Raw genomic sequence first — 57,357 nt, 5'->3', positions numbered from 1 at the left:
GCCGTGTACTTCGGCGTGCCTTACCTCTACCGCCGTTATGTCCAACCGTTGGAAGCCCTGCAGGCCCAGGTTGCCACGCTGCAACAGCAATCCGCGACTCGCGCGGAAGAAGTCAACAACCGCCTGCTTGCTCTGCAAGGCGACCTGGCGCACCTCAACGACCAACAACAAGCGCTGGCAGAACGGGTGGCGCAACAGCAAAGCAGCCTCGACGCGCTGCAAGCCCGCCTGGAGACGCTGGAAAAACAGCGCGCGGCCCTTGCCGACCAGTTAGACAGCCTTGCCAAACGGCTCGACGCGGCCGACGCCAGCGCAGCCCACGCGCAGGCCACTGCTGCGGCGCTGCAAACTGCCTGGCAGCAAGAAGAAGCCACCATCCAGGCCATGCAAATGCAAGTGGTGGTGCTGCAGGCGCTGGAATCGCTGACCCGCGCGCGTGTGCTCATTGGGCAGCACAACAACGGCCTGGCCGCGGCCGAAGTCGCCCGGGCGCAGGCCGCGGTAGCCTGGCTCCAGCAACAACCCAACGCCCAAAACGAGGCCTTGCAGCAGGCCGCTGACCATCTTACCCTTGCTGCCCAGGCCCTCCCGGCTTCCCCCGACCTGGCTTTACAGGACATCGAAGCCACGTGGCAATGGCTGAACGGCTTGCTGCCCCACGCCACGCCTACTCCCACCGCGACGCCGGCGACCGCACCGCCTACACCGACCCCCACGCCTACGCCGCAGCCCTAAAGCGCGCCCCTGGCATGGCGTCCTTGAACTTCCCCCGCCCCGGCAGGCCCCTGTTGCCCGCCGGGGCTGTACTTTACACCGTCCTGGTGGCCGGCAGAGGCTCCAACCTGACCATTGGACTATACCCCTGCCTTTCGCATATCCGTTCAAAAGGTACCGCTTACGGCAAAATATGCTATACTCTAAGCAATCCTGACCTGCACCACCGGCGCCGTTCCGGCACAAGGGAATGGCGCGGGTTGGGTATTGGTGGCGCGATGAACCCCACACCTTCCTCAACCCTCACGCGTTGGGCCGCACACCTGCGGGCGCGCGGCTGGGCCACCGGCGTGGCAGCGCTTCTCGAAGCCGCAGCCCCCTTGCAGCCCCTCGGCGAGGCGCTTTTCGTAGGAGGGAAATTCTTCCTCAGCCCGTGGGCCTCGCCAGAGGCTTTACAAGCCCTTGATGCCCTGGTAACCGATGAGGAAACCCGCTCCGCCTTCCTGCAAGCCCTGCACCACCCCCCAGGAGCAGCAGCCCCATGATTTCGTTGAGCAGCGGCATTCTCAGCATCGTTGGCCTGGCCTTTGTGGTGCTGTTTGGCCTGTTGATGGTCGTTTTGCCTGTCATCAAACGGCCGCGGCCGGGGCGCGACCTGCGACCGCTTCAAGCCCTCAGCCGCCTGCGCCATGCGCTCAGCCTCACCGTTGAGGCAGGCACCCGCTTCCACATTTCGTTAGGGCGCGGCGAAATCACCCACCCCCGCACAGCCAGCGCTTTCGTAGGCCTTAGCGCCGCCCACCGCCTGGTGGAAGCCACCGCCGTCAGCGACCGCCCGGCCATCATCACCGCTGGCACGGGGCCGCTGGGCATTCTGGCGCGCAGCACCCTCCACAGCGCCTACGCCGCCGGAGAGCAGGGCAGCCGCTATCGCCCCGCTTACGGCCGCGTAACCGGGCTGACGCCCTTTGCCTACGCCGCGGGGGCTATGCTCGCGGCACGCGACGACGCAGCCGCCGCCAACTTTCTCAGCGGCAGCTTTGGCGCTGAAGTCGCCCTCATGGCCGACGGCCTGACCGACGAAGACACCCTCACCGTCGCGGGCACCGATAGCGTGGCCGCACAAGCCGTGCTCTACGCCGCAGCCGACGAACCGCTCATCGGTGAAGAAGTCTTTGCCAGCGGCGCTTACCTGAATGCCGGCCCCCTCCACGGCACCAGCCTGCTCACGCAAGATATCTTCCGCTGGCTGATCATCCTTGCTATCATCGGCGGCACTATCGTCAAAATGTTGGGGGTGTTGCCATGAAGATGAAATCACCCGTCGCGACCGCCGTAGCCATGGCCGTGGGGCTGATTGTGCTCTTTGGCTACTTCTTCCCCCTGCCAGTCTTCACCGGCCTGCGCACCCTTTTGCTCCAATGGGCGCTCATCCTCGCGGGCACGGCGCTCTTCGTCGGGATGGTCAACCTGAGCCAATATCACTGGGCGAACATCCGCAACCGCCGGAAACCGCTTGGCAGCGTCGTGGTCATGATTTCCCTGTGGCTGACCTTTGCGCTGGCGCTTTACGCCTCCCCAGCCAGTACGCCCATCCAATGGCTCTTCAACGCCATCATCGTCCCCACCAGCGTGGCGCTGCTGGGGCTGCTGGCCTTTACCCTGGCTTACGCGGCGGTACGCCTGCCGCGGCGTCGCCCTGGCTTGATGGCCGTGCTCTTCCTGGGCACGGCGGTGCTCATCATGCTGGGTGCGGTGGCCCTGCCAGGCGTGGGCATGCTCCCCTTCATCGGTGATACCCTGCGGCCCTGGCTGGCCCAGGTGCCCGCCGCAGCCGGGGCGCGCGGCATTTTATTAGGCGTCGCCCTCGGCACCGTGGCTACCGGCCTGCGCATCCTCCTGGGCAGCGATCGCCCTTACGGTGAATGACATGAGCGACCAGATCCGTTGCCCAATGTGTGGTAAGCCCAACCCGGCAGACGCCGAAATCTGCCGCTATTGCCACGCGCGTCTCAAACCCCTTCGGCCGGGGGAAGCCCCTCAACCCAAATCCACGGCTGAACTGGAAGGTACCCTGCCACCGTGGATGCAAAACCTGCGGGAAAACGCCACCCCCGACGCCCTGCCCGAAACCGGCGAGCTGCCGCTGGACCTGACGGCAGGGGCCGAACCCGCGGAAAAACCTCTGCCCCCTGAAGAAGAGGAACCCGCCGAAGACGGCCTGCTGTGGGCACCCGACGAAGAAGAGGAAGACCTGCCCGACTGGTTGAAATCGTTAGGGGGCGAAGCCAACGAGGCCGCGGAAAGCGCCCCGGCCGCGCCGGAAGCCGAAGCACCGCCTGCCGAAACGCCGCCGCCCGCGCCCCAGCCCGAGGCGGAAGCCGAACCCGCCTCGCCCCTCCCCGCCGACGAGGCCGAACTCCCCGACTGGCTCGCGGGCGAGGCAACCCCGGCCGAGGAAACCCCCGCCGCCGAGGAAGCTGCAAGCCTGCCCGATTGGCTCGCGGGCGAACCCCAGCCCGAGGCCGAAGCCGAACCCGCCCCGCCCCTCGCCGCCGACGAGGCCGAACTCCCCGACTGGCTCGCGGGCGAGGCAACCCCGGCCGAGGCCCCCCCCGCCGCCGAGGAAGCCACAGGCCTGCCCGATTGGCTCGCGGGCGAACCCCAGCCCGAGGCCGAAGCCGAACCTGCCTCGCCCCTCCCCGCCGACGAGGCCGAACTCCCCGACTGGCTCGCGGGCGAGGAAGCCCCCGCCGAAGAGGCACCCGCCGCCGAAGAAGCCACAGGCCTGCCAGATTGGCTCGCGGGCGAACCCCAGCCCGAGGCCGAAGCCGAACCCGCCTCGCCCCTCCCCGCCGACGAGGCCGAACTCCCCGACTGGCTCGCGGGCGAGGCAACCCCGGCCGAAGAAACCCCCGCCGCCGAGGAAGCCACAGGCCTGCCAGATTGGCTCGCGGGCGAACCCCAGCCCGAGGCCGAAGCCGAACCTGCTCCAGTCCAGCCAACGCCACAACCCTTCGTGGCCGACGCCGAACTGCCAGAAGACCTGCTGCAAGAAACGCCCGACTGGCTGGCGCTGCTTTCCCCCGACGAAGAACCCACCGGCGAAGCCCAGGAGAAACCGGCCACGGCCGAAGAAGGCGAGCCGTCGGGCGCGCTGACGGCAGGCGAACTGCCTTCCTGGTTAGAGGCCATGCGCCCCATTGCGGCCACCTCGGTCGGCGGCGCAGGGGAAGACGAAGCGATCGAAACCGAGGGGCCGCTGGCAGGGCTGCGAGGGGTGATCACCCCGCCGGAACCGACGCTGGTCAAACCCGGCCGGGTAGCCACCATCGGCGGCAAACTGTTCCTCACCGACCAACAGGAAGCGCAGGCGAAAACCCTGCAGGCGCTGCTGGCAGAAGAATTTGCCCCCCGCGAGCCCAAGAAGCCCCCCACGCTCAGTCGGCAGCGTGCCCTGCGGTGGTTCATTGGGGTGGTGCTGCTGGTAATGGCCTTCCTGCCCTTGGTTTTGCCCCCCTTGCAGGCCCCGCCCCCCGACCGCATCCTTCCCGCGGCGCGCGCGGCCCTGCAAGCGGTTGACACCGTGCCCCAAGGCGCGCCAGTGCTCGTGGGGGTAGACTACTCCCCCGCTTTCGCCGCCGAAATGGAAACCACCGCCGCACCCCTGCTGCGCGACCTCTTAGCCAAAGGCGCCCGGCTGACCGTGGTTTCCACCCAGCCCACCGGGCCGGCGCTGGCCACGCGCCTCTTCCGGCAGGGGCTAAACGCCCAGGAAGGCCAGCAATACCTCAACCTGGGCTACCTGCCGGGCGGCACGGCGGGGCTGTTCGCCTTTGCCCAAAACCCCCGTCTGGTCTTCACCCACGCCGCCGGGCACACCCGGCTGTGGGAAACGCCCTTCCTGAACACCGTCCACCAGATGGACAACTTCGCGATGGTCGTCGTCATCACCGAAGACGCCGACACGGCACGCGCCTGGATTGAGCAAGTGCGCCCTACCTTAGGCGCTCACACACCGCTCATCGCGCTCATCAGTGCGCAGGCCGAACCGATGATCGAGCCTTATTACGAAACCGCCTCTCATCAGGTAGCAGGGGTGGTTACCGGCATGGCAGGCAGCCTGGCTTACAGCGCCGCCCGAGGGCAGCAGCCCGAGGCACCGCTGCGCGGCCAGTGGAGCAGTTACAGTTACGTGGTGCTGTTCGCCGCTCTGATGGTGGCAGCAGCCGGGCTTTACAACCTTGCGCTGGGCTGGAAGGAAGCCCGCGCCCGACGCGCGCTCGCGGCCGAAGCCGAGATGGCAGAGGCAGATTCCGAGGAAGAAGAGGCATAACGCATGGCGTCCCTGCTTGGCGCTCTGGTAGGTTTTCTCATCACCATCACGGTGCTTAGTTACGTCTTTTTCCACGACTGGGCGCTGTTTCGGCTGGTGATGTACGTTTTCATCGGCGTCACGGCCGGCTATGCTGGCGCCGTGGCCTTTCGCAGCGTGCTGTGGCCGATGCTGTTCCAGCCGTTGATCTTCGACCGGCAACTGCTGCTGCTCGTGCCGCTCTTTCTGGTGCTCTTGCTGCTGACCAAAGCCTTCGAAGGCAAAATCAGCCGGTGGGGCAATGTGGCCGTGGCTTACCTGGTGGGGGTGGGGGCTGCGGTGGCCGTTGGCGGTGCGGTGCAGGGCACCATCCTGCCCCAAACCCTCACCACCATGGACGCCTTCAACTTCCGCCTGATGACGGCGCGCGGTATCGGGTGGGCCGAATTCCTCACCACCGGCACGTTTATGCTCGTGGGCACCGTGACGACCCTGGCCTATTTCCATTTCGGGGCCCATCCGCGCAAAAACCGCCCACCGCAACGGCGCAAGTGGATTTCCGCCTTAGGGGTTGTGGGCGAATGGTTCATCGCAATCACTTTTGGGGCGCTGTTCGCGGGGGTATACCTGGCAGCCGCCACTGCCCTGGCTTCCAGCGCCAGCACCGTGTGGCAGTTCATCCTCCGCTGGCTTCCCCATTGATTGAGGTATGATGGCAACTTCGTTAGTGGACGCCGACAGCCTGTTGGCCCTCGATGTAGGCAGCACCCATACCCGCGCGATGCTCTTCGACGCGGTGGAAGACCGCTACCGCCTGGTGGCGATGGGCGTCGCGCCGACCACCGCAGGCGCGCCGCGACGCGACGTTCGCGCTGGCATCCACCAGGCCCTCAACCAGGTGGCCGAAGTCACCGGCCGCAAACTGCTCAGCAAAGACGGGCAAATCATCATCCCCGCCGAAGAAGGGGCTGGTGTGGACCAGGTGGTTGTGACGCTCTCGGCAGGCAAACCGCTCAGCATCGTGGTGGCAGGGGTGTTGCCCCAGGTTTCTGTGCGCAGCGCCCGCCGTCTGGCCGAAACCATCTACGGGCGCATTGCGGCTCAATTGCACCTCAACGATCACCTGGGCATGGAAGGCCGCATCAACGCGGTGGTGCAAGCGCGGCCCGATGTCGTCATCCTGGCGGGGGGGATAGAAAACGGCGCTTCGCAGGCGGTGCTGCAAACCGCCGAGGCGGTAGGGCTGGCAGCATACCTCATCCCCCAGGGACAACGCCCTGAGGTGCTCTTTGCCGGCAACAGCCGCTTGCAGGAAGGCATCAAAGAAATGCTGGAAGGCATCACGCCCCTTTACACCGCGGCCAACGTCCGGCCTGCCCTCGCGCAAGAGCAACCTGGCCCAGCACAGGAAGCCCTGCTGGAAATCTACCGCCACGTGCGGGAACGCCAGATCCCCGGCCTGCAAGACTGGCTGGCCCCTCTGCAGGGGCGAAGCACCTTTTACCCCACAGGGTACGCTTTTGGGCGCATGGTGCGCTTCCTCAGCCGCGTGTACGACCCCTCCAAAGGCGTGCTGGGGGTGGATGTCGGCGCCGAAGCAGTCACGGTAGCCGCGGCGTGGGGCGGCGAAGGGGTGCTCAAAACCTTTGCGGGGTTAGGATTGGGCAGCAGCCTGCCCGACCTGTTGCGCCACGTGCCCGCCGAGCGCATCCTGCGCTGGCTGCCCATCGACGTGCCCACCGACGACCTGGTCGATTACCTCTACAACAAATCGCTGCACCCGGAAAGCATTCCCCTGACCGAAGAAGATTTGGCCGTAGAACAGGCCCTGACGCGGCTGGTGCTGCGGACGGCAGTGCAGCGAGCCTGGCGTAGTTTCCCGGTGCAGCAACGCCAGAAGTTCGGCGCGCTGTTGCCTTATTTCGAACCCATTCTGGCTTCCGGCAGCGTGCTCACTCGCGGCGCCACCCACGCCCAGGCGCTGTTGACCCTGCTCGACGGCATTCAGCCCAGCGGCATCACCACCTTCGTGCTGGACGACAACCACTTGCTGCCAGCCTTAGGTGCAGCCGCTGACCTCAACCCGGTGCTCAGCGTGCAAGTGCTGGAATCACACCATTTTGTGCCGCTGGCGACGGTCATCACCGTCGCGCATCGGGTCACCAAAATGGGTGCGCCGATCCTACGGCTGCGCATCGAAACCGATACCGGCGAAAAAGGCAAAGTGGAACTCAAAACTGGCCAGTTGCGCGTGGTGCGCCTGCGGCCCGGGCAAACGGCCAGGGTAGAAATTCAACCGCTGCGCGGCAGCGACGCCGGCTTCGGGCCGGGCCGGCGCGGATCGGCGGTCGTCAACGGCAGCGCGCTGGGGCTGGTGCTCGACGGTCGCGGCCGCCCGATCTTCCTGCCCAAAGACGCTGAAAAACGCCGTGCCCTGCACCGCCAGTGGCTGGACGCCCTGGGCGGGTAGGCACATTTCTTGCAAACCTTGAAGTGAGAGGAGCAGCATGAGCATCGAAAGACCGGTCGTGCGGGTGATGCCCCTGGCAACCATCAAGCAGCCACGAATGTTGCCCGTGCCTGGCCGCGTCGTGGTCAATCAGGGGCAGGCTGTAAGCGCCACCGCGACCGTGGCCGAAGCCCATTTAGAGCCCCACTATCGGCTGGTCAACGTAGCGCAGGCGCTCAAGGTGCCGCGTGCTCGCGCCGACGAATACATCACCTGCCGGGCAGGCGAGGTCGTGCATCAGGGCGATGTGCTTGCCGAAAAAAAAGGCGTCGTCCGGCAGGTGGTTCACTCGCCCGTGGACGGCGAAGTGGTGGTCGCCGGGGAAGGGCAGGTGTTGTTGCGGGAATACCGCCAGCCGTGGGAACTGCCCGCCGGTTTGCCGGGCAAGGTGATTCAGGTGTTTGCCGAGCGCGGCGTTGTGCTGAGCACCAAAGGCACAGTCATCGACGGCGCGTGGGGCAACGGGAAAATCGCCTACGGGCTGGTGCACCCTATCACCGAAACAGCCGCCCAACCCATCACCGCCGACCTGTTGAGCGTGGAACTGCGCGGATTGGTGCTGGTAGGCGGTGTGTTGGAAGACGCTCGCGTGCTGAAACTGGCCCAAGAACTTCCGGCGCGTGCATTGATTGTCGGCAGTATGCGCGCCTCGCTCATTCCCGAAGCCTTGCAAGCCCCTTTCGCCATCGTGGTCACCGATGGCTTTGGCAGCGGCGGCATGAATGCACGGGCCTTCCGGCTGCTGAGCACCAGCGCCGAGAGGCAGGCCGCCGTGCTGGCCGAAACCCCTTCGCCGTACGAAGGGCAGCGACCAGTGATTGCCATTCCTCTCACAAGCGCCGATTTTCCGCCGGAACCCCCCGCGGCCGCGCCCCTTGAGGAAGGCACCACAGTGCGGGTGGTGCGAGCGCCTTACCTGGGTGCAGTGGGCACGGTGGTTGCCTTGCCCAATGGGGTTGTCCGCTTTGCCAACGGTGTACGCGCCCCTGCTGTCGACGTGCGACTGGAAAGCGGCGAACGCGTCACCGTGCCTGTTGCCAACGTGGAAGTTTTGATACAATCATAATGATGTCGCTGTTTTGCCCCAGGAGGAGTAGCCGATGGCTTTCGACGATAATTCCACCATTCCGCCTTTTCCCGAAGACGAACTGCCCACCGACGACATGGGCTTCGACGAAGACGAGCCCAAGGCGTTTGATGGCGAAGAACCCTTTGGCGAGGAACCTGGCGGTCCTACCGACAACAAGACCTTCATCATCGCCGTCGCGGGGCTGATTGGCTTTCTCGTTCTGGCCATGGCGTTGATGGCAGCCTACGCCTTCTTCGTGCTGCCATCCAAGAAAAAGGCCCAGGCCACGCAGGCAGCCCAGATCAACGCCCAAAACACGGCCATCGCCCAGGGGCTGACGGCCACGGCAGCCGCGGCGTTGTGGACGGACACACCGACCCCGACGCCCATCAGCACGCCCACGCCGAAGCCCACCAACACCGTCGTCCCTGCCACCCCCACGCCGGTGGTTGCGCAGGCTTCACCCACGCCGGTGGCCGCCATCAACGCGACGGCCTTTGCCCTCACGGCAACTTCCATTGCGGTGACCAACGCGGCCGCCGCAGCAAACGTCCAGCCCACTTCGCTGGCACAAACCGGCTTCGCCGACCAGGTCGGCCTGCCGGGGCTGGTGGCCGTGGCTGCGCTGCTCATCATCGTGATTTTCCTCGCCCGTCGCTTACGCCAATCGGTCTGATCTCCTCCTGCTCTTCCAGGGACGATAGCCCACCTCGCCGCGCGGAAGTTTCCGCGCGGCCGTTGTTTCCCCAACCCTCACGAACACGCGAAACCGTTGCCCCACCATGCGGAATCATGATAAAATTGCCCCATCGTTGGGGCGTGGTGCAATCGGCAGCACAGCGGACTTTGGATCCGTTAATCCTGGTTCGAGTCCAGGCGCCCCAGCCTGGCAAGACGGGCTTCTCGCGTACGCTGTGAGCCCGTCTTTTCTGTTTCCGCCTTTGGGCGGCGCTATGTGAGGAGTGTGTGCCATGGCGAAAAAATCCTTTTTGGGAATGCTCCTCGTCGCTTTTCTGACCCTGTGGGGTTGCCTGGCACCGCCGCCCGTGCAACCACACCTGCTCCCCACGCCTTCCCCCTCGCCGCTTCACATTGCTCCGCTGCCGCAGCCCACACCGCTGCTCTTCCCCACCCCCACCAGCCCGCCGGTCACCGCTTCGCCAGCACCCACACCTTCCCCCGCGGCAGTCAGCCTGCGCCCCTGCGTTCCCCAAAACCCTGAGCGCAAAACGCTGAACATGAGCACCACCCAATTGCTCCACGGCGGTTTGCTGCAGGTGCTCAATGCGGGCATGCCCCTCCCCAACCTCGATCGCGCCCTGCAGCGCGCCGGCCTGGGGGGGTATCCGCAGGCTGTGCTTTCCGTGGATATGAATGGCGACCATTGGGAAGATGCCGTGGTGGCATTGCTGCTTTCCCCCCAGGCACGACCGCCTCAAGGCGCCCTTTACATTTACCTTTGCGACCAGGGCCATTACGCCCCGCCGGTGGTGTTTCAGGAACCCGCCGACCGCTACGCCTGGGGGATGCCCATCGTCCACTTTGCCCAGGATATGAACGCCGACGGCCGCATCGAACTGGTGGTTTCCGTCGCCCACTGTGACGCCAACGATGCCAACTGCGTGGAGAAATTCGCCATCCTGGGCTGGCGCGATGGCCGCCTGCGTGACCTGCTGGAAGACGCCGACCAACCCTTTGCCTCGCCGGTGCCTTTCCTCGCCGACCCTAACAAGGATGGCATTCTGGATTTCATCATCGAAACCGGCGACGGCCAGCGGCTGGTGTGGCATTACCAAAACGGCGTCTGGAAGCGGTAGGCAGGTTGCAGGATGCAGGTTGCAGGGCTGTTCCCGTCTCGCCCTTATCTTCCCTTTAGACCGAGTTGCCTATGTTTTCTTTTGACATCATTGCCACCGACGGCCACGCCCGCGCGGGCGTTTTCCACACCCCCCACGGCGACCTGCTGACGCCGGTTTTCGCCCCCGTGGGCACGCAGGCCACCGTGAAAGCCGTCACGCCCGACCACCTGGAAGCCCTCGGCGCTTCGCTGGTGCTGGCGAACACCTACCACCTTTACCTGCGCCCGGGCGACGACCTGGTGGCCGAAATGGGCGGTTTGCACGAATTCATGCAATGGCCGCACCCCATGCTGACCGACTCCGGCGGCTTCCAGGTGTTTTCCCTTGCCAAAATTCGGGAAATTGACGCCGAGGGCGTGACCTTCCGCAGTCACCTCGACGGCTCGGTGCACCGCTTCACGCCGGAAAAATCCATCGCCATTCAGGAAAACCTCGGCGCGGACATCATCATGGCCTTCGACGAATGCCCGCCACCCTACGACCGCGCCTACAACGAGGAAGCCCTTGCCCGCACCCACGCCTGGGCTGAGCGCAGCCTGAAAGCCCACAAACGCGCCGACCAGGCGCTTTTCGGCATTGTGCAGGGCGGCGTGTTCCCCGACCTGCGGGAGCAATCCGCCGAGTTCATCGCCTCCCTGGGCTTCCCCGGCCATGCCATTGGCGGGCTTTCGGTGGGCGAAACCAAGGAAGAAATGTACGCGATGATCGAGGTGGTCAACGCAGTGCTGCCGCCCGAAAAGCCGCGCTACCTGATGGGCGTGGGCACGCCGCAGGATTTGATCGAGGGTGTGCGCCGCGGGGTAGACATTTTCGATTGCGTGCTGCCCACCCGCCTCGCTCGCCATCATGCCGCGATGCTGCAAAACGGCGGGCGGCTGAACATGCGCCGTCAGGAATTCGCCCGCGACCCCCGCCCCATCGACGAAACCTGCACCTGCTACACCTGCCAGCACTTTAGCCGCGCCTACATCCGGCACCTCATCGTGGCCAAAGAGATGCTGGCCGCGACGCTGCTTTCCATCCACAACCTGCACACGCTGGTGCAACTGGCGCGCGACATGCGGGAAGCCATCATCGCCGGCCGCTTCGAGGCATGGGCAGAAGCGGTGCTCGGCCAGGCAGCCGGGCCGGACTAATTGAGGAGCGTGCCATGCCGCGTCGCTTGCGTTGGATTCTACTGGCAATCCTTCTCCTGGCAGGGGCGGGCATCCGCCTCTATCACCTTACCGACCCACCGCTGGATTTCCACCCAACCCGCCAGATGCACAGCGCGCTGATTGCGCGCCAGTTTTACCTCACGTGGCGGCCGGGCACCATCACCCCCGCCGAAACAGAACAACGCGCCTTGGGCAACCGCATGGCGCGTTACGAGCCGCCCCTGTTCGAGGCGCTGGTTGCCCAAACTTGCGTCTGGGCCGGGCAGCACTTCGGCTTCCACTTATGGGTGGTGCGGCTGTATGACCTGCTCTTTTGGCTGCTGGGGGCGTGGGGGCTTTATCTATTGGCGCGCCGCCTGACGAACCCCGACGCGGCGCTGGTCGCGGTGGCTTATTGGATGCTGCTGCCTTTCGCCATCCAGGCCAGCCGCTCGTTCCAGCCCGACCCCCTGATGACGGTATTGCTGGTGTGGACGGCCTATACCGCTACCCAAGAGGGGAAGGCTCGTTTCTGGGCGCTTCCGCTGGGGGCTTTGGCAGGCATGGTCAAGGCGTATGGCCTGATTTTCGCTCTGGGCATTTTCGCGGCGGTGGAAATCTGGCGCGCCCCGCGGCGGTTCTGGAAACGCTGGACGTTTTGGGCCGCCCTGGCGGGGATGACCGTGCCGGTCGTCGCCGTTTACTTAGCCATGCCTCGCGGGGAAGTCGGCGGCGATTTCCTGCGCACGTGGACGCTGCGGATGATACCGCTATGGTTTTCGCCCAAGTTGTACGGGGGGTGGTTGCAGCAATTGGGCGGGGCTTTCGGCGGCGGCTTTCTGTTGCTGGCGTTGCTCGGGGCCGTGACTTTGCGCGGGCGGGGACGCGCTTTGGCCCTGGGGTGGGGTGCGGCTTACCTGGCTTATGGTTTCCTGGTGCCGTTTCACATCGCCACACATTCCTACTACCAGTTGCCGCTGCTCCCCTGGGTGGCGCTGGGGCTGGCCGGGGCGGCGCAAACCCTGGTGCCGGCGCTTGCCTCGCGCCCCAAATGGGCTCAAGCGTTGTTTGGGGTGGGAGTGGTAGCCGCCGCGGTGTACCCCATCGGCATTACGGCATGGCAAATGCAGCAATGCACCTGCCGCCAGGAAGCCGCTACCTTTGCACAGTTGGGGAAAACGCTGCCCAAAGACGGCCCCATCGTGGCGCTTACCGAGGCTTATGGCTACCCCTTGATGTATTATGGCAACCTGACGGTCGATTTCTGGCCAACCAGCCGTTACCAACGGGTGTTCGACCTCTCACCCGACGCCTTCAAGCGCCTGTTCGCGACGCGCACGCGCGGCCACGCTTACTTCCTGGTGACCGATTTCGACGAATTTGCCCGGCAGAAAACCCTGCGGCACTACCTCTCAGCCCACTACCCCGTGGTGGCGGAGGGCGAAGGGTACATCTTGTACGACCTGCGCCACCCCAAAGGAAACTGAGTTTCGGGCGGCCTCGCTCACAAGGCGCAAGTGGCCGCTCCAAAGGGTTTTGAAGGAAACGCACCATGAAGCCTCACAAGATTTCTCGCTTCACATGGGGGCTGCTGGTGGCCCTGATGGCCTTGGGGGCGGCCATTCGCTTTATCGACCTCACCGAGCCGCCGGTAGATTTCCACCCCACCCGCCAGTTGCGCGACGCCATCATTGCCCGCGCACTCTACTACCGCTGGCAACCGCACCCCGACCCCGAAAAGGCGCGTCTGGCACAGGAAACCGCTGCACCGGGGCAAATTGAGAATTTTGAGCCGCCTTTGTTGGAAGGGCTGGTGGCCGCGACTTACCTCGTGGTCGGCGGCGAGCACGTCTGGATTGCGCGCATTTACAGCATCCTGTTTTGGCTGCTGGGGGTACTGGGCGTCTTCCTGCTGGCGCGCTTGCTGGCGGAGGAAGCCGGCGCGCTGGCCGCGGCGGCCTTCCCGCTGGTGTTGCCCCTGGCCGTTCAAGCCAGCCGCTCTTTTCAGCCCGACCCGCTGATGAGCACCCTCATTGTGTGGACAGCCTACGCCGCTTACCGGTGGGCAACCGGCCCGACCTGGCGGCGAGCATGGCTCACCGGTGTGCTGGGCGGGCTGGCAATTCTGGTCAAAGCATTTGCCGTGTTCGAGATCGCCGGCATCATGGCAGGGGCGGTGCTCGTTTTGGGCTGGAAGACAGCCCTGCGGCGGTGGCAAACGTGGGCCATCGGCGGCATGATGATAGCGCCGCTGGGGCTTTACCTGCTTTTGCGCGGCGAGCATGCCGCCGGTGGCTACATTTCCTACTGGATGGTGGACTTTTTCAAACTCTGGTTCACCCGTCACTTCTACACCCGCTGGGCCTTTCATTTTCTGGACTGGTTTACCCCGCTGGCTGTGCTGCTGGCCTTTGCCGGGCTGTATTTTGCCCGCCGAGAAGGTCGCCTGCTGCTTCTGGGCTGGATGGTGGGCTATGGGCTGTTAGGCTTTAGCGTGCCTTACCTCATCATCAGCCACAACTATTATAGCCTGCCGGCCACTTTCTGGGTCGCCGTCGCGCTGGCCCCCACGGTAGAGGCGGTGTGGGGTTGGGCGCGCGCGGCGGGGCGCTGGGCATGGATGAGCGTGGTGGCGTTAGGGCTGCTCTTCGTGGCCGTGGGGGTGCGCGCCGACCTGCACATGCTGAAGGCTTATTATTGGGGTGAGGAAGAACGCTGGGCCGCGGTGGCCGCTGCTGTGCCTACCGACGGCAAGGTCATTGGCCTGACGCCAACGTATGGCATGCGCATTCGTTACTTCGGCTGGCGGCCCATCGGCTACTGGCCGCCCCCCGGGGAATATGCCGTCGCCCGACTGCAAGACCGCCCGGCCAGCGTATGGCATGACTTCCAATGGCGCACTAAAGGCTACCGCTACTTCCTGGTGGCTGCCGGGGGCTTTCTGGATGCCGAGCCGCAGTTGAAATACATTCTCACCCACTATTACCCTTGCATTGCCAAAGGGCCGGGCTACCAGGTGTATGACCTCGCTCACCCCCTCAAGCCGTTGCCCAGGTTTCCGCCCCAGGAGGAGCAGCATGGCAGCGGATGAATTGCTGGTTTCGATTGTCACCCCCTCATTCAACCAGGCGCGTTACCTGGAAACCACCATCCGCTCGGTGCTGGGGCAAGATTACCCGCGGCTGGAATACCTCATCGTGGACGGCGGCTCGTCCGATGGCAGCGTGGAGATCATCCGCCGTTACGCCGACCGCCTCGCGTGGTGGGTTTCAGAGCCCGACCGGGGTCAGGCCGACGGCATCAACAAAGGCCTGCGTCGCGCCCAGGGCGAGGTTGTAGCCTGGCTCAATTCCGACGATGCCTACGCGCCCGGTGCCGTGCGCGCCGCGGTGGAAGTCTTCCAAAAGCACCCGGAAGCCGGGCTGGTCTTCGGCGATGCGCTTTCCATCGATGCCACCGGCCGGGCCTTCCACACCCTCAAGGCCGGGCCGTGGGGGCTGAAAGATTTGATGACCTTCCACATCCTCACCCAACCAGCGGTGTTCATGCGGCGCGAGGTGGCCGCGGCTGTGGGCTTCCTGGATGAGGACTTTCACTTCTTGCTCGACCATCGGCTCTGGCTGAAAATCGCGGCGCGCGCCGAAATGGTTTACGTGCCCGCCGTGTGGGCGTTTGCCCGCTACCATGCGGAAGCCAAGAACGCCGCCCACGCGGCCGAGTTTGGAGAAGAGGCCCTGCGGCTGGCAGGCTGGCTGGCAACCGACCCCGCTTTCGGCCGGGCTTACCGTCACCTGAAGCGCCCGGTGTGGGCAGCGGCGCACCGCTTTCGCGCTCGCTACCTGCTGGATGCCGCCCATTACCCGGCAGCCCTGGGCGGCTACCTGCGCGCGTTGGCCTGGCACCCCCCCACCGCGCTGCAGGAAGCCCACCGGATGGCTTTCGCCCTGCTGGGCACGGTGGGGCTGGGCAAGCCTTTGCGGAAGTGGTATTACCGCCAAGCGTGGGGCAAAACACCGGCCGAAGCCCAGGCCCTTGGCATCACCAACGCCGATGCGTTTTGGGCACCATGAAGCCCGCTTGCGCAAAAAAAACCTGTCAGGTTTTCGAAAACCTGACAGGTTTTTTGATCTGCCGAGAAGGGAGCGCATCACCCCACGCCGCGCTGTCGCGCCCAGGCTTCCACCGCCTCTTCCAGCGCGTCCAGGTAAGCATCCAGCGCCTCCTGGCGGCCGGCAGCCAGCCCAAGGGCTTCCACAAATTGCTGCCACGGCGAAAGGTGCGCTTCGCCGGCGTGCTGCACGGCCAGGGTCCACGTAAACAAGAGGGGATAAAGCGCATTCGCGGGTGTGCTACTGCCAAGGTAGGCTTCGACCGCGCGGCGGTAGTAAGGCAACCGGGGGGAAGCCAGTTCTATCGGGGCAGGGGAAGCGCCTGCGGCCGCGGTCAAGGCGGCTTCCCACGCGGGGAGGGCCGCTTTGAGGGCTTCTGCCGTGGCTTGAGGCGCGCCAAGCGCTTGAAAAAGCAAGCCCGTCAGGCGGGGGTAGCCCCAATGCTGCGCCGCGGGAGGGAAATCCAGCAACACGCGCCGCCGCGAAAAGGTGTAGCCCAACAGCGTCGCCGGGGCGTTGGCGGCCTGGAAGACCGCCTCAAGGTAGGCCTCGAGGGCTGCCGGGGTGAGATCGTCGTCGAGTGCAAACCACGCTTCGCGAGCAGCCTGGGTCAGCGCCCGCGCGCGGGCCGCGGCGCTTTCGGGAGAGCGAAAGCGGCTGCGCACGGCGGCTTGGGCAAAATCCAAAAAGTGCTGAGGGTCATACAAGGCTTCGGCGCGAAACAGCGTAGGCCCGAGGAAAGGCTCGGTGCGCAGGTGGCGCGCCGGTTCGTAGTGGCTGCGGTCGTGGCGGCGGATATCAAGGTGAGCCTCACCCGGCAGGGGCGCCACTTCGCGTTCGGTCGTGGGAGCGCCATTGTAGATGAGCACCAGGTCCACGTCGGCAGCGCCGCCGAGAAACGGTTGACCACGCAACAGCGAGCCGGTGAGGTAAACGGCCAGCAGGCGCAGATCGCGCTTCTGCTGGCTGACGAATTTTTCGGCGTAGCGGCGGAGTTTTTCGGGGGTCAGGCGCATAGGCAAGAAACGGCTTATTCCAGATAATCGCGCAACTGGCGGGTGCGGCTGGGATGCCGCAGGCGACGCAGGGCTTTGTTTTCGATCTGGCGAATGCGCTCGCGGGTGAGGCCAAACTTTCCGGCAATCTCTTCCAGCGTGAGCGGCGGGCTGCCATCCAGGCCATAGCGCAGGCGAATCACCTGGGCTTCGCGCGGGGGCAACGTGTCGAGCACAGCCCGAATGCGTTCCCGCAAGATTTCCTGATAGGCCAGTTGGGCCGGCGCCGGCGCGCGCCGGTCTTCCACAAAAGCGCCGAGTTCGGTTTCTTCGTTATCGGCGTCGGTGATGGGGGTTTCCAGGGAAAGCGGATACCACGAAATCCGCAGCATCCATTCCACTTTGTCGGGGGTGGTCTCGAGGGCCTGTGCCAGTTCCTCAGCCGTAGGAGGGCGGCCAAGGCGCTGTTCCAGTTTTTGGCGCTCCCGGTAAAGCACTCGAATGCGTTCCAGCATGTGCACCGGCAAGCGAATGGTGCGCCCCTGGTCAGCGATGGCGCGGCTGATAGTCTGGCGAATCCACCAGGTGGCGTAGGTGGAAAAACGAAAGCCGCGGCGGTAATCGAACTTCTCCACGGCTTTCATCAAACCCAGGTTGCCTTCTTGAATCAGGTCGGCGAAGGGCACGCCTCGTCCCACATAGCGCTTCGCAATGCTGACCACCAGGCGGGTGTTGGCGCGAATGAGGTGCTCGCGGGCCGCCATGCCGGCTTCCACCTCGGCTTGCAGGCGGGCACGCTCGCCGGGCGGCAGGTCGCGGCGGTTTTCCTCGAGTCTGGCTGCTGCCACTTTGCCGCGCGCCACCTGCTTTGCCAGGCGTACCTCTTCCTCCGCGGTGAGCAAGGGCACACGCGACATCTCTTTGAGATATTGCCCCACGGTGTCCACATCTTCATACAGCGCCGCAGGCGGCGCCGAGCCATCTTCAATGACTTCAACACCCTGCTTTTGAAGATAGCCCAACATTTGAGAGAACGCCTGACGGCTGGTGTCGGGGCAACAGGCTACGATGTCATCGGTGGTCAGATAACCCCGCACGGCTGCTTGCTCCAACAACATGTTGAGCGCAGCATGTGGCTCAGGCATGGCTGACATGCACTTGCCTCCTTGCCTTACTGCTCAAGAAGGGTTTTCAGAATTTCCAGGCGGGGGTCAATGCTTTCCGGGCGATGGCCGCAGTCTTCCACATTACGGTTCGCACCACACACCGGACAAAGCCCCTTGCAATCTTCCGAACACAAAGGTTTGATAGGGAAGGCCAACCACATATACTCGCGCACCAGCGGCGCGAGGTTAATTTGTCCACTTTCAGGGTAAAGCAAGCCCGATTCCCCCATGTTTTTGCGTGTGAAGGCGTATAATTCGGTAAAATCGGTCGTCAGGTGCAAGTCAAAAGGCTCCAGACAACGTACGCACTCCGCAGGTGTATCGGCTTCAAGATGCGCCTGCACAAGCAACCCCTGCGGCGTGCGGGTGACCAGCACATGCCCTGTGACCCGCTGCAACGGCAGGTCTTCAAGGTGCACTTCGGGGATGTCAAAGAGGAAATCCCGGCTGTAGCCCACCTGTTCATGGGCAACAAAGCCCACATTCAGCCGGAAGGGGTTGTCGTGAGCCACGGTGCTGCTCCTGCAGGAATTTTCGCAAAGCGATTTACAGTATAACACACCGCCCAAGGGAAGTCAACGACAATGAGACATAATTTTACCCTCCTCATCGCCACCACCAACCGCGGCAAGCAGCAGGAATATCGTCAGTTGCTCGCCGACCTGCCCCTGCGCCTGGTATTTCCGGACGACGTGGACGCGACGCTCACGGTTGAAGAAACCGGCCAGACTTACGCGGAAAACGCGGCGCTCAAGGCGCAGGCATGGGCCGAGGCGACAGGCCTGCTGACTCTTGCCGACGACTCTGGCCTGGAAGTCGAAGCCCTGGGCGGCGCGCCGGGGTTGTATTCCGCTCGTTACGCGCCGGGGCCTTCCCCCACCGATGCCGACCGCCGACGCTACCTGTTGCGCCAGTTAGAAGGCCACCCGCGGCCGTGGCGGGCGCGGTTCGTCTGTGTGATTGCCGTGGCAACCCCCACGGGCGACCTGCATTTTGCGGAAGGCACCTGCCCGGGGGAAATCATTCCAACCGAACGCGGCGCCCACGGCTTTGGCTACGACCCCATCTTCTGGTTGCCGGCGCTTCAGCGCACCATGGCCGAACTGCTGCCGGAAGAAAAAAACCGCCTCAGCCATCGAGGGCGGGCGGCAGTGGCCATTCATCCCGTGCTAAAAAACCTGAGTGCAGGTTAAGCGCGCCGGGCAGAGATTGCGCAGCAATCGTCCTCGAGACACGCTGTTCGTCGCGTTTCGTGCCTCGGCATCGCTTAGCACTGGCGCTTCGACATCGCTCAGCGCAGGCGCTTCGACATCGCTCAGCGCAGGTGCTTCGACGTCGCTCAGCGCAGGTGCTTTGGCGCGGCTCGGCACGAAACGCCGCAAGAAGCAACGCCCAAAACTGGGGCTAAAAATACCGGCAGCGGGGTAAAGGGCCTCAGACAGCCAACACTTGCTGAGCAAACCCTCGCAGGGCTTCGGCCACCATCTCGGGCTGCTCTAACATCACCATGTGGCCGGCATCGGGCACCGTCACCAGCCGCGCCTGGGGAATGGCCTGGGCAAGAAATTCACCGTAATAGTAGGGCGTCATTTTATCGGTCGTGCCGTGGATGACCACCGCGGGGGAGCGAATGTTGCCCAACTGTTTGCTGACATCAAAGCGGTTGCAAGCAGCAAAATCGTTGTGCACGACGGTGTAGCGCACTTCTTGCATCCGTTGCGTCGCCAGTTCCCGCAGTCGGGCCGGGGCCTGGGGGCTAAACGCCCACTTCATAATAGTTTCCACCGCAAGGGGGAAAGTTTCCGCGTGGGCGGTGCTTTCCAGCAGCCGTGCGTTGACCGGCAACCGGGCGCCCGTGGCAACCAACCCCAGGCCGCTCACTTTTTCCGGGTAAGTCAGGGCAAGGGTCAGCACAATCGCGCCGCCCATGCTATGCCCCACCCATAATGCCTGCGAGAACCCTACGGCCTCCGCCCAGTTCACCAACCGCCGGGCGTATGCCTCGATTTCCTGCTCCCCGACCCCTTCACTGCGCCCGTGGCCAGGCAAATCTACCGCCAGGGTGTGGAAACCTGGCAGGCGGCGCACCTGCGGCGGCCAGTGAAGGTGCGTTCCCCCTGCACCATGCACCAGCACAATGGGGTAAGGCGCGTCCCCAGCCTCGGCGCGCAAATCGGCTTCCGCGTAGTAAATGTGGTCAACTTGGGGCATGAGCCATCTCCTGCAAGCCTTTCAAAAAGGTGGCGCGAAACCGGCCCGCGGTCAGCTCAGTTCCCCCTGCCGCAGCCGCTCGGCAGCCTCGGCGGAAAGCGGAATCCACAACCGAATGGTGGTGCCCTTGCCGCGCGCGGTGTGAATTTCTACTTGGCCGTCGATCAACTCGGCGCGCTCGCGCATGTTGACCATGCCCAGGCTGCCGCGGTATTCGTAGTTGGTGCTGACCGAACCCAGGTCAAAACCCACCCCATCGTCTTCGATTTCCAACAGCGCAATATCAGGGCGGATGAGTTTCAACCGCACCCAAATGTGGGGGGCGTTGGCATGCTTGCGAGCATTGTTGACCGCCTCTTCGGCAATGGCAAAAACGGTCGTCTGCTGGCTGGAATCCAGTTTTTCCACCGCCTGGGGGTCCACCTCAACAATCACATTCTGGTTATAGAGCTGGTTCACCTTGTCGGCCATGGCCTGCAAAGCCGCGCCCAGCCCGTCGGTTTCCAGTACCAATGGCCGCAGGGTAAACAGCAGATGACGGATTTCTTTGGTCGTGTGGCGCGCCAGGTCTTCGATTTTTGCCAGTTCTTCGGCTGCCGCCTGGGGGTTCTTCTCTATCAAGCGGCGGACAAAGTCAGCCCGCATGGCAATGGCAGCAATGGTCTGCGTGGGGCCGTCGTGCAGGTCACGCGCCAGTTTTTTACGGGCTTCTTCCTCTACCTCGGCGAGACGCTGCTTTTCCCGCTCCAGATCATGGTAGAGACGCGCGTTCTGGATCGCCGTGGTGGCCTGTTTACCTAAGAAATCCAGCAGTTCGACGCGCTCGGGGGTGAAGAAATCGGGGGAAGGGTGGGCATAAAGCAGCACGCCATACACATCAAGGCCCGTGGTCAAGGGGAAGAGGCGCGCCGAGCGGGTCGCATGGAGGGCGATAATCTGGCGCAATTCGGCGTCGCGAGAAGGCTCGTGCACATTGAGGGGAGTGCGCTGCTCCACGGTGCGCGCCAAAGCGCCCCGGGTCGCTTCCAGGCCCAACCGCATATCGGCTGGCGTGAACCGGCGCGCCGAGCCCACCCGCAAAATGCCCCGGTCGTCGAACAGCAAAACGGCGCATACCAGCGGAATGGCAGCATTCCCTTTGGGGCTAAGCGCCCGCATGGCGACATCCAGCGCCACGTCCAGCACGCGCTGGTAATTCAGGGTCGCGGTCAGCGTTTGCGAAAGTTCATCCAACAGCGCCAGCCGCTCTTGATATTCGGCGCGGCACCGTTTCAACACCACTTGCTGAAGGCGCTTCGTCTTCTGCTGCTGGCGGCGGCCAAGCACCCAGGCTCGCGCGCTCCACCCCAACAAAAAAGCAAGCAATGCCACAACGGCGGCAACAATCCACAGCAAGTAAGGATGGAGAGCAGCAAACAGTGAAGACATGGCCTTATCATACCCGATTTTGAGCCAAGGCAGAAGGGTTTCTTAAAGCATTTCACCCCGGCATGGGGAACGACCGGGGTGAAAAGTGTGGGCGCGAAGGGACTTGAACCCCTGACCTCATCAATGTGAGTGATGCGCTCTAACCAACTGAGCTACGCGCCCAAGCGCCTTGATTATAGCAGAGGCAAAAAAGGTTGGCAAGGGTTTCGTTGGCGTGAACCGGTCTCCCAGCAACGAGCAGGCCAGAGGAAATCGCGTGAACCAGGCGCAATACCAGTGGTATGATTTAACCACCCTTGACTGCGAGGTGCTCATGCGCAAATTCACCTTAGGACTGGCCCAAATCAACACCCGCCTGGGCGCACCCGAAGCCAACCTGGAAAAACACCTGGCTCTCATTCAGGAAGCCAAAGGGGCAGGGGCCGATTTGCTCGTCTTCCCCGAACTCTCGCTCACCGGCTACGTGCTGCAAGACCTGGCCCCCGAAGTCGCCCACCGCCCCACCGCCGACGACCCGCTGTTCACACCACTGCTGGAAGCCAGCCACAGCCTGGATATTGTGGTCGGCTTTGTCGAGGAAGGCCCCCGCCACCGCTTCTACATCGCCGACGCTTACCTCGCCGCGGGGGAAGTCGTCCACGTCCACCGCAAGGTGTACCTGCCCACCTACGGCCTGTTCGACGAAGGCCGCTTCTTCGCCTGGGGCGACGAGGTGCGCGCCTTTGATACCCGCTTCGGCCGCATGGGCATGCTCATCTGCGAAGACTTCTGGCACGCGTCGCCCCCTTACCTGCTCTGGCTCGATGGCGCCGATATGCTGCTCTTCACCTCGGCTTCCCCCGGCCGCGGCCTCAGCGCCGCCCCGCAACTGGAATCGGCCCGCTGGGTAGAGCACATCAACCGCGCTTACGCCAGCCTGTTCACCGTGTTCGTCGCCCACGCCAACCGCGTCGGCTACGAAGACGGCCTGCACTTCTGGGGCGGCAGCACCCTCTTCGACCCGGCAGGCGAATTATTGGCCCAAGCCCCCTACGACGAAGAAGCCCTCATTTTCCATGAAGTGGATTTGCGGGAACTGCACCGCGTGCGCGCCCGCCTGCCGCTGCTGCGCGACGAGCGCACCGCGCTGGTGCAACGGGAACTCAACCGCATCCTCGCCCAACCCAACCGCTTGCGTTAGTCATTGGAGGGGAACATGGTGGCAAGACGGCTCTTCGCTGCAGTAGTCGATCTCTTCTGGGCAATGACGGCAGCCGCCTTTGGCATCGCGTGGCCTTCGGCGCTGCTCGCTCGGCTTTCTCTGAAAAGCGGTCTCGTCGCAGAATTGTGGGGACTGGCCGCCATTGCCCTTTTCTTTTTGCTGACCGCGGTGTTGCTGGGCGTGCCCACGGCGCTCTGGCAAACCACCCCGGGCAAATGGCTGTTCGGGCTGGAAGTCATCGGCCCGCGAGCGCGTCGCCTGACGGTGCGGAGCGCCATTCTGCGGGAACTCGCAAAACTCTTTACCCTCTTCGTCGTGATGTTCGGGTGGCTGATCATGCTCTTCTACCTGGTACGGCAGCACACCACCCTCCACGATCAACTGGTCGGCTCCCAGGTTGTCCGCCGCCGTAAACTCACTGCCACCCAAAAACGCTTCCGGGAAGCCGTCAAACGCTACCGCTAACGAGGTGCTTTCATGCCCCCCATTGACCTCGCCATCAACACCGATTTAGCCCGCCGCATCCTCACCGGCTTCATCCGCAGCGAAATCGGCCGCATTGGCCTGAAACGCGCCGTGGTGGGGCTTTCCGGCGGCGTGGATTCGGCGCTTTCCTGCTTCCTGGCCGCCGAAGCCCTTGGCCCCGAAAACGTTCTCGCGGTGCGGATGCCTTACCGCACCTCATCCCGCGAATCGCTGGAACACGCCCAAATGGTCATCGACGCCACGGGCGTGCGCTCGCTCACGGTCGACATCACCGAGATGGTGGAGCCTTATTTCGCCCGCTTCCCCGAAATGGATAAGCGCCGCCGCGGCAATATGATGGCCCGCGCCCGCATGATGGTGCTCTACGACCAGTCGGCGGCCTTTGGGGGCCTGGTCGTGGGCACCAGCAACAAAACCGAAATCCTGCTGGGCTATTCCACCCTTTACGGCGATTCGGCCTATGCCATCAACCCCATCGGCGACCTTTACAAAACGCAGGTGTGGCAACTTTCCGAAGCCGTCGGTGTGCCGGAAGTCATCATCAAAAAAGCCCCTACGGCCGACCTGTGGGCAGGCCAAACCGACGAGCAGGAACTCGGCTTTTCGTATCGGGAAGCCGACCGGCTGCTCTACCTGCTGGTGGACCGGCGCTACACCCCCCAGGAATGCATCGAAGAGGGCTTCGATGAAGCCTTTGTGCAAGCCGTCGTCCGGCGGATGCGCCGCAACCACTTCAAGCGCCTGATGCCCCCGATTGCCAAACTTTCCAACCGCACCATCGGTTACGACTTCCTCTACCTGCGCGACTGGGGCACATAACGCCCTGCAAGAACCCCACGAAAACCCCGGAGGTGTTCCCATGCCCGAAATCCGCATTGGCAACCGCCTGATTGGCGACGGCCATCCCACCTATTTCATTGCCGACATCGCCGCCAACCACGATGGCTCCTTAGAACGCGCTAAACTGCTCATCCGCCTCGCCAAGGAAGCCGGCGCGGACGCGGCCAAATTCCAGCACTTCCTCGCCCCCAAAATCGTCTCCGATTACGGCTTCCGCGCCTTCGGGAAGCAGCTCTCCCACCAGGCTTCCTGGAAGAAGTCGGTTTATCAGGTCTACGAAGAGGCTTCCCTGCCCCGCGACTGGACGCCCTACCTCAAAGAGGAATGCGACAAGGTCGGCATTGACTTCTTCTCCTCGCCCTACGATTTCGACTCGGTGGACCACATCGAACCCTACGTGCCGGTTTACAAAGCGGGTTCGGGGCTGATGTCGTGGCCGGAACTGCTGGTTTACATGGCGAAGAAGGGCAAGCCCATCATGATGGCTACCGGCGCTTCGGATATCAGCGACGTGGCCCGGGCAATGCGCATGGTGCAGGAAGTCAACGACCAGATCGTGCTGATGCAGTGCAATACCAACTACACTGCCAGCGAAGAAAACTTCGACCACATTCACCTCAACGTGCTGAAAACCTACCGCCAGATGTGGCCCAATGCCGTGCTGGGCATTTCCGACCACACCCGCGGGCTGGCGGTGATTTTGGGTGCGGTGGCGTTGGGCGCTCGCGTGGTGGAACGCCACTTCACCGACGACAACGACCGCGAAGGCCCCGACCACAAGTTTGCCACCAACCCCGACGAATGGGCGCTGATGGTGGAAGAAACCCGCAAACTGGAACGCGCCCTCGGCTCCGGCGACAAATTCGTGGCGGGCAACGAAAAGGAAACCTACCTCGTCCAGCGCCGCTGCGCGCGCGCCGCCCGCGACATCAAAGCCGGGGAAACCATCACCCGCGACATGCTGGATGTGCTCCGCCCGAACGTCATCGGCGCAATTCAGTCGTGGGAAATGGACGCGGTGGTGGGCACCAAAGCCCTGCGCGACATTCCGAAGGGAGATGCGGTGCGGTGGGTGGATGTGGGGATGCCCTGAGGCTGTGTGCCCCGATGCCCTGTGTCCTGATGCCTGGTGCCTTGATGCCCGGTGGAGAGGTGAGCGATGGCGCTGGTGAAGCGGTTTGAAGATTTGCGGGCATGGCAAAGCGCCCGCAAGTTGGTCAGCAGCGTATACGCCGCCACACGACAGGAACCCTTTGCCCGCGACTTTGGCCTGCGCGACCAGATCCAACGGGCTGCCGTTTCGGCTATGAGCAATATTGCCGAAGGATTTGACAGCGGCACGGACGGCGATTTTTCCCGCTTTTTGGCCTATGCCCGCGCTTCTGCCGCGGAGGTACAATCGTTGCTTTATGTGGCGCTGGACGCGGGGTATCTCTCCCGAGAAAATTTCGAATTGCTCTACCGCCTTGCGGAAGAGACCAAAGCCTTAAGCGGCGGGCTGCTGGCTTCCGTCCGCCGCCGCTCGGCAAAAAGCCACCGCCGTTAGGCCCACCGGGCATCCGGGCATCCCCCCACCGGGCATCCGGGCACTTTTTTATTGGGCATCCGGGCACCCTCTCACTGAGCATCCCTTCACGGGGCATCAAGGCATCCCCCCACCGGGCATCCCTTCACAGGGCATCCGAGCATCCCCTCAGGCCATCCCTAACCCTCCCATGCGCCTCTTCTACTTCTCCCTCGACTACACCCCCCACGACCACCGCTTTCTGACCGCCCTCGCCGAAAGCGGGCACGAGGTGGCTTACCTGCGCTTGCAACGCGGCAGGCGGCAGACCGAAGACCGTCCCCTCCCGCCCCCGGTGCGGCAAATCCGCTGGCAGGGCGGGCAAAAGCCCTTTCGCTGGCGCGATTTCCTGGCGCTGTTTGCCGATTTCCGGCGGGTGGTGCGCCAGGTCAAACCTGACCTCATCCACGCCGGGCCAATTCAGACCGTGGCTGCCTTCCCCGCGCTGCTGGGCTTTCACCCCCTCGTGAGCATGTCGTGGGGTTCCGACCTGCTGCGCGACGCCGACCGTAGCGGCTTTTACCGCCGCCTGACCCGCTTCGTGCTCCGCCGCAGCGACGCCTTAGTGGCCGATTGCGAAACCGTCGCCCGCCGCGCCGCCGATTTCGGCTTCCCCCGCGAGCGCGTCACGGTCTTCCCCTGGGGCGTGGATTTACAACATTTTTCGCCCGGCCCCGACGACGGCCTGCGCGCCCGCTTAGGCTGGGAAGACGCCTTCGTGGTGCTCCACAACCGCTCGTGGGAGCCGGTTTACGGCGTGGATGTGATGGCGCGGGCTTTCGTGCAGGCCGCGCGGCAGGAACCCCGCCTGCGGCTGATGCTCCTCGGCGGCGGGTCTCTGGCACCGCTGCTGCACCGCATTTTTCAGGAAGCCCGCCTGCTCGACCGCGTGCACTTCTTTGGGCAGGTTTCCCAGCGCGACCTGCCGCGCTATTACCGCGCTGCCGACCTCTACCTCAGCGCATCCCACAGCGACGGCTCATCGGTTTCCCTGATGGAAGCCCTCGCCAGCGGCCTGCCGGTGCTGGTTTCCGACATTCCTTCCAACCGCGAATGGGTTATCCACGGGCAGGAAGGCTGGCTGTTCTCCGATGGCAGCGTCAACGCCCTCGCCGAAGCCCTGCTGGAAGCCGCCCACACCCCGCCCGCCGCGTTGCAAGCCCACGGAAGGGCAGCCCGAGCCCGCGCCGAAGCCCGCGCCGACTGGCCGCAGAACTTCCAGCGCCTGCTGGCCCTTTACCGCCGCCTCGCCCCGACTATCTGACTCCCCGACTATCCGACTATCTGACTCCCCGACTCCTTCCATGCAACGATTCATTTTCTCCGACAAACGCTTGCCGATGTTCCTCATCTTTGCCGCCGCCGTCCTTGCCGCCGCGGTATACGCTTACGCCCTGGCTCCCTGGGGGCCGTGGGCCTATACCGACTCCGCGGCCTACGTCGACGCCGCCCGGCACATTCTTGCCGGGCAAGGCGTGCTTTCCCTCCAAAGCGACGGCAGTGTCATCTTGCTCACGCACTATCCACCGGGCTATCCAACCCTGATCGCGGAGGCGATGCGCCTCACCCACAACGACTGGATTGCCGCCGGGCGCCTGCTGGATGTGCTTTCCCTGGCGCTGTTCTTGTTCATCGTCGGCTGGTGGCTTTACGAAGCCAGCGACCGCCTGCTCCTGGCACTGTTGGGCATGGTGATGTTGGCAACCAGCCTGCCGGTGGCGCGAGCGTTTACCAGCCTGATGTCGGAACCGCCGTTTCTGGTCATGCTGGCAGCATGGCTTTATAGCATGTGGCGCAGCGTGCAGCGAGATAGCAGTCCCTGGTGGTGGGCCGCGGTCATGATCGCCGCCCTCAGCGTGAGCGTGCGCTATGCCGGCCTGCACGCGGGCATTGTGCTGGTGCTCGTGCCGCTGCTCTTTTGGCCTTCACGGCCCTGGCGCGCACGGCTGCGGCGGGCGATTATCAGCGGGGCAATCTTTCTACTGCCTTTCGGCGCGTGGATGGTCTACGGCCGCGTGGCAGGGCAGTCGCCGGGAGGATGGACAGCCCCCCACCAATGGCTGCCCGCTTTCGGCCAGTTCCTGCACCTTACCGGCAACACCTTTCTGGCTGCAATTTTCCCCTACTGGCTCCATCCGCCGCTGGCGGCTATTGTCGCCTTCTGGGTTGCCGTAATCGCCGTGGCCGCGGGCTGGGGTGTGGCAGTCGCGCGCTGGCGCAAAGCGTCGGCTTCCCCTCTAGCCACGCTGAGTTTGCTGGCCGCGCTGGATGCCTTCGCGTGGTTTCCCTTTCTGGCTTTCATGTTCGTCTTCATCGCGCCGCCCCCTGCGCTGGATTTCCGCATGTACACCCCCGCATTCACCATGTGGCTGGTGAGCGGCCTGGCCGCGCTGGCGGCGTGGTTGCAGGCAAAGTGGCCTGAGCGGGCACGGCTGCAACAAATTGCTGCGGCTGTTGCCATCCTTGTGCTGCTGGGCTGGATGAAATCTCCCGCCTCTGCGGCTCATCAGGCCCTCCTCACCATGCGCTATTTTGGGGAAGGCTATACCGCAAGGCCGTGGCAGGAAAGCATGACCGCAGGCGTGTTGCACGATGTGGCCGCCCTGCCAGCAGACACCCCGCTGTACTCCAACAACTGGCCGGGGGTGCTTATCTGGCTGGCACGACCAGCCTTTGCGCTGAACGAACTGCCCTACTATATGTTATGGGAGGAGGCTTCCACGAAAAACCCGCGTCTGATACAATGGCGGGCGCACGGCGGCGCTGTGGTGCTGCTGTGGCAACCGGGCGCCGACCGCAGCCGCTTATGGTGGAAGGCGCTCTTGAAACACAATGGTGGCACCCCTTGCGCTACCGATGCTATCGGGGCGTTGTATTGCCGCCCTACGGTGAAACCATGAAGCCTTTGCTGACCCTTTTTTCCGCTCCCAAGCCCTTCGATCGCGAGCACATCGCCCTGATTCAACGCAACGCCATCCGTTCATGGCTGGCGCTGGGCGAAAAGGTCGAAGTGCTTCTCCTTGGCGCAGAAAATGGCCTGGCCGAAGTAGCCGCCGAAATGGGCGTGCGCCATTTGCCCGAAGTGGCTCGCAACGAGCAAGGCACGCCGTTGGTTTCATCCATTTTCGCCCTCGCGCGGGACGCCGCTTCAGCACCTTACCTGTGCTACGTCAATGCCGACATCATCCTGCTACCCGATTTTCTGGAAGCGGTAGAAGCCATCCTCGCACAGACGCCGGATGACTTCCTGATGGTAGGCCGCCGCTGGGATGTAGACATCACCACACCCCTTGAAACCACCGAAGGGTGGGCCCAACGGCTGCGCACTTTTGCACGAGCAAACGGCAGGCTGCACTCATCTTTCGGCATCGATTACTTTGTCTTCCCCAAAGCGGCCTACGCCGATATGCCGCCCTTTGCCGTGGGCCGCGCGGGCTGGGATAACTGGATGATTTACCACGCCCGCAAACAAGGGTGGAAAGTCATCGACGCGACACAGGCCACCACCGTCATCCATCAACGACACGATTACGCCCATCTCCCCGGCGGCCAGCCTCATTACCGGTTGGAAGAATCGCAGGAAAACATCCGGCTTGCTGGTGGGCGCAGCCACATGTTTAGCATTTTAGAAGCCAATTACACCCTGAGCGACGGTAAAGTGCGGCGCTTGCACCGGCCCCACATCGCCCTCTTGCGCAGCATTGAGTTAGGCCTGCAACGCCGAGGCTACCCCACTTCGCGAGGCGGCCTTGCTCTCCTCAGGCTAAGTCGCCGGCTCCAGACCCATTTTCGCGCTACATAAGGACAAACCACCATGGAAACGCCGAAGCACCTCCTTGCCGAAAAAATCGCTCGCCGAAAAGCCAAAGTTGGCGTGATTGGGTTAGGTTACGTCGGTTTACCTTTTGCCCTGGAAACCGTCAAGGCAGGCTTTGCTACCCAAGGAATTGACCTCAACCCCCAACGAGTCAAAGCCGTGCTGGAAGGCGAAAGTTATATCGAAGACATCCCCGCCGCAGACCTGCGCTCGGCGCTTTCCACAGGTTTGTTGGATGCAACCGACAATTATGAACGCATCGGCGAACTGGACGTTATCGTCATCGCTGTGCCCACCCCCTTAGACACCCGCCTTACGCCCGACCTCACCTACATTCGCCGCGCCACCGAGGGCATAGCCGCCCACTTGCGGCTAGGCCAACTCATTAGCCTGGAATCCACCACCTACCCTGGTACGACCGACGAAGTCATGCTGCCTATTCTGGAACAAAGTGGGCTTGTCGTTGAGCGAGACTTTTTCCTTGCTCACTCGCCGGAACGCGTGGACCCTGGCAACCCAAAGTGGCATACCCACAATACGCCGAAAGTGGTGGGGGGTGTCGGCCCCCACTCCACCGAGGTGGCCACGGCTTTTTACAGCCAGGTCGTCGAAACCGTGGTACCCGTCCAATCGGCGCGGGTGGCCGAAATGACGAAAATTTTTGAAAACACTTTTCGCGCCGTCAACATAGGGTTAGTCAACGAATTTCTCCTCCTGGCCGATCGCATGGGCATCAACTTTTGGGAAGTGTTAGACGCGGCCTTTACAAAGCCTTTCGGCATCATGCCCTTTTACCCCGGCCCCGGGGTTGGAGGACATTGCGTGCCCATTGACCCCCACTACTTGGAATGGAAAGCCCGCGAATACAACTTCCCCACGCGTTTCATCCGCACCGCGGGCGAGATCAACCGCCAAATGCCGCCCTTTGTTCACGCTAAAATCTGGCGGCGCTTGAACGCCGTCGGAAAAGCCCCTTCCCGCTCTCGCATCCTCATCCTCGGCGTGGCATACAAACCCAACGTGGGCGACCTGCGAGAATCCCCTGCCTTAGAGATCATCCGCCTTTTGCAAGAAAGCGGCGTTGACGTCGTTTACCATGATCCCTTTGTGCCCCACCTCGTGGCAAACGGGCAAACGGTGGAAAACGTGCCTTTGACGGCCGAGACTTTACAAGCCGTGGATCTCGCGGTCATCATTACTCCCCACAAGGGCATAGACTACCGCTTCGTAGCACAACACGCCCCACAAGTCCTGGATACGCGCAACGTCACCGCCCCCTTCCGCGCCGAGTTCGACAACATCTTCCTCTTGTAAGCCCCGGAGAAATTCAGTGGCACGCATCGGCATCAACCCTGCTCGCGGCAAAACATCCTCCTACCGCCCTGCCCGCGTTACCGCCATCGTTATTACCTACATTCCTTCGTTAGATGGTTACTTCCGCCAGCGGCTGGATATCCTCAAAGCCACACTCACCAGCCTACAACGCACCAGCGAGCCTTTCGACCTCCTCGTTTTCGATAACGCCAGTTGCCAACCCGTGCAAGATTACCTGCTGGAAATGCACCGCAATGGCAGCATTGACTATTTGTTGCTCTCGCGCCGCAATCTCGGCAAAATTGGGGCTTTCCAAGTGGCTTTTCCCGCGGCTCCTGGCGAATTCATCGCTTACAGCGACGACGACATTCTCTTTTACGACGGCTGGCTGGAAGCCCAACTCCGCTTGCTGGACACTTTCCCCAAAGCAGGGATGGTAAGCGGCGTTCCCGTACGTGACGCCAGCACGTATGCCTCTCACGCTCTGGAAACCATAGCCGCCCACCCTCCGCCCGGGCTTAAAGTGCGCCGAGAACGCCGCATTCCCGACGAATGGGAAGCCGATTGGGCGCGAAGCACCGGACGCGACCCTCAAGAACACCTCACAGCCACAGCCGACCACCTTGACTGGGTTTTCCGCATGGGCGACACAGAGGCCATTGGAGGAGCAAGTCATTTCCAGTTCCTCGCCCCCAAAGCGCTCATGTTAGAGGTGCTGCCTAAAACCTGGAGCGGGCAGTTAATGGGGCAAATGCGCGAACTGGATACCGCTATCGATCGCCTGGGCTACCTGCGCCTCGCTACGGTAGAACGCTATGTCCGCCATATCGGCAACGTCATTTCCCCCGACATCGCTGAAGACATCCGCGCCCTTGGCATAGCGCCTGCGAAACGCTTCCAGGCCTCATCGCGCCACTGGCTGCTTCGTGTGCCGGGCATGGGGCGACTGTTATGGGCGCTTTACAACCGCCTCTTCTACATTCTGCACCCACTGGAATAGTTGTGATGCGTTTCCTCATCGCTGGTTTAGGCTCCATTGGTCGCCGCCATTTGCGCAACCTGCTCGCTTTAGGCCAACAGGACATCGTGCTCTACCGCACGCACCGCAGCACGCTGCCCGACGATGAATTGGCCGGCTTCCCTACGGAAACCGACCTGCAGCATGCCCTCGCACATTACCGCCCCGATGCGGTCATCGTCGCCAACCCCACGGCTCAGCACATGGAAGTCGCGGTGCCCGCGGCGCAGGCAGGCTGCCATCTGCTGCTGGAAAAACCCATTGCCCCTTCGCTGGAAGGCACCGAGGCACTGCAACGCGCCGTGCGGGAACACGGCGTGCGCGTGCTGGTGGGCTTCCAGTTTCGCTTTCACCCAACGCTCCGACAGGTGCGAAAATGGTTGCAGCAAGAAGCCATTGGGCGCCCCTTATTCGTCCGCGCCCACTGGGGTGAATATCTGCCCGACTGGCACCCGTGGGAAGACTACCGCCAGAGTTATGCCGCCCGCGCCGACCTGGGCGGGGGCGTGGTGCGGACCCTTTGCCACCCCCTGGATTACCTCCGCTATCTTTTGGGCGAAACCGAGGTCACCTGGGCAGCCACAGGCCACCTGAGCAACCTGAAACTTCAAGGCGTGGAAGATACCGCCGAAATCGCCCTGCGCTTCGCAAACGGAGCCTGGGGGAGCGTACATTTGAACTACCACCAGCGCCCCCCTTCCCATTGGCTGGAAGTGTTAGGCACCGAAGGCACCATCCGCTGGGCTTACGCCACAGGGGAGGCACAATTGTGGCAAAGCGCCACACAAGCCTGGGAAGTGGCTTCCCTGCCCCCAGGTTGGGAACGCAATACCATGTTTTTGGATGAAATGAAGCATTTTTTAGATATAATAAGGGGCCAGAGCCTTCCAGAAGTTACCCTGGAAGACGGCCTGGCAACATTGAACCTCATTTTGAGAATAGATGGTGAAAACAATGCTTATCCGTTCAGAAAAAGTTGAACAAACTCGCGCCCTCATCAAGCAACGATTTGAAGATTTCCCCACGCCCAACAAGAGTTATGTGGTTTTAATGGCCCCCCGCAGCGGGAGCACTTTGCTATGCAAATCGTTAGGCGATGTCGAGTTCGGCAATCCCATCGAAGCCTTTCACAAAGAGCGCGCCCTTCGCGACCAGTATGGATGGGATATCAACTTTGACGATCCTTACGAGTATTTAGTCCAAGTCTTGGAGTACCAAACCCGCAACGGTATCTTGGGCATGAAATTGAATTGGGGGCAATTCCAGCGATTCTTGAAAATTGCTCGCAACTTCCTGGATGGTATCGGCGCACCTTCTCTGGAGCCGCACGAAACCTTAGAAGTGTTCTTCCCCAATTTGCTCTACATTCACATCAAGCGCCGGGACAAACTTGCCCAAGCCATTTCATACTCCAAAGCCTTACAAACCGGCGAATGGCTACGCCCCAAAAGCGGCGAAATTCGCATTGCCCATCCTCCCCAGTATGACCGCCGGCTGATCGAGTATAGCCTATGGAAACTTTTAGCCATTGACAATGCATGGCTCTCGTTTTTGCGGCGCTACCAGATTCCCCACTTAGAAGTATGGTACGAAGACCTTTCTAAAAAGTTCTCCGAAACCCTGGCATCGGTGTATCGCTATCTTGGGGTCACAGCGGAGCCGCCGCCTCCCTCGCTCGCCAAGCAAGCAGACCGCACCTCGCTCGCGTGGAGGGAACGCTTTTTGCAGGAAACGCCGTGGCTGCAGGAAGCGCCCATGAAAGACTACCTTGAAAATGGTGAGTTGATGGAAGCCTTTATCGAGATTTCCATCCATTGGGCCTTCATCATCCCCGATCGCTATTGGGAATCCAGCACACTTTATCGCTACCATGTCCTTCGGCAACAATGGAGGCAGCTGCGGGCACGGCTGCTCTCCCCGTGGCGTCGCAGGAGAGCCCGCCATGAGCCCTAAGGAGAAACCTTCCGAAACGCGGGCAAAATCTCTCCGCGTCGGGATTCCCAAGCATCGGTGGAGCTACTATTCTTACCAATACAACATTATCGGGCGGGTTCCTGAGGTTGAGTACCTTCCCGTGGAAGACAAATTCGGTAGGGCAGTTCCCTGGCTCCGGCGCCTCAATTGGTGGGGACACCGATTAACCCACCGCCAATGGGCGCTACATTTCGATCTCAATAACCAATTCCAGGAACGCGATCCCAACGTCGTTGACCTGGTGCACCTCTTCAATGGTGTCAGTTACGGGAAAATTCCGTGGGTTACTACGTTTGAAACCTTGGTGCCACGGTTCCGCTCCGTCTTGACCAACTTAGGCACCGAGACGCCGAACTTTTCCTTGCCCCAACGCCGCCGTTTTGAGAAAGCCGCCCAAGCCCTGGCCGCCCCTGCCTGCCGAGGGGTGGTAGCACTTTCCCCTTACGCTCAACGCGTGCAGCGCCAGGTCTTACGGTGGATGCCGAGCGAAGTAGCAGGGCAAATTGAGCGCAAAATGGAGGTTCTGCAGCCTCCTCAACCTCTGACGGTCGAGCGTTACGAAGACAAGCCCCTGCCTGAAAACTTATTGCGCTTCATGTTTGTGGGGCACGACTTCTTCCGCAAAGGGGGCGTTGAAATGCTGGAAAGTTTCATCGCTCTTCGCGAAGCAAGCCCTCAACCTTTTGAACTCATCATTGTCAGTGCCTTGCGAATTGACGACTTTGCCACCCACGCCGGGCTTCAAGAATTACACCACGCCCAAAAACTGTTAGCAGCACACCAAGACTGGATCAAGCATTTTCCCCAATTGCCCCATGACGAGGTGATTGCGTGGATGAAACGCTCACACGTGGGGCTGCTACCAACCTACGCCGATTCATACGGCTACTCGGTACTGGAATTTATGGCTGCAGGCTGCCCCGTTGTCACCACGAATGTGCAAGCCCTGGCCGATATTAATGCCCCCGACCGCGGGTGGAGCATTCCAGTGCCTCGCGATGCCCTGGGCGTCGGCACGTACCACACCGCTGAAGGGCGGGAAGCAATGAGCCAGGCAATCCGCAATGGGTTGGCAAGCGTCTTGGAAAAAATTCTAACCACCCCTGACGAAATTGCCCGTAAAGGGCAGGCAGCGCTGGCGTACATCCAAACAGAACATTCTCCCACAGGCCACACTAACGCCCTGCGGCGTTTGTATGGCCTGTGAACCTGATAAAGAGCTCACAAAACCCGCCCGCAAACAGTACGGGCGGGTGGTTGTGTTGTTGCTTGTAAACACGGGCAGCAAAGGACAGGCATCGTGGTTAACCTTGTGGCCGGGGCAGTCATTGGTTTTCTCTTGGGGCCTACAGGGATCGGTGGTGGCGCGCTTCTGACACCCTTTTTGTTGCTGGTGGCCCATTTACACCCAGCCGTTGCCATCGGCACCGACTTAGTATTTTCCTTCGTCGTCAAAAGCGCAAGCACGGTGCAGCACCGGCGTCAACGCACAGTATGGCTCCTGCCTGCCTTCTACATTTCGCTGGGCAGTGTCCCCGCCTCGTTGTTAGCAGCCACTTTCATCGTAGGGCATGTCCATCAGCCTCAGGTGGAGCGCGTCCTCCCGAGGGTAATCGGCGGCACCTTAATGGTGGTCGCGTGTGTCGTGATAGCTCGGGCAGCCCAATGGCTGCAGAAACCCGCCGAGCCTGCCCAAGAACGCTGGCCCGCGTGGTGGCAAAACGTGTTATTGGGCATTCTGATGGGGCTGCTGGTAGGCGCCACTTCCATCGGAAGCGGCACGCTTCTTGTGAGCACCATGTTATTGCTCTTTTCCCTCCCGCCCGCACATTTAGTAGGGCTGAACGTGTTGGTGGGGGCCGTGTTAGCCTTCTTCCCGGCCATGACCTACGCCTGGCACGGCATGGTTGCCTGGCAATTGTTAGGCACACTGCTCATTGGTGCCCTGCCCGGTGCGGTGCTCGGAAGCCGCCTGGTAACCCGAGTACCTACCCGCTACGTGCAGATGCTTTTAGGTGTCATCATCTTTCTTGCCGGCGCACGCTTGCTGATGGGTGTGGTATAGTCTGCAAGCCACGTTGGCAATTCCAAGGCATGAGGTGAATAATGCAAAACGCTCAATTGATTCCCCCTCACGGCGGCGCATTAGTCGACCGCTCGCTGCGTGGCAGTTTACGCGCCGCGGCGCGTGACAAAGCCGCCTCCCTGCCCTGCATTCCCCTGTCGCGGATGAACCTCGCCGACCTGGAAATGATCGCCGTCGGCGCCTACAGCCCTCTCACCGGCTTTATGCGCTCTGAAGACTATCGCCGCGTGGTGGACGAAATGCGCTTAAGCAACGGTCTGGTATGGCCGATACCGGTGACCCTGGCCGTGAGTGAAGCCCAAGCCAGCACCTTACACGAAGGACAAGAAATTGCCCTCTGTCAGGGCAACCGGCCGCTTGCCATCATGGTAATCGACGAAATTTATCCCTACGACAAACACCACGAGGCTCGCGAAGTTTATCGCACGGCCGACGAAGCCCATCCTGGCGTAGCCCGTATTTACGCCCAGGGGGATGTGTTGCTGGGCGGCGACTTCTGGCTCTTCGATTGGCCCACGGCCACCACCACGGAATTCCCCGAATTTCGCTACACACCCGCGCAATTGCGGCGCATGTTCGTCGAGCGCGGCTGGCGGCGAGTGGTAGGTTTCCAAACGCGCAACCCCATCCACCGAGCGCATGAATACATCCAAAAGACTGCGCTGGAAGTCGTGGACGGTCTGTTGCTCCACCCCCTGGTTGGGGAAACCAAGAAAGACGATATCCCCGCCGACGTGCGCATCGCCAGTTACCGCGCCGTGCTGGATGCTTACTACCCGCGCGACCGGGTTGTGCTGGGTGTCTTCCCCGCAGCCATGCGCTACGCCGGGCCTCGAGAAGCCATCATGCACGCGTTGGCCCGCAAGAACTACGGTTGCACCCATTTCATCGTGGGGCGCGACCATGCAGGCGTGGGCAACTATTACGGCACTTACGATGCCCAACACATCTTCGACGACTTCCTGCCCGAAGAAATCGGCATCACCCCGCTGTTTTTCGAACACGCTTTCTACTGCCGCAAATGCCAGGCTGTGGTCACCGCCAAAACCTGCCCCCACGGCAAGGAAGACTGGGTTTACCTCTCAGGCACCCAGGTGCGGGAAATGCTACGCCGCGGCGAACCGCTGCCCGTCGAGTTTACCCGGCCTGAAGTCAGTCGCGTCCTCATTGAAGGGCTCAAAAAGCTCGCCACCTCTTCACCCTAACGCCACAACTTAAATTCAGGAGCACAACACTATGGAACATGAAGGCTTTACCGTTTGGTTCACCGGCCTTTCCGGCGCGGGGAAATCCACCATTGCCCACCGGGTCGCCGAAGAACTCCGCCGCCGGAACATGAAAGTGGAAGTGCTGGATGGCGACGTCATCCGCACCAACCTTAGCAAAGGGCTGGGGTTTTCGAAAGAAGATCGGGATACCAACGTGTTACGCGTGGGGTGGGTTGCCGAAGTGCTGAGCCGCAACGGCGTGGCCGCGGTGTGCGCCCTGATTTCCCCCTATCGCGAGACGCGCAACAAAGTGCGCGAGCGCATTCCTAACTTCGTCGAAGTGTTCGTAGAAGCCCCGCTGGAAGAGGTCATCCGCCGCGACGTGAAAGGCCTTTACAAAAAAGCCCTTGCGGGCGAAATTCAAAACTTCACCGGCATCTCCGACCCCTACGAACCGCCGGAAAACCCCGAAGTCATCTGCCACACGGCAGAGGAAACCGTCGAAGAAAGCGTCCAGAAAGTGCTGCAATATCTGGAAAGCCGCGGCTGGCTGCTGCCGCTAAACTGACCTGCTGCGGCGTGACGCGCCAAAGTGAAACAAAACGCCCCCGACGAGGTCGGGGGCGTTGGCGTTCCCTACGCAGAGCGGTTTACTGATGGGCTTCGGCGTAAGCCTCTTCCGCCTGCTTTTGCAGGTCTTTCAACACCTGCGGAATCTGGTCTTTCTTGAAGTCTTGCTGGAAGATCTGGGCGTAAGCCTCACCCATCGCCTGGCGCACAGCATTCCAGGAAGCATCGCGCGGCTCAAACTTGCCGTAACCGGCTTCCACCATCGCGCGCACGGCAGCCCATTGCGGGTGCGCCTTGATGTAGTCACCCAGGTACTTGAAGGTGGCTTTGCGGGTGGGGAAGTAGCCGCTGGCTTCCACCCACTTAGCCTGGTTCTCAGGCGAGGTGAACCACTTGATGAACAGCCAGGAAGCCAGTTCCTGCTCGGGGGTAGATTTCACAATCGCGAAGGAAGGCCCGTAGACATCCATCACCGGCTTGCCGGTCTTGGAGGGGAAGGGGATGAGCGTCCACTCATCGGTGCTGTTGTTTTCCTTCATCGCTTTGGCCTGGTAGGGCAAACCGGCGATGCTGCTGGTGGTAAACAGCGCCTGGCGAGTAGCGAACTCGGGGTTCGGGTACTTGTTCACACCGCTCCAGATGCAGCCAGCATCGTAGAGGTCTTTCAGGTAAGTGAGGGCTTCCACAGCCTGCGGGGTGTCGAGCGTGTACTTACCGCTGGCATCCACAATGTCGCCACCAAAGGCCCAAATCCAGTTAGCGATTACCGAAGCCCCCGGTTTCAAAATGTAGCCGCCGGTGCCGTCGTTGTCGGGGTTATCATCGCTGTTGTTGGCTTTGGCCGCAGCGCAAGTCTGGGCTTTGAACTCGTCAATGGTCTTCGGTGGGTTGTCAAAGCCGAGTTCTTTTGCCCAGGTGACATTGTAGAACATCACCTGCGCCGAGCGCATCACCGGGAAGCCCAGGCGTTTGCCATTCATCACGTCCTGATTCCAGAACGTGGGGTAGAAGTCTGCCTGTTCCTCTTTGGTGAGGCCATAAACCGGGTCGTTGACGTAAGGGTTCATATCGGCGATCACGCCGCCGGCATCGTCCCACGCCGCCATCTGGTTGTTGTAACCCACCACGATATTGGGCAGGTCGCCGGAGTTGATGGCCGCGTTCATCTTGTCGAACATCTGGCCATAGCCTTGCTGGTTTTCGGCCTTCACGGTGATGCCCCACTTGTTGGTGGCGTTGAACTCATCCACCAGTTTCTGGAGTTGTTCACCGGTGCCGCGGCTCCAGACGTGCCAGAACGTGATGGTCACGCCTTGCAGGTCCTCCGGCTTGACGCCCAAGGGGCTCTCGGGGGCCTTGGTAGGCGCTTCGGTCGCCGCCGGGGCCTCGGTCGCCGCAGGCGCTTCCGTGGCCGCGGGGGCTTCAGTCTTGACCGGCGCCGCTGGCGTCGGCGTGGCCTTCGGCGCGCACGCCGTCAGCACGGCAGGCAACACAAAGGCCAGAAGGGCGATCAGAGCAAGTAACTTTTTGGCTTTCATCTTGCACTTCCTCCTTGGTATGGTAGGAAACATCGGATGCAAGCAATGAGTGTCGCCACTCGCTTAAAGTCTACCACGCTTTCCCTCGCCTTGAGCCTTTTCCACTCTAATCTTTTTCCTACGCCCTGTTAATAAACTTCTTGCAAAGTGCTGGTATGCTAAAGATGCACACCTAAGGAAAACAACAGGCCCCGCAGCCTGAACCCGAAAAAGAGGAGGTTTTCTATGGCCAAGATCATTGGCATTGACCTGGGGACGACAAACAGTGTGGTAGCAGTGATGGAAGGCGGCAATCCGGTCGTCATTCCCACCGCCGAGGGTTCGCGTCTTTGCCCGTCGGTGGTTGCTTTCACCAAAAGCGGAGAGCGACTGGTCGGGCAACTTGCCAAACGGCAAGCCATTACCAACTCCGAGAACACCATCTACTCCATCAAGCGCTTCATGGGGCGGCGCTACGATGAGGTCGAAGAAGAACGCAAGATGGTCTCTTACAAAGTCATCAAGGGACCCGCGGGCGATGCGCGCGTTCACATTCCGGCCACCGGAAAAGACTACACGCCCCAAGAGATTTCGGCGATGATTCTCGCCAAACTCAAGGCTGACGCCGAAGCCTACCTGGGCGAGCCGGTCACCAAGGCTGTGATCACGGTACCCGCCTACTTCAACGACAGCCAGCGCCAGGCCACCAAAGACGCCGGCAAAATCGCCGGTCTGGAAGTGCTGCGCATCATCAACGAACCGACCGCGGCAGCCCTGGCCTACGGGCTGGATAAGAAGACCAACGAAACCATCCTGGTCTTCGACCTGGGCGGTGGTACGTTCGATGTTTCCATCCTGGAAGTGGGCGAGGGCGTCATCGAGGTGAAAGCCACCAATGGCGATACGCACCTGGGTGGCGACAACTGGGACGAGCGCCTGGTGAACTACCTTGCCGACGAATTCCAGAAAGAACACGGCATCGACCTGCGCCAGCAGAAGGATGCCCTCCAGCGCCTGCGTGAGGCTGCCGAAAAGGCCAAGATCGAACTTTCCACCGTGATGGAAACCGAAGTCAACCTGCCTTACATCACCCTCACGCAAGACGGCCCCAAACACCTGGTGACCAAGATCACCCGGGCTAAGTTCGAGCAACTCACCGAAGACCTGGTAGAACGGCTGAAAGGCCCCTTCTACGCGGCGCTGAAAGACGCCAACCTGCAGCCGCAAGACCTGAACGAAGTGGTGCTGGTCGGTGGGGCAACCCGCATGCCGATGGTGCAGCAACTGGTGCGTCAACTGACCGGCAAAGAGCCGCACAAAGGCGTCAACCCCGACGAAGTGGTTGCCATCGGCGCGGCCATTCAGGCCGGCGTGCTCGCGGGTGAAGTGAAAGACGTCCTTCTGCTGGATGTCACCCCGCTGAGCCTGGGCGTGGAAACCGAAGGCGGCGTGATGACCGTACTCATCCCGCGTAACACCACCATCCCGGTGAAGAAGACCGAAATCTTCAGCACCGCGACCGACAACCAAACCGCCGTAGACATCCACGTACTCCAGGGCGAGCGCCCGATGGCAGCCGACAACATGAGCCTGGGCCGCTTCCGGCTGGAAGGCATCCCGCCTGCGCCGCGTGGCGTGCCGCAAATCGAGGTCACCTTTGACATCGACGCCAATGGCATCCTCAACGTCACGGCACGCGACCGTGCCACCGGTAAAGAACAGCAGGTGACCATCACCGCCTCGACCAATCTGAGCAAAGAAGAAGTCGAGCGGATGGTACAAGAAGCCAAAGCCCACGAGGCAGAAGACCAGCGCCGCCGCGAACTGGTGGAAGCCCGCAACGCGGCCGACGCGATGGTCTACCAAACCGAAAAAGCCATGCGCGAACTGGGCGACAAACTGCCCGCCGGTGAGCGCGAGCGCATCCAGAACAAGGTCAACGAACTGAAAGAAGCGATGAAAGGCGAAGATACCGAACACATCAAGCGCCTGACTGAAGAAGTACAACAAATGTGGCACGCGCTCAGCCAGCAGCTCTACCAACAGCAACAAACCAGCGGCAGCGCGCCCGGCGCGAATGGCGGCACCGCCACCCCGGGCGGGGAAAGCAAACCCGATGACGGTGAAAGCGAAGTAGTAGACGGTGAATTCCGCGAAGCCTAAGGCGGCGCTGCCTTCCCCAGGCATTCCCCCAGCCCTTGCGTCAACGCAAGGGCTGTTTTTTATGCTATAGTAAGAATGTCAACGCTTTGCTTTCCCGATGCAACAATGCTCCGCACAACGGCAGCGGGAGACACCGCCCCCCCCCACACCCCAACCCCGATTTCCGCCGCCCCTATGTTGGAAAAAGGAGGACTTCTTATGAACGGCTCGCTCTATCGGCTGGTGGTCAGAGCAGGAGGCATCATCGGCACCGCTTACGCGCTGGAAAGTGCGGAAATTCACATCGGGCGCGACGCGCACAACGACATCGTCATTGCCGAAGCCGACATCTCCCGCCGCCACGCCCGCCTGACGCGCCAAGAAAACGGCTACATTCTCGAAGATCTCGGCTCGACCAACGGCACCTTCGTCAACGGCCAGCGCCTCACGGCCCCCCATCCCCTTCAGCCGGGCGACGAAGTACGCTTAGGCCCGAAAGTGGTGTTGGTTTACGAACAGGTCACCGACCCCAACGCGACGGTGGCCATCTCGGCCGAAACGTTGCAGGCTGCACCGCCGGCCGCCGCTCCTCCGGCTCCGCCGCCTTCCCCGCCGCCTGCCGCCCCCGCGCCCGCGCGCCCGGCGCCTGCTGCCGCACGCCCTCCATCGGCCCCGACCAAACGCCGATCGACCGCCTGGCTCCTGATTTTGATCGCGGCGCTGGTGTTTGTCTGCGTTGCCGTGGGTGTTTTCCTCTACTTTGCCCCGGCCAGTTTCTGGTGCACCGTGTTTCCCTTCCTCTTCCCCGGCGCGTGTTAGGCCCGCCGAGGCGTGTTACAATCTCCCTGACCCATCTTCGCCCTTAGGAGGTTGACCATGTCTCCCATGTTCGTGCCCGGCCCGGTGGATGTCGCGGAAGACGTCCTCCAGGCGCAAACCCATCCCATGATTCCTCACCGCAGCGCCGAGTTTGAGACCGTCTTCCACCGCGCTGAGCAAAAAGCACGCCAGTTGTTCTTCACGCAATATCGCGTGTTCATCACCGCATCTTCCGGCACCGGCCTGCAGGAAGCCGCCGTGCGCAACCTGGCCAGGGAAAAAGTGCTGGCCTGTGTCAACGGTGCTTTCGGCAAACGCTGGGCCGAAGTGGCCGAAACCAACGGCAAAAACGTCACCCGCCTGGAAATCGAATGGGGGCAGCCGGTAACCCCGGAAGCCGTGGCCGAAGCCCTGAAAAAAGATCACTACGAAATCATCACCGTGGTACACAACGAAACTTCGGTAGGGCTGGAAAACCCCATCAAAGACATCGCCGCGGTGGTGCACGAAATCAGCCCCGACACGCTCATCTGCGTCGATGCCGTCTCTTCGCTGGGCGGCGCCAAGTTGGAAATGGATGCCTGGGGGCTTGACATGGTGCTCACCTCGTCCCAGAAATGCCTTGCCCTGCCGCCCGGCCTGGCATTAGGTGCGGTTTCCGACCGTGCCATGGCGCGTGCCGAGCAAGTGCCGCATCGCGGCTGGTATTTCGACTTCCTGCGCCTGGAAAAGCACCGCTTGAAGGATTCCACCCCCGCGACCCCCGCCGTTTCGCTGGTCTTTGCCCTCGACTACCAGCTCGACCGCATTCTCGCAGAAGGGCTGGAAGCCCGCTTTGCCCGCCACGAAGCCATGGCCAAGCGCGTGCGCTCGTGGGCGCTTTCCCGGGGTCTTGATTTGTTCGCGGCCGAAGGTTATCGCTCCAAAACCGTGACGGCCATCCGTAACACGCACGGCCTGGATGTGGGCGAAATCAATGCCTTCCTGCTGGAACGCGACATGCGCATTGCCAACGGCTACGGCGCGCTCAAGGGCAAAACCTTCCGCATTGCTCACATGGGCGAATTGCAAATGAGCGATATCGACACCCTTTTGGCCGCAATGGACGAATTTCTCAAAAACAAAGGCTTGCTCTAACCCCTTGTGGTGCCTTTCGAAGCCCCCTGAGTTTTCAGGGGGCTTTCTGGTTGGGGTGAAAGGGCAGGCCGGTTTTACTTTCCCCATCACATAAGAAAGAATGATTGTCGTAGCCGCCGTAGGGGTTGGGGAAAAGGGGAAGAACGCGGCGGGTTCCCCAAGATATGGCACTGAAGGCAGAAATAGCGGTGGTGGCCCCGATATTTGGGGGGCATAGGGAAGGTAGTTTTCCTCGCTTGTGGGGATGAGATGGGGAAATCTTTTCCACAGTTTTCCGAAAAACATCCCCAGGGTTATCGCGCCCGCCATATCTGGGAAGGCACGCCAACGCGCCCCAAAATTTTGGGGCGCGCGTTGCTTTTGCAAAAAAAAGTTTTCCCCAAATACCGCGAGTTTTCCCCAGGAAACGCCCGGTTATCCACAGGTTTGCGGGGATTTCCCCCTTGTGCGGCGTGCTACAATTTAAGCGACTTCGCGTTGAGAAGGGAGGGAGCCATGTTTGGGAGGACCATTACCCCTGTTCGTCCCTCGCCGATTGCCGGGCAATGGTATCCGGCGCGCCCGGAAGCCCTGGCGGCAATGGTCGATGGCTACCTGGCGGCGGCAGCCGAGGCGATGCCGCCGCTGGGGGGTGAGGTGATAGGGCTGGTTGCGCCGCATGCGGGCATTCAATATTCCGGGCCGGTGGCGGGTTATGCTTTTGCTGCTGTACGGGGTCAAGCGCCGGAAGTCGTGGCGGTGCTTTCCCCCATGCATTACCCCTACGAGGCGACCTTGCTGACCACTGCTCACGAGGCTTACGCCACCCCTTTGGGCGAAGTGCCTGTGGCGCACGACCTGCTGGCGGCGTGGGAAGCAGGTGTGCAGCGACGGGGGGGCGGGGCATTCCAGCGTGTGGCGAACGATCCAGAGCATGCGTTGGAAATGGAATTGCCCTTCCTCCAGCGGGCCCTGCGAGGCGCTTTTACGCTGTTGCCGTTGATGATGCGCGATTATCGGCCTGAAGTTTGTCGCGCCGTGGGGGAAGCCCTGGCCGAGGTGCTGGCCGAGCGCCCTGCTTTGGTGGTGGCCAGCAGCGATCTCTCGCATTACTACCCGGAAACCGTGGCGCGCCCCCTGGATGAGGAAATGTTGCGCCGCGTGGCCGCCATGGACCCACTGGCCGTGCTGGAAGCCGAAGCCCGAGGCGTCGGCTTTGCCTGCGGCGCAGGGCCGATTGCGTCTATGTTGTGGGCCACCAAGGCCTTGGGGGCGCGACGGGCGGTGGTGCTCAAACGCGCTTCCTCGGGGGATGTCACTGGCGATACCAGCGCCGTGGTGGGCTATGGTGCGGTGGCGGTGTTGCGGTAAAGGGTTTCGCGCGCAGGAGGGGGCACGCGCGTGCCAAAGCGAAGATGTTGTGAAGCGGCTCACGCCCGTGGTTTTCCCTGGCGTGAGCGTTTTTTCGCGCCGCCTTGCCGACTCGCGAGTATAATTGAGCGGGCACCCAAGCCCTATTCTGTTTTGAAGGAGGAAGGCATGGGAGAAGGTCGTGAGGTCTATTCTGTTGAAATTGCGGGGGTGAAACGAGATTTGCCGCTTTTTGAGGTTGCGCCGGGGGTGCGGATTGCTGTGCTCAACATTCTGGGCGATGTGGAACTCACCGAAGCCGCGGCCGAGGCTTTGGCTGAGCGTCTGAAAAATGTAGATTTTGACGTCTTGGTCACGGCTGAAGCCAAGAGTATTCCATTGATTTATGCTCTGGCCCTACGCACCCGCAAGCCCTACGTCGTGCTTCGCAAGGCTTACAAGCCCTACATGGGCAACACCATTCAGGCCGAAACCCTTTCCATTACCACCGGCAAGCCGCAGACGCTTTACCTCGATGAGAAGGACCGCGCCATGCTGAAAGGCAAGCGCGTGGTGCTGGTGGATGACGTCATCAGCACCGGGTCGACGTTGCAGGGCATGCGGCTGGTGATGGACAAGGCTGGCGCGCAGGTGGTGGCCGAGGCGGCAATTTTTACCGAGGGGGACCGGGCAAAATGGCGCGATATCATTGCGCTGGGGCACTTGCCGGTGTTTACCGATTGATTTTTTCCTCTCAGAGCCAACGAAAAACGGCCAGGCGAAACTTCCGCCTGGCCGTTGCTTTTACCGTTACAAGGGGTCAATAGCGTAACAGGGCCCCGATGTGGCCGATTTCGTCCAGCGGGCGGGGCACCATTTCCACCTCGGCGCCTTCGTCGAGGGCTTTGCGCACCACCAGTTCCACGGCATCGGGCACCTGCTCAAAGGGGCTGCCGCAGAAGGGGCAGGTTTCCATCGCCTGAGTGGTCAGGAAGCCGCAGCCGGTGCAGCGATAGCCGGCTTCCTGGTAGCCTTCTTCCACCACCACGATGTGCGCCCGCCCTTCGTGGACGGCGCCTAAGGTCTCGTCTAACCCCAGCACGGCCAGCCCGCCGCGCGCTGCCTCGGTTTGCAGGCGCTCCAGAAGCCGGGCTTCCTGCTTGCGCTCGGCTGCTTCGCCGATTTCCATGGCTTTTTGCCACACTTCGGCATGGCTGGCGCGCATTTCCATGGGGAATGCGCCCACAATCAGGCTTTGCCAGCGCTTGGGCAGCATTTTGCGGAAGAGGGCGACGTTTTCTTCGCTGCCGCCCAGCAAAATGCGCCGCACTTTATGGCGGGTAAAGAAGCGCATCGCCGCGTGGGCGGCTTCCCGCATGTTGCGCTCGACCACCTCGGCGATGTAGTTATCCAGCCCCGGTGCGCCAACCCGTCGCCCCCGCGCCGACGAACCGCCGCCTGCTTTGACCTGGCGGACTTCCTGCCCTTCGAAGCCATCTTGCTCGGTGAGCACGCCCAGGTGGAAGAGGAAGAAGCGGGCCCGGGTTTTGTCGATCAGCACCACGCCATAGTAGCCGTAGGCGTCGAAAAGGGAAACCAGCGGGCGAACGTAGGGGTGTTTGCTTTCCCACACCTGGTCGCGCACGCTGACCTGCATGGTGTAAACCCGGAAGAAATCGGCAGCCTGGGCCGAGAACACGGCCACACCGCGCCCGCTCCAGGGGTGGCTTTGCTCGAAGTAGCGTAATACGGCTTCGGCGTCGTCGTTCAGGCCTGTATGTTTCAACATTGCCCGCAGACGGGCGCGATGGTCGTCGGCGTTGCCTGACGTCGGTGCGGTGTTGAGATAGACCGAGAGCACAGGCACATCGAAGGCCATCTCGGCCAGTTCGCGCAGTTCTTGCTCGGTGATGGCGGTCGTGTCCATGAGAGAACCTCCTTTCGTGAGGGTGAAAGGGAAACCCGCCAGGAACTGCAACCCCGCCTCTGAGGCGCGGGGCTTGACGCCGCAATCAGGTTAGTGAGGTCGCTTCCCTAAGGTCAGTTTCAGGTCGATTTTCTTGCCCTCGCGCAGCACGGTGAGGGTGATGGTGTCACCAGGGCTGGTGTAGGTGAAGAGGTAGTGCAGCAGGTCGTTGAATTCGCGCACGGGGTGGCCGTCTACTGCCACGATCAGGTCGCCGCCGGGGGGAATTTCCGTGGCTTCGTTTTGCTTGTTCAAGGGGATGGCCCCGTGCACGCCGGCTTTGTCGGCAGGGCTGCCGGGAACCACCGAGATGACATACGCGCCGGTATCTTGCGGCAGGTTGAGGCGTTCCACCTCTTCCAGCGTCAGGTCGTCAATGCTGGTGATGCCAAGGTAGGGGTAGTCGTAATAGCCTTGCTTGATAAGCACGGGCACCACCCGCCGCACGATGTTGCTGGGCACGGCAAACCCAATGCCGCTGTTGCTCGGCTCGCCGAATGCGGTCATGTTGGTGGTGCGAATGGCGCGGTTGATGCCGATGACCTCGCCTTTCAGGTTGACCAGCGGCCCGCCGGAATTCCCGGGGTTGATGGGCGCGTCGGTTTGGATGACGTCGCCGGTGGTGAAAAAGCCGCCTTGTGCGGCAGCGTGTTCCGAAGGCAGGGTGCGCCCGCGGGCCGAAACGATGCCCATCGTCATGGTGCCTTTCAGCCCGAAGGGGTTGCCTAACGCCACGACAATTTCCCCGACCTGGACTTTATCGGAGTCGGCCAGGGGCAGGGGGTGGAGTTGGCTCGCGGGTACGTCTTCCACCTGAAGGACAGCCAGGTCTGAGTCGGTGTCGGTGCCGACGACGTGCGCCCAGGCTTTGAGGCCACTCATGAAATCCACCTCGATTTTTTCTGCACCATCGACCACATGGAAGTTGGTGATGATGTGGCCTTTTTTGTCGTAAACGAAGCCGGAACCCTGCGCGCCGCCCTCTTTGGCGTAAATGCGGATGGCGACCACGCCTGGCGAAATTTGGTTGTAGAGGTCCACCAGTTGGGTTTGCAACCCGGCGGGGGTAAGCGCCGTGGAAGCCGTCGGCGCTGCGGCGGCCGTGGGCGGCGGGGGCAGGGTGGGCAGAGCCTGCGGCGTGGTGGCTTTGGGGGCGGTCAGGTTAGGGGTGAACACACAGGCCACCGAAAGGCCTGCCAGCAGCAGAAGCAGGAAAGCGAAAAGCAGCCAGCGTTTTTGGTGGGTCATGGTAAAACTCCTTGAAGGGTAGAAAAATCAGACCTGCGCGCCACTTCGGCGCGCAGGTGCGTTCAATGCCGCAGTTGGGCCAGTTCCTCGAACAGTTGCCGTTCCCGCGGCGAGAGTTTGCGGGGCAGTTCGACCTTGATGTGGACGTACAGGTCGCCGTGGCGGTTGGGGTTTTTCAGGTGAGGCAGGCCCCGCCCGCGAAGGCGATAGACCTGGCCGGGCTGCGTGCCCGGTTTGATGGAAAGCAGCACGTTGCCTCCCGGTGTGGGCACTTTCACCTCGCCGCCCAACACGGCGGTGTAAAGGTCTATCGTGACCTCGGTGTGGAGGTCGTGCCCCTGGATGTCGAACCGCGGGTCGGGCATGACTTCCACCACCAGGTAGAGGTCGGCTTTGGTACCGTCAGGCAGCGGCACGGCTTCGGGCAGGCGAATTTTCGTGCCGGTGCGTGCGCCGGGCGGAATTTTCACTTCCAACCGGCGACCGTTGACGGCAATGTGGCGGGTCGAGCCGTGGTAGGCTTCCTGCAGGGTGATGGCAATGGGCTGTTCGTAGGCCGGGCGGCGTTTGGGTTGGCGGGTGCGCGTGGCGCGCCGGCTTCCCCGGCTGCTCGCACCCATTTCGCCAAAATCGATGCCGCCGAAGCCGCCGAACAGGCTTCGGAAAAACTCGGAAAACCCGCCGATGCCACCCAGCAGGTCGTCCAGGTCACGGAATTCCACCCGCACACCACCTTGGGGCGCGCCCCAGGCGCTCCAGTCGAAGGGCGCCTGCCCGCCCCCTGCCTGCCAGCGCTGGTAGGTGGTGGAAAACTGGTCATATTTGGCGCGCTTCTCCGGGTCGGAGAGCACCTGGTAGGCTTCGTTGATTTCCTTGAATTTTTCTTCCGCGGCTTTGTCGCCGGGATTGCGATCAGGGTGATATTTCAAAGCCAGTTTGCGGTAGGCTTTTTTGATTTCCTCCGCGCTGGCGTTACGATCGACGCCTAAGATTTTGTAGTAGTCTTTGTATTCCATGGGCACCTCGCGATGTTGCCGTTTTGCGACAGGGTGTCGCCCCCGTTTAGATTGTATGCCACTCGGAGGGCAAAAGTCAAGCGAGGGGTAAGACTCTAACAAAACTCTAATTGGGCAGGCGAGAAAAACCCGACCGTGTGGTAGGCTTGACCTCTCCACGCCTTGCGCTATAATTTGGGTGTGCCCTTCTTGCCGCCACGGGGAGGTGCAGTTGCAGGTCCAAGAAGGACGCGAGATTCTCGTATCCGTTTCCATTTCCTTTAAGGAGGAGAAGCCGTGAAACGTAAAGTCCTGTTCGTTTTGCTCGCGATGGCGCTGGTGTTGGCGCTGGGGCTGAGCGCGTGCGGTCAGAAGGCCACGCCCACGAGCAGCGCCCAGCCTGCCGCCACGCAGGCCCCGAAGGCGCAGTATGCCGATACCATCGTGATCGGTACGACCGACAAGGTGACCGACCTTGACCCGGCCAACGCCTACGACTTTCACACGTGGGAAATCTTCCACAACACGATGGACACCTTGCTGCACTACAAGCCCGGAACGACCGATTTAGAGCCGGGGCTGGCGACTTCTTACGACGTCAGCAAGGATGGGAAGGAATACACCTTCCACCTGCGCAAGGGCCTCAAGTTCGACGATGGCACGCCCTTCAACGCCGAGGCGGTGAAATGGTCCATCGACCGCGTGGTCAAGATCCAGGGCGACCCCAACTGGCTGGTGACGTCTTTCGTCGACCACGTTGAGGTGGTGGATGACAACACGGTGAAGTTCGTGCTCAAGAAGGCGGTCAACTACTTCCCGCTGCTGGTGGCGACTTACCCCTATGCCCCGGTCAGCCCGAAGTGCTACTCGCCTGACAAAATCGACTCCGACAGCACCTGCGGCGGCATTGGGCCTTACAAGATCTCCAAATGGGTGCGCGACCAGGAAATGGATCTGGTGGCGAACCCCAACTGGTACGGCGACCCGCCCAAGACCCCCAATATCATCATCAAATACTTCGCCGATGCCACCACCATGCGTCTGGCGGTGGAAAACGGCGAAATCGACATCGCCCTCAAGAGCCTGAACCCCACCGACTACGCCGACCTGAAGAAGAACCCCAACTTGCAGGTCATCGAGGGCCCGGGGGCTTACATCCGCTACATCGTCTTCAACGTCAAGATGAAGCCGTTTGACGACCCCAAAGTCCGCCAGGCGATTTCCTACGCGGTGGATCGTCAGACGATTGTGGACAAGGTGTACCAGGGCACCCACGAGCCGCTTTACACCATGATTCCCATCGGCATGTGGAGCCACAAAGATACCTTCCCCAAGCGTGACCTCGACAAAGCCAAGCAACTGCTTCAGGAAGCCGGTTACAGCGCCGACAACCCCCTGCAGATTGACCTCTGGTGGACGCCCACGCACTATGGCGACACCGAATCCGACATGGCTTCGGTGGTCAAGGAAGCCCTGGAAGAGACCGGCATGATCAAGGTCAACCTCCAGTCCGCCGAGTGGGCGACCTACACCGAGCAGTTTGGCTCGATGGGCATGTTCCTGCTGGGTTGGTACCCCGACTACATGGATCCTGACGACTACACCTACCCCTTCGCGGCGTCGGATGCGTCGGACGACATCGGCTCGAACTACTCCTCGCCGAAGATGGATGCCCTCTTCGCCAAAGAGCAGGCGGCCACCGATTTGCGTGGTGCGGATCGCGAAAAGGTGTTCGAGGAAATCCAGCAACTTTGGGCGCAGGATGTCCCCACCATCCCGCTGTCGCAGGGTAAACTGCTTGTGGTGGCTCAGAAGAACGTCTCCGGCATCGTGCTCGATCCGGTGATGGCGAACCACTACTTCCTGTTCCAGAAGACCAAGTAACGTCTGGTGATGTTCGGGGGAGGGTGACGTTGACCCTCCCCCGATTTTGCTTTTGGTGGTGCGCCCCGCACATGGTCAGAGCGCACCGTGACGTCTGTTTTTCTCCGGCATTTCCCTTTTCCTCCCTTTTGGGTCAACGCCTATGCGCTCTCTCGGTCGTTACCTTCTCGTGCGCACCTTGCTGACCATCCCGATGATTTTCGTGCTGGTCACGCTGGTGTTTATCATCCTGCGGGTGATGCCTGGCGACCCGGTGAAGTCTTCCATTCGCCCTGGCGCGCCGCAGGAATACATTGACGAAATTCGCCATACTTTGGGGTTAGACAAGCCTCTCTATGTGCAGTATGGTGACTACCTGTGGGATTTGCTCCACTTCGACCTGGGCACCACCCTCAGCCCGGTGCGGGGGCAGTCGGTATCCAAGCAGATTTGGGAGCACTTCCCGGCGACGCTGGAACTGGCCCTGGCCGGGATGTTCGTCACCGCGGTGGTTGGTGTGGGCATGGGGGCGTATGCAGCCCATCACCGGCGTTCTGTGGCCGATTATTCCCTCCGTCTTTATGCCATTGTGATTTATGCCATTCCGGTGTTTTGGCTGGGTTTGATGTTCCAACTTATCTTTGGCGTGTGGCTTGGCTGGTTCCCCATTGCGGGGCGCATCAGCAGCCTGGCCGTGGCCCCCAGGCACATCACCGGCCTTTACACTGTCGACAGCTTGCTGACCGGAAACTGGCCGGCGTTCAAAGATAGCATCATGCACCTGGCTTTGCCGGCGCTCACTTTGGGGCTTTACCTTTCGGGCGTGTTTGTGCGACTGACGCGTTCCAACATGCTCCAAATTTTGAAGATGGATTTCGTGACCGCGGCGCGGGCGCGCGGCATTCGTGAGCGCACGGTGGTGTATCACCACGCGCTGAAGAACGCGCTCATCCCCATCATCACCATGATGGGGTTGCAGTTTGCCTTGCTGCTGGCAGGCGCCGTGCTGACCGAGAGCACTTTTTCGTGGCCGGGCCTGGGGCGTTTCCTCGTCGAGCGGATCACTTACCGCGACTTCCCCTCCATTCAGGGCGCGGTGGTGGTCTTTGCCCTGCTGGTCGCCAGCGTCAGCCTGCTGGTGGATGTCCTCTACGCCTGGATTGACCCCCGCATTCGGTACTGAGCCATGACCAAGACGCAAAAACCCCGAGAAGAACCCACCAGCCTGATGGGCCGTCTGTTGCGCGGCGCATACTGGTACGGCGCTGAGTGGTATTGGACGGTCACGGGCGGCATTTTGCTGGTGCTGATTATTGCCATCACGATTCTCGCACCGGTGATCAGCCCTTACGACCCCATTGTGACGGTCGGCGGCCCCTTCGAGCGCCCTGGCGGCGGGCAGATTGTGCTGCTGGCACCGAAAGATAGCGGCATCACCGCCGTGCAGAAAGGCTTGAAGGTAGCCGTGTTTTACAACACCACGGCTGCTGTGGTGGCCGATAAATACGGCCTGACGGCGCGCCCCTATCAGGTCGACAAAGATCTGTTTGCCAAAGTGCGCGCCGGCGAAGCCCAGGCCGTGCTGATTTCGGCGCGCGATGCCCGGCAAGCCCTGCAGCAAAACCCCGATTTCGTGCAGGTTGGCAAGCCTTTTGGCCCGCGCTTCCTTTTGGGCACCGACAACCTGGGCCGCGATATCCTCAGCCGCCTGATTTGGGGGGCGCGCGCCGTGCTCGCCGTGGCCATTCTTTCGGCGCTTTTCTCCGCGGCCATCGGCGTGCCCCTGGGGCTGCTTTCCGGCTTCTTCGGCGGCTGGTTCGACCGCGTGCTTTCCCTCATCATGGATAGCGTTTACTCCTTCCCCGGCCTCATTCTGGCGATTGCCGTTGCCGCGGTGTTGGGCACGGGGGTGGTCAATATCGCGATCGCTATTTCGGTGGTTTACATTCCCACCTATTTCCGCATGACGCGCTCGCAGGTGCTTTCCATCAAAGAGGAACTCTACGTGGAAGCCGCTCGCGCCCTGGGTGCCAGGCAGCGCGAAATTCTGGGCATGTATATCTTCCCGAATGTGATTTCCACCTTAGTGGTGGTCTTCAGCCTGAATGTGGCCGACGCCATCCTCACCGAGGCGGGGCTGGCCTTCCTGGGGCTGGGGCTGCAACCGCCCACGCCCGACTGGGGCTTCGACCTCAACAAAGGGAAAGCCTATCTGCCGCGGGGCTACTGGTGGCCGATTACCTTCCCCGGCATGATGATTACGCTGGTGGCCCTGGGCTTCAGCCTCCTGGGCGAAGGGCTGGGTGAAATTCTCAACCCCCGCCTTACCGAAGAATGACTCCCCTGACTACTCAACTACCTGACTACCCCGACTAACCATGACCGAACCTCTTTTGCAAGTTGAAAACCTCACTGTAACCTACGAAACCCGCCAGGGGCCGGTGCGCGCAGTGGACGACGTCAGTTTCACCGTCTATCGCGGTGAAGTGCTGGGCCTGGTGGGGGAGAGCGGCTGCGGCAAGTCCACTTTGGGCATGGCGTTGCTGCGCATGGTGCGCCCGCCGGGGCGGATTGCCTCCGGCCGGATGATCTTCCAGGGGCGTGACCTGATTCAACTCTCCGAGAGCGAAATGCGCAAACTGCGGGGGCGGCACATTTCGATGGTCTTCCAGGACCCGATGACCTCGCTCAACCCGCTGCAGCGCATTGGCGACCACATCGTGGAGACCATCCGCACCCACGAGCCGCAGGTTTCCAAAAAGGAAGCCTGGGACCGCGCCGCCCAGTTGATCGAGCGCCTGGGCATTTCCCCCGACCGGCTGAGAGATTACCCTCACCAGCTTTCCGGCGGCATGCGTCAGCGCATCATGATCGGCATCGGGCTGGCGCTCAACGCTGACCTCATCATCGCCGACGAGCCGACCACCAGCCTCGACGTCATCGTCGAAGCGCAATTCCTCGACCTGCTGCGCGAATTGCGCGACGAATTCAACCTCACCATGATCCTCATCACCCACAACATCGGCGTGGTGGCCGAACTGGCCGACCGGGTGGCGGTGATGTATGCCGGGCGCATGGCCGAGATTGGGCCGGTGCACGACGTTTTCCACCGCACCCTGCACCCCTACACCCGTGGCTTGCTGGCTTCGGTGCCCAGCATTCGGCTGGAAGACGGCCTGGAACTGGAAACCTTAGCCGGCGCGCCGCCGAGTTTGCTTTCCCCGCCGCCGGGTTGTCGTTTCCACCCCCGCTGCCCCCAGGCAAAACCCGTTTGCGCCCAGCGCGTTCCTGCATGGCAGGAAATCCATCCTGGCCACGGTACGGCCTGCTGGCTGTACGCTGAGGAGGAAGCATGACCGACCGCCAGCCTTTGGTTTCCGTCCGCAACCTGAAGAAACACTTCCCCCTGGGGCAGGGGCCGTTGGATAAACTGTTTGGCCGCGAGGCGTTGGCTGTGCGCGCGGTGGATGGCGTGGATTTCGACATCTACCCCGGCGAAACGCTGGGACTGGCCGGTGAGTCTGGTTCGGGCAAGACCACTACCGGTCGGTTGGTGTTGCGTTTGCTGGAACCCACCGATGGCACGATTTTGTTCGACGGTCAGGATATCACCCACCTGCCGGAAAGCGAACTGCGCCCCCTGCGCCGCCGGATGCAGCCCATCTTTCAGGACCCAACGGCTTCCCTCAACCCCCGCATGACCATTGGGCAGGCCATTGCCCACGGCTTGCGCATCCACGCGCTGGCTTCCGATGCCGCTGATGAGCGCCGCCAGGTGCTGGATATTTTGGAAAAAGTTGGCCTGACACCGCCGGCGCAGTTCATCAACAAATATCCGCATCAACTTTCGGGCGGGCAGCGGCAGCGCGCCGTCATTGCCCGCTCGCTGGTGCTGCGCCCCGACCTGGTGGTGGCCGACGAGCCCATCGCGATGGCCGACGTCTCGGTGCGCGCGGTATTGCTCAAACTGATGCGCGACCTGCAAAAAGAATTTGGCCTGACCTATCTTTTCATTACCCACGACCTGGCGACGGCCAAATACATCTGCGACCGCATTGCGGTGATGTATTTGGGGCAAATTGTGGAAATCGGGCCGTTGGAGCAGGTGTATGGCAACCCGCGCCACCCCTACACCCAGGCGCTGCTGGCCGCGGTGCCCGTGCCCGACCCCGACGCCCGCCGCACCGAACCCCTGCCCAAGGGCGAAATCCCCAGTCCTATTCACCCGCCCTCGGGCTGCCGTTTCCACCCCCGCTGCCCGCTGGCCGAAGACGTCTGCCGCCGCGAGCAGCCCCTCCTGCACCCGGTGGAAGGCGAGCCGGAGCATTTCGTGGCGTGCCATTTGAGATAACCGGGAAAAGGGAATCGGGATGCGGAATTCGGCTGCCTGGTGTTTTCTGGGCTAATCTGTGGCATCTGAGGTTTTCCCTTCTCAGAAATAGTCCGCTCTGCATTTTTGGCAGGAGCGGGCTTTTCTTTTGGGGCAGGGTTGTGCTAAACTGAAAGCGTGCTTCGTGATTCGTTACTTCGTTACGTCGTTGTCCCTTGCCGTTCACCGGGCACTGGGCACCGGGTATCTCTTCCCCTCCTACCATGTCCACTTTCACTAAAAAAGACCTCCGCACCACCCTCACCCTCCTCCTCAAAGCCTTGGGCGCGGCGGGTGCCCCTGGCGGCGAAGTAGCCGCCGACGCGGTGAATGCCGCCGCCAAGCAGATGGATAAGAGCGAAGCGCGGCAAGCCCTGCAGGAAGCCCTTGAGAAGGCGGCAGAAGCCTTCCGCGCCGATGCCCGCGGCCGCGGCTGGGGCGACCTGGCCGACGCGCTCCTCCAACTGCCCATCCATGACCTCCCCGCCTTTGAAGCCGCGCTGCGCGACGCCCTCGCGGCAGGTGACCCCGCGGCCTTGCACACCGAACTCACGCGCCAACTCAGCGCCATCTACGGCAGGGAAGACGCTGAAGCCGTCGCCGAAGCCGCCCGGCTGTACGCGGCGCGCGTCCTTGATGCTGTCTGGAGCGTCCCGGCCTTTCGCGACGCGACGCGCGACATCCTCTTCCGCCAGCAGCATGAAGCCCTGCAGCGCCTGATTGCGCTGGTAGAGCGCCTCCCCCGCTGGTGGCGGCTCACGCCCGCGGCCCAGCCCCGCCCCAAAAGTGCCCTGGTGGTCGGCGAGCGCCGCGACATCCCCCTCACCGCGCTCAAAGCCCCCGTGCGTTTAGTGCCCTTCGTGGGCCGCGAGGGCGAGCAGGGGGACCTGAAAACCTGGGCAAAAGGGCTGGTGTCAGCCCCCGCGCGCGCCGGCCTGCGCGTGGTCATTGGCCCCGGCGGCATGGGCAAAACCCGCCTGGCGGTGGAAACCGCCGCCGACCTGAGCGCTGAGGGCTGGGAAGCCTTCTTCCTGCCCCCGGACTCCCTGCGGGGCGGCACCGACCTCGCCCACCTCAACCCCGCCGCCGAAGCGTGGTTCACGCCCCCGCGCCCCACCCTTTACATCCTGGACTACGCGGAGCAAATCGCCCCCGAGCGCCTGCGCGCCCTGCTGGCAACCCTCCACGCGACCGCCGCCCGCCGCGACCACCCCGTCGCCCTGCTCTTCCTCATGCGCCCCGCACCCGAGACGAACTGGGTGGACGAGGTGGCCGCGGTGTCCGGCGCGGATGTGGCCTTTGCCGAATTCCTGAGCCGCGCCATCGCGCCCGCCCTGCAAAACCCGCTGACCTTGCAGGAACTCGCCCCCGCCGCCCTGCCCCGCCTGTTCGCCGCCGCCCGCCGGGCCTTCGTTGAACTGCGCGGGCAGGCGCCCGAGCGGGAAATCGCCTACGAAGACGCCGACTTGCCCGCCCGCCCCTTGGCGGTGGTGCTGCTTGGCCTGCTGGCCGCCTACGGCCACAAGGTGGCCCGCAGCGAAAGCGAGCAGGCTGTGCTGGAAGACCTGTGGGAACGCTGGGAAAAGGACAAATGGCGGCGCACCCTGCGCGACCGCGGCCTGCCCAAAGCGTGGGAGCCCGACGCCCTGCGAATGATAGAAACTGCCTTAGTTGTGGCCACCTTAGGCCGCCGCTTTCACAGCCCGCAGGAACTGGCCGCCTTTTGGGAAGCCCACGACCCGCCCCGCCACCCCAAGCCCAACGGCGAAACCTTAGCTCCCCGCTGGCTGGCGGCGCAAATGCCCCTGCTCTTCCCGGCGGTGGAAGGCGGCCTCGCACCGGCCATCGTGCCCGACCCGTTGGCCGATTTCGTCCTTGCCCGGCGGCAGGATTTGCCTGCCCTGGTGCGCGCCGCGCTTGGCCTCCCCGAAACAGGCGCGGGGGAATTTTCGCCTTCGCAAGCGGTAACGGCGTTAGACCGCCTGTATGCTTTTCTGGCGGCGCGAGGCGAAAGCACAGCACAGGTGGAAGCCGCCGCTCAGGCCGCGGCGGAGGGCATTGAGCGCTGGGCGCAAAAGGCCCCTGAAGCCGCCCGCAAGCCCTGGGTGTTGGCTTGGCACAATGCGTTGCCCGCCCCAAACCTCACCCTGATTTGGCGGACGGCTCGGGTGGTAGCGGACACGCTCCGCGTAAATCTGGCGGAGGACGAAGCCGAACGCGCTGAAGCCTTGAACAACTTAAGACTCTATCCGAAAAATCGGAAAGGAGTTGAAAAAGAAGGCGTAACCTGCTAAAAAGGGTGTCCCAAAACCACTTTAGCGAGGTTACGCCATGCGCAGAAATCCTAACACAAAACCAGCCAGCCCGGACTATTTTCGTGTAC

51 protein-coding genes and 2 tRNA genes (1 of these 53 only partly in view) are annotated in these 57,357 nt (G+C 62.2%); 43 read left to right on the top strand and 10 right to left on the bottom strand.

The window, feature by feature from the left end:
• The 15 genes from ENJ54_04105 to ENJ54_04035 all read left to right on the top strand — a co-directional run.
• A protein-coding gene (locus ENJ54_04105) for a hypothetical protein (protein ID HFC09028.1) crosses the window boundary here: on the top strand, positions 1-735 show its 3' portion. It extends 162 nt beyond the left edge of the window; the window shows 735 of its 897 coding nt (coding positions 163-897); its start codon lies off the left edge, out of view; its stop codon occupies positions 733-735.
• On the top strand, positions 636-1,259 hold the full coding sequence (locus tag ENJ54_04100; protein ID HFC09027.1) for a hypothetical protein: 624 nt from the start codon (positions 636-638) through the stop codon (positions 1,257-1,259). The genes ENJ54_04105 and ENJ54_04100 overlap by 100 nt, the downstream gene beginning before the upstream one ends.
• Entirely contained in the window at positions 1,256-2,023 is a 768-nt protein-coding gene (locus ENJ54_04095) for a hypothetical protein (protein ID HFC09026.1), read from the top strand. The genes ENJ54_04100 and ENJ54_04095 overlap by 4 nt, the downstream gene beginning before the upstream one ends.
• The gene (locus ENJ54_04090; protein HFC09025.1) at positions 2,020-2,643 is read left to right on the top strand and encodes a hypothetical protein; all 624 of its coding nucleotides are present in this window, start codon (positions 2,020-2,022) and stop codon (positions 2,641-2,643) included. The genes ENJ54_04095 and ENJ54_04090 overlap by 4 nt, the downstream gene beginning before the upstream one ends.
• Before the next feature lies 1 nt (position 2,644).
• The gene (locus ENJ54_04085; protein HFC09024.1) at positions 2,645-5,050 is read left to right on the top strand and encodes a zinc ribbon domain-containing protein; all 2,406 of its coding nucleotides are present in this window, start codon (positions 2,645-2,647) and stop codon (positions 5,048-5,050) included.
• Positions 5,051-5,053: 3 nt separating this feature from the next.
• A complete protein-coding gene (locus ENJ54_04080) occupies positions 5,054-5,731 on the top strand; it encodes a hypothetical protein (GenBank protein HFC09023.1) in 678 nt (225 codons plus the stop codon).
• A 7-nt stretch (positions 5,732-5,738) separates the two neighbouring features.
• Positions 5,739-7,499 carry a hypothetical protein gene (locus ENJ54_04075; protein HFC09022.1) on the top strand — a complete coding sequence of 587 codons (1,761 nt, stop codon included), beginning with the start codon at positions 5,739-5,741 and terminating at the stop codon, positions 7,497-7,499.
• 37 nt (positions 7,500-7,536) lie between these two features.
• Positions 7,537-8,604, top strand: a complete 1,068-nt coding sequence (locus ENJ54_04070; protein ID HFC09021.1) for a hypothetical protein — start codon at positions 7,537-7,539, stop codon at positions 8,602-8,604.
• 34 nt (positions 8,605-8,638) lie between these two features.
• A complete protein-coding gene (locus ENJ54_04065) occupies positions 8,639-9,283 on the top strand; it encodes a hypothetical protein (protein HFC09020.1) in 645 nt (214 codons plus the stop codon).
• 137 nt (positions 9,284-9,420) lie between these two features.
• Positions 9,421-9,495, top strand: a tRNA-Gln gene (locus ENJ54_04060).
• Between the two features lie 83 nt (positions 9,496-9,578).
• Positions 9,579-10,424, top strand: coding sequence for a hypothetical protein (locus ENJ54_04055; GenBank protein HFC09019.1), 846 nt, complete (start codon positions 9,579-9,581; stop codon positions 10,422-10,424).
• Between the two features lie 71 nt (positions 10,425-10,495).
• Entirely contained in the window at positions 10,496-11,602 is a 1,107-nt protein-coding gene (locus ENJ54_04050; protein HFC09018.1) for a tRNA guanosine(34) transglycosylase Tgt, read from the top strand.
• Positions 11,560-13,089, top strand: coding sequence for a glycosyltransferase family 39 protein (locus ENJ54_04045; GenBank protein ID HFC09017.1), 1,530 nt, complete (start codon positions 11,560-11,562; stop codon positions 13,087-13,089). The genes ENJ54_04050 and ENJ54_04045 overlap by 43 nt, the downstream gene beginning before the upstream one ends.
• A gap of 65 nt (positions 13,090-13,154) precedes the next feature.
• Entirely contained in the window at positions 13,155-14,693 is a 1,539-nt protein-coding gene (locus ENJ54_04040) for a hypothetical protein (protein ID HFC09016.1), read from the top strand.
• The gene (locus ENJ54_04035; GenBank protein HFC09015.1) at positions 14,623-15,672 is read left to right on the top strand and encodes a glycosyltransferase; all 1,050 of its coding nucleotides are present in this window, start codon (positions 14,623-14,625) and stop codon (positions 15,670-15,672) included. The genes ENJ54_04040 and ENJ54_04035 overlap by 71 nt, the downstream gene beginning before the upstream one ends.
• A gap of 77 nt (positions 15,673-15,749) precedes the next feature.
• On the opposite strand, the gene ENJ54_04030 is transcribed toward ENJ54_04035, so the two are convergent.
• The 3 genes from ENJ54_04030 to ENJ54_04020 are packed head-to-tail and all read right to left on the bottom strand — an operon-like array spanning position 15,750 to position 18,441.
• Positions 15,750-16,733, bottom strand: coding sequence for a hypothetical protein (locus ENJ54_04030; protein ID HFC09014.1), 984 nt, complete (start codon positions 16,731-16,733; stop codon positions 15,750-15,752).
• 8 nt (positions 16,734-16,741) lie between these two features.
• Positions 16,742-17,860 carry a sigma-70 family RNA polymerase sigma factor gene (locus ENJ54_04025; protein ID HFC09013.1) on the bottom strand — a complete coding sequence of 373 codons (1,119 nt, stop codon included), beginning with the start codon at positions 17,858-17,860 and terminating at the stop codon, positions 16,742-16,744.
• A gap of 17 nt (positions 17,861-17,877) precedes the next feature.
• Entirely contained in the window at positions 17,878-18,441 is a 564-nt protein-coding gene (locus ENJ54_04020; GenBank protein HFC09012.1) for a DUF177 domain-containing protein, read from the bottom strand.
• Positions 18,442-18,456: 15 nt separating this feature from the next.
• Here ENJ54_04020 and rdgB point away from each other — a divergent pair, with 15 nt between their 5' ends.
• The gene (rdgB, locus tag ENJ54_04015; GenBank protein ID HFC09011.1) at positions 18,457-19,065 is read left to right on the top strand and encodes an RdgB/HAM1 family non-canonical purine NTP pyrophosphatase; all 609 of its coding nucleotides are present in this window, start codon (positions 18,457-18,459) and stop codon (positions 19,063-19,065) included.
• Positions 19,066-19,306: 241 nt separating this feature from the next.
• Here the strand turns inward: rdgB and ENJ54_04010 are convergent, their stop codons facing one another.
• The 3 genes from ENJ54_04010 to ENJ54_04000 form a co-directional block, all read right to left on the bottom strand.
• Positions 19,307-20,083, bottom strand: a complete 777-nt coding sequence (locus ENJ54_04010; GenBank protein HFC09010.1) for an alpha/beta hydrolase — start codon at positions 20,081-20,083, stop codon at positions 19,307-19,309.
• A 51-nt stretch (positions 20,084-20,134) separates the two neighbouring features.
• Positions 20,135-21,511, bottom strand: coding sequence for a GAF domain-containing protein (locus tag ENJ54_04005; GenBank protein HFC09009.1), 1,377 nt, complete (start codon positions 21,509-21,511; stop codon positions 20,135-20,137).
• An 88-nt stretch (positions 21,512-21,599) separates the two neighbouring features.
• Positions 21,600-21,673 (bottom strand) — tRNA-Val (locus ENJ54_04000).
• Between the two features lie 151 nt (positions 21,674-21,824).
• On the opposite strand from ENJ54_04000, the gene ENJ54_03995 reads away from it, so the two are divergent.
• The 16 genes from ENJ54_03995 (at position 21,825) to cysC (ending at position 37,587) form a co-directional block, all read left to right on the top strand.
• Complete coding sequence (locus ENJ54_03995) at positions 21,825-22,691, top strand: carbon-nitrogen hydrolase (GenBank protein ID HFC09008.1); 867 nt, start codon at positions 21,825-21,827, stop codon at positions 22,689-22,691.
• A gap of 15 nt (positions 22,692-22,706) precedes the next feature.
• Complete coding sequence (locus tag ENJ54_03990; protein HFC09007.1) at positions 22,707-23,177, top strand: RDD family protein; 471 nt, start codon at positions 22,707-22,709, stop codon at positions 23,175-23,177.
• 12 nt (positions 23,178-23,189) lie between these two features.
• Positions 23,190-24,017, top strand: coding sequence for an NAD+ synthase (locus ENJ54_03985; protein HFC09006.1), 828 nt, complete (start codon positions 23,190-23,192; stop codon positions 24,015-24,017).
• A 40-nt stretch (positions 24,018-24,057) separates the two neighbouring features.
• A complete protein-coding gene (locus ENJ54_03980) occupies positions 24,058-25,131 on the top strand; it encodes an N-acetylneuraminate synthase (protein HFC09005.1) in 1,074 nt (357 codons plus the stop codon).
• Positions 25,132-25,197: 66 nt separating this feature from the next.
• Positions 25,198-25,584, top strand: coding sequence for a four helix bundle protein (locus tag ENJ54_03975; protein HFC09004.1), 387 nt, complete (start codon positions 25,198-25,200; stop codon positions 25,582-25,584).
• Between the two features lie 169 nt (positions 25,585-25,753).
• Positions 25,754-26,866: a glycosyltransferase gene (locus tag ENJ54_03970; protein ID HFC09003.1), complete on the top strand. Its 1,113-nt coding sequence runs from the start codon at positions 25,754-25,756 to the stop codon at positions 26,864-26,866.
• 40 nt (positions 26,867-26,906) lie between these two features.
• Entirely contained in the window at positions 26,907-28,502 is a 1,596-nt protein-coding gene (locus tag ENJ54_03965) for a hypothetical protein (GenBank protein ID HFC09002.1), read from the top strand.
• The gene (locus ENJ54_03960; protein ID HFC09001.1) at positions 28,499-29,404 is read left to right on the top strand and encodes a glycosyltransferase family 2 protein; all 906 of its coding nucleotides are present in this window, start codon (positions 28,499-28,501) and stop codon (positions 29,402-29,404) included. The genes ENJ54_03965 and ENJ54_03960 overlap by 4 nt, the downstream gene beginning before the upstream one ends.
• 12 nt (positions 29,405-29,416) lie before the next feature.
• Positions 29,417-30,733, top strand: coding sequence for a nucleotide sugar dehydrogenase (locus tag ENJ54_03955; GenBank protein HFC09000.1), 1,317 nt, complete (start codon positions 29,417-29,419; stop codon positions 30,731-30,733).
• Entirely contained in the window at positions 30,675-31,733 is a 1,059-nt protein-coding gene (locus tag ENJ54_03950; protein ID HFC08999.1) for a glycosyltransferase family 2 protein, read from the top strand. The genes ENJ54_03955 and ENJ54_03950 overlap by 59 nt, the downstream gene beginning before the upstream one ends.
• Positions 31,685-32,731: a Gfo/Idh/MocA family oxidoreductase gene (locus ENJ54_03945; protein ID HFC08998.1), complete on the top strand. Its 1,047-nt coding sequence runs from the start codon at positions 31,685-31,687 to the stop codon at positions 32,729-32,731. The genes ENJ54_03950 and ENJ54_03945 overlap by 49 nt, the downstream gene beginning before the upstream one ends.
• On the top strand, positions 32,694-33,704 hold the full coding sequence (locus tag ENJ54_03940; protein HFC08997.1) for a hypothetical protein: 1,011 nt from the start codon (positions 32,694-32,696) through the stop codon (positions 33,702-33,704). Before ENJ54_03945 ends, ENJ54_03940 begins: the two co-directional genes overlap by 38 nt.
• On the top strand, positions 33,622-34,932 hold the full coding sequence (locus ENJ54_03935; GenBank protein ID HFC08996.1) for a glycosyltransferase: 1,311 nt from the start codon (positions 33,622-33,624) through the stop codon (positions 34,930-34,932). The genes ENJ54_03940 and ENJ54_03935 overlap by 83 nt, the downstream gene beginning before the upstream one ends.
• Before the next feature lie 90 nt (positions 34,933-35,022).
• On the top strand, positions 35,023-35,790 hold the full coding sequence (locus tag ENJ54_03930; protein ID HFC08995.1) for a sulfite exporter TauE/SafE family protein: 768 nt from the start codon (positions 35,023-35,025) through the stop codon (positions 35,788-35,790).
• 41 nt (positions 35,791-35,831) lie between these two features.
• Complete coding sequence (gene sat, locus ENJ54_03925; GenBank protein ID HFC08994.1) at positions 35,832-37,016, top strand: sulfate adenylyltransferase; 1,185 nt, start codon at positions 35,832-35,834, stop codon at positions 37,014-37,016.
• Between the two features lie 31 nt (positions 37,017-37,047).
• Positions 37,048-37,587, top strand: a complete 540-nt coding sequence (gene cysC / locus ENJ54_03920) for an adenylyl-sulfate kinase (protein HFC08993.1) — start codon at positions 37,048-37,050, stop codon at positions 37,585-37,587.
• A gap of 82 nt (positions 37,588-37,669) precedes the next feature.
• On the opposite strand, the gene ENJ54_03915 is transcribed toward cysC, so the two are convergent.
• Complete coding sequence (locus tag ENJ54_03915) at positions 37,670-39,127, bottom strand: extracellular solute-binding protein (GenBank protein ID HFC08992.1); 1,458 nt, start codon at positions 39,125-39,127, stop codon at positions 37,670-37,672.
• A gap of 225 nt (positions 39,128-39,352) precedes the next feature.
• On the opposite strand from ENJ54_03915, the gene dnaK reads away from it, so the two are divergent.
• From dnaK to ENJ54_03890, 5 genes are all read left to right on the top strand, one after another.
• Positions 39,353-41,269, top strand: coding sequence for a molecular chaperone DnaK (gene dnaK, locus ENJ54_03910; protein HFC08991.1), 1,917 nt, complete (start codon positions 39,353-39,355; stop codon positions 41,267-41,269).
• 75 nt (positions 41,270-41,344) lie between these two features.
• Entirely contained in the window at positions 41,345-42,067 is a 723-nt protein-coding gene (locus ENJ54_03905) for an FHA domain-containing protein (GenBank protein ID HFC08990.1), read from the top strand.
• Between the two features lie 57 nt (positions 42,068-42,124).
• The gene (locus tag ENJ54_03900; GenBank protein HFC08989.1) at positions 42,125-43,204 is read left to right on the top strand and encodes an alanine--glyoxylate aminotransferase family protein; all 1,080 of its coding nucleotides are present in this window, start codon (positions 42,125-42,127) and stop codon (positions 43,202-43,204) included.
• 495 nt (positions 43,205-43,699) lie between these two features.
• Complete coding sequence (gene amrB / locus ENJ54_03895) at positions 43,700-44,554, top strand: AmmeMemoRadiSam system protein B (GenBank protein HFC08988.1); 855 nt, start codon at positions 43,700-43,702, stop codon at positions 44,552-44,554.
• A gap of 168 nt (positions 44,555-44,722) precedes the next feature.
• Positions 44,723-45,277: an adenine phosphoribosyltransferase gene (locus tag ENJ54_03890; protein ID HFC08987.1), complete on the top strand. Its 555-nt coding sequence runs from the start codon at positions 44,723-44,725 to the stop codon at positions 45,275-45,277.
• Between the two features lie 76 nt (positions 45,278-45,353).
• Here the strand turns inward: ENJ54_03890 and ENJ54_03885 are convergent, their stop codons facing one another.
• The 3 genes from ENJ54_03885 to ENJ54_03875 form a co-directional block, all read right to left on the bottom strand.
• Complete coding sequence (locus ENJ54_03885; protein HFC08986.1) at positions 45,354-46,460, bottom strand: hypothetical protein; 1,107 nt, start codon at positions 46,458-46,460, stop codon at positions 45,354-45,356.
• A 90-nt stretch (positions 46,461-46,550) separates the two neighbouring features.
• Positions 46,551-47,747 (bottom strand): PDZ domain-containing protein, encoded by a 1,197-nt coding sequence (locus ENJ54_03880; GenBank protein ID HFC08985.1) that lies wholly within the window; start codon positions 47,745-47,747, stop codon positions 46,551-46,553.
• Positions 47,748-47,809: 62 nt separating this feature from the next.
• A complete protein-coding gene (locus tag ENJ54_03875; GenBank protein ID HFC08984.1) occupies positions 47,810-48,763 on the bottom strand; it encodes a J domain-containing protein in 954 nt (317 codons plus the stop codon).
• Between the two features lie 309 nt (positions 48,764-49,072).
• Here ENJ54_03875 and ENJ54_03870 point away from each other — a divergent pair, with 309 nt between their 5' ends.
• The 6 genes from ENJ54_03870 to ENJ54_03845 all read left to right on the top strand — a co-directional run bounded on the left by ENJ54_03870 (position 49,073) and on the right by ENJ54_03845 (position 57,268).
• Positions 49,073-50,626, top strand: a complete 1,554-nt coding sequence (locus tag ENJ54_03870) for a peptide ABC transporter substrate-binding protein (protein HFC08983.1) — start codon at positions 49,073-49,075, stop codon at positions 50,624-50,626.
• Between the two features lie 142 nt (positions 50,627-50,768).
• Positions 50,769-51,788: an ABC transporter permease gene (locus ENJ54_03865; protein HFC08982.1), complete on the top strand. Its 1,020-nt coding sequence runs from the start codon at positions 50,769-50,771 to the stop codon at positions 51,786-51,788.
• Between the two features lie 45 nt (positions 51,789-51,833).
• Positions 51,834-52,943 carry an ABC transporter permease subunit gene (locus ENJ54_03860; protein HFC08981.1) on the top strand — a complete coding sequence of 370 codons (1,110 nt, stop codon included), beginning with the start codon at positions 51,834-51,836 and terminating at the stop codon, positions 52,941-52,943.
• Positions 52,944-52,983: 40 nt separating this feature from the next.
• Positions 52,984-53,961 carry an ABC transporter ATP-binding protein gene (locus ENJ54_03855; protein ID HFC08980.1) on the top strand — a complete coding sequence of 326 codons (978 nt, stop codon included), beginning with the start codon at positions 52,984-52,986 and terminating at the stop codon, positions 53,959-53,961.
• Complete coding sequence (locus ENJ54_03850; protein ID HFC08979.1) at positions 53,958-54,956, top strand: ABC transporter ATP-binding protein; 999 nt, start codon at positions 53,958-53,960, stop codon at positions 54,954-54,956. The genes ENJ54_03855 and ENJ54_03850 overlap by 4 nt, the downstream gene beginning before the upstream one ends.
• Positions 54,957-55,198: 242 nt before the next feature.
• Positions 55,199-57,268, top strand: a complete 2,070-nt coding sequence (locus tag ENJ54_03845; GenBank protein HFC08978.1) for an ATP-binding protein — start codon at positions 55,199-55,201, stop codon at positions 57,266-57,268.
• Positions 57,269-57,357: the final 89 nt, after the last annotated feature.

The organism is Chloroflexota bacterium, from assembly GCA_011322445.1.
In the GTDB taxonomy this organism is placed as follows: Bacteria; Chloroflexota; Anaerolineae; order Anaerolineales; family DRMV01; genus DRMV01.
This window is presented reverse-complemented; position numbering and strand designations above follow the sequence as displayed.

Coding starts and splice junctions, on each gene's coding strand:
- rdgB (HFC09011.1), top strand. CDS start 18,457: ATGAGACATAATTTTACCCTCCTCATCGCCACCACCAACCGCGGCAAG.
- ENJ54_03990 (HFC09007.1), top strand. CDS start 22,707: ATGGTGGCAAGACGGCTCTTCGCTGCAGTAGTCGATCTCTTCTGGGCA.
- cysC (HFC08993.1), top strand. CDS start 37,048: ATGGAACATGAAGGCTTTACCGTTTGGTTCACCGGCCTTTCCGGCGCG.
- ENJ54_03965 (HFC09002.1), top strand. CDS start 26,907: ATGCAACGATTCATTTTCTCCGACAAACGCTTGCCGATGTTCCTCATC.
- ENJ54_04025 (HFC09013.1), bottom strand. CDS start 17,860: ATGTCAGCCATGCCTGAGCCACATGCTGCGCTCAACATGTTGTTGGAG.
- ENJ54_03960 (HFC09001.1), top strand. CDS start 28,499: ATGAAGCCTTTGCTGACCCTTTTTTCCGCTCCCAAGCCCTTCGATCGC.
- ENJ54_04035 (HFC09015.1), top strand. CDS start 14,623: ATGACCTCGCTCACCCCCTCAAGCCGTTGCCCAGGTTTCCGCCCCAGG.
- ENJ54_03850 (HFC08979.1), top strand. CDS start 53,958: ATGACCGACCGCCAGCCTTTGGTTTCCGTCCGCAACCTGAAGAAACAC.
- ENJ54_03875 (HFC08984.1), bottom strand. CDS start 48,763: ATGGAATACAAAGACTACTACAAAATCTTAGGCGTCGATCGTAACGCC.
- ENJ54_03900 (HFC08989.1), top strand. CDS start 42,125: ATGTCTCCCATGTTCGTGCCCGGCCCGGTGGATGTCGCGGAAGACGTC.
- ENJ54_03905 (HFC08990.1), top strand. CDS start 41,345: ATGTCAACGCTTTGCTTTCCCGATGCAACAATGCTCCGCACAACGGCA.
- ENJ54_03890 (HFC08987.1), top strand. CDS start 44,723: ATGGGAGAAGGTCGTGAGGTCTATTCTGTTGAAATTGCGGGGGTGAAA.
- ENJ54_03995 (HFC09008.1), top strand. CDS start 21,825: ATGCGCAAATTCACCTTAGGACTGGCCCAAATCAACACCCGCCTGGGC.
- ENJ54_04050 (HFC09018.1), top strand. CDS start 10,496: ATGTTTTCTTTTGACATCATTGCCACCGACGGCCACGCCCGCGCGGGC.
- ENJ54_03845 (HFC08978.1), top strand. CDS start 55,199: ATGTCCACTTTCACTAAAAAAGACCTCCGCACCACCCTCACCCTCCTC.
- ENJ54_04095 (HFC09026.1), top strand. CDS start 1,256: ATGATTTCGTTGAGCAGCGGCATTCTCAGCATCGTTGGCCTGGCCTTT.
- ENJ54_04075 (HFC09022.1), top strand. CDS start 5,739: ATGATGGCAACTTCGTTAGTGGACGCCGACAGCCTGTTGGCCCTCGAT.
- ENJ54_03915 (HFC08992.1), bottom strand. CDS start 39,127: ATGAAAGCCAAAAAGTTACTTGCTCTGATCGCCCTTCTGGCCTTTGTG.
- ENJ54_03880 (HFC08985.1), bottom strand. CDS start 47,747: ATGACCCACCAAAAACGCTGGCTGCTTTTCGCTTTCCTGCTTCTGCTG.
- ENJ54_03955 (HFC09000.1), top strand. CDS start 29,417: ATGGAAACGCCGAAGCACCTCCTTGCCGAAAAAATCGCTCGCCGAAAA.
- ENJ54_04090 (HFC09025.1), top strand. CDS start 2,020: ATGAAGATGAAATCACCCGTCGCGACCGCCGTAGCCATGGCCGTGGGG.
- ENJ54_04085 (HFC09024.1), top strand. CDS start 2,645: ATGAGCGACCAGATCCGTTGCCCAATGTGTGGTAAGCCCAACCCGGCA.
- ENJ54_03940 (HFC08997.1), top strand. CDS start 32,694: ATGGTGAAAACAATGCTTATCCGTTCAGAAAAAGTTGAACAAACTCGC.
- ENJ54_03870 (HFC08983.1), top strand. CDS start 49,073: ATGGCGCTGGTGTTGGCGCTGGGGCTGAGCGCGTGCGGTCAGAAGGCC.
- ENJ54_03865 (HFC08982.1), top strand. CDS start 50,769: ATGCGCTCTCTCGGTCGTTACCTTCTCGTGCGCACCTTGCTGACCATC.
- ENJ54_04055 (HFC09019.1), top strand. CDS start 9,579: ATGGCGAAAAAATCCTTTTTGGGAATGCTCCTCGTCGCTTTTCTGACC.
- ENJ54_04040 (HFC09016.1), top strand. CDS start 13,155: ATGAAGCCTCACAAGATTTCTCGCTTCACATGGGGGCTGCTGGTGGCC.
- ENJ54_04080 (HFC09023.1), top strand. CDS start 5,054: ATGGCGTCCCTGCTTGGCGCTCTGGTAGGTTTTCTCATCACCATCACG.
- ENJ54_03860 (HFC08981.1), top strand. CDS start 51,834: ATGGGCCGTCTGTTGCGCGGCGCATACTGGTACGGCGCTGAGTGGTAT.
- amrB (HFC08988.1), top strand. CDS start 43,700: ATGTTTGGGAGGACCATTACCCCTGTTCGTCCCTCGCCGATTGCCGGG.
- ENJ54_03855 (HFC08980.1), top strand. CDS start 52,984: ATGACCGAACCTCTTTTGCAAGTTGAAAACCTCACTGTAACCTACGAA.
- ENJ54_04010 (HFC09010.1), bottom strand. CDS start 20,083: ATGCCCCAAGTTGACCACATTTACTACGCGGAAGCCGATTTGCGCGCC.
- ENJ54_04100 (HFC09027.1), top strand. CDS start 636: ATGGCTGAACGGCTTGCTGCCCCACGCCACGCCTACTCCCACCGCGAC.
- ENJ54_03945 (HFC08998.1), top strand. CDS start 31,685: ATGGGCGCTTTACAACCGCCTCTTCTACATTCTGCACCCACTGGAATA.
- ENJ54_03985 (HFC09006.1), top strand. CDS start 23,190: ATGCCCCCCATTGACCTCGCCATCAACACCGATTTAGCCCGCCGCATC.
- ENJ54_03980 (HFC09005.1), top strand. CDS start 24,058: ATGCCCGAAATCCGCATTGGCAACCGCCTGATTGGCGACGGCCATCCC.
- ENJ54_03975 (HFC09004.1), top strand. CDS start 25,198: ATGGCGCTGGTGAAGCGGTTTGAAGATTTGCGGGCATGGCAAAGCGCC.
- ENJ54_03885 (HFC08986.1), bottom strand. CDS start 46,460: ATGGACACGACCGCCATCACCGAGCAAGAACTGCGCGAACTGGCCGAG.
- ENJ54_04070 (HFC09021.1), top strand. CDS start 7,537: ATGAGCATCGAAAGACCGGTCGTGCGGGTGATGCCCCTGGCAACCATC.
- ENJ54_04005 (HFC09009.1), bottom strand. CDS start 21,511: ATGTCTTCACTGTTTGCTGCTCTCCATCCTTACTTGCTGTGGATTGTT.
- ENJ54_03970 (HFC09003.1), top strand. CDS start 25,754: ATGCGCCTCTTCTACTTCTCCCTCGACTACACCCCCCACGACCACCGC.
- dnaK (HFC08991.1), top strand. CDS start 39,353: ATGGCCAAGATCATTGGCATTGACCTGGGGACGACAAACAGTGTGGTA.
- ENJ54_04045 (HFC09017.1), top strand. CDS start 11,560: ATGGGCAGAAGCGGTGCTCGGCCAGGCAGCCGGGCCGGACTAATTGAG.
- ENJ54_04065 (HFC09020.1), top strand. CDS start 8,639: ATGGCTTTCGACGATAATTCCACCATTCCGCCTTTTCCCGAAGACGAA.
- sat (HFC08994.1), top strand. CDS start 35,832: ATGCAAAACGCTCAATTGATTCCCCCTCACGGCGGCGCATTAGTCGAC.
- ENJ54_03935 (HFC08996.1), top strand. CDS start 33,622: ATGTCCTTCGGCAACAATGGAGGCAGCTGCGGGCACGGCTGCTCTCCC.